Raw genomic sequence first — 57,671 nt, forward strand, 5'->3', positions numbered from 1 at the left:
CTGCTGTTGTTGTTGTTTTACCATGGTCTACGTGGCCTATGGTTCCTATGTTTAAGTGTGGTTTTGTTCTTTCAAATTGTTGTTTACTCATTATAATCTCCTATTAAATTAATCGTTTAATACTTGTTCTTTTACTGATTCTGGCACTTGAGCATAGTGATCAAATTGCATTGAATAGGTTGCTCTACCTTGAGTCTTACTTCTTAAATCAGTTGCATAACCAAACATTTCTGATAGTGGGATGAAGGCATCTAATACATGGATTCCATCTTTTGGATTCATACCATCTATTTTACCTCTTCTTGAAGAAACATCTCCCATTACATCACCTAAGTATTCATCTGGTGTTGTAATTTCTACTTTTTCTATTGGTTCTAATAGAACTGGTTTTGCTCTTTCAACTGCATTTTTAAGACCCATAGATCCTGCTACGTGGAAGGCTACTTCTGATGAGTCGACTTCGTGGTAAGATCCATCATAAAGGATTACGTGCATATCTACCATTGGATATCCACCAAGGATTCCTGAGGCAGCCGCTTCACGAACACCTTCTTCAACTGGTCTGATGTATTCTTTTGGTACAGAACCACCGACAATTTGTGATTCAAATGTAATTCCTGAGCCTTCTTCGCCTGGGATTATTCTTAAGTGAACATCACCGTATTGACCAGAACCACCTGATTGTCTTACAAATTTACCTTGAGCTTCAGCTTCTTGGGTAATACCTTCTCTATAAGCTACTTGTGGGTTACCTATATTAGCTTCTACTTTGAATTCTCTTAAAAGTCTATCTACGATAATTTCAAGGTGAAGTTCTCCCATTCCTGAGATAATTGTTTGTCCTGTTTCTTCATCTGATTTTGTAACGAATGTAGGATCTTCTTCAGCTAGTTTTTGAAGACCTATAATCATCTTATCTTGAGATGCACGTGTTTTTGGCTCTATAGCAACTGAGATTACCGGATCTGGGAATTCCATTTGTTCTAGGATAATTTGATTATCTTGTATACATAATGAGTCACCTGTTGTTGTATCTTTAAGACCTAATAAAGCAACTATATCCCCAGCATAACCTGTTTGGATTTCTTCTTGTTTATTAGAGTGCATTTGCATGATACGACCAACACGTTCTCTTTTTCCTTTAGTCGCATTGTAAATATAAGAACCTGATTCAATTGTACCTGAGTAAATTCTTGTGTAGATTAACTTACCTACATATGGGTCAGTGACAACTTTGAATGCAAGTGCTGCAAGTGGTTCATCATCGCTAGGTTTTCTATCGATTTCTTTTTCAAGATCAGCAGGGTCAGATCCTACGATGTTTGGAACATCTACTGGACTTGGCATAAACTCGATTATTGCATCAAGTAGTGGTTGAACACCCTTGTTTTTATAAGCTGAACCTAAAAGACATGGGAATATCTTTTGTTCGATAGTACCTTTTCTGATAGCTGATTTGATTTCTTCTACAGAAATTTCTTCACCTTCTAGATATTTCATCATGATATTATCATCAACTTCTGATAATTCTTCTAGTAGGTTATTTCTATATTCTTCAGCTTGTTCTTTAAGTTCCGCTGGAATTTCTCCATATATTGGGTGAGCACCTAAATCTTCTGTATTGTATGTTACAGCTTCCATTGTTATAAGGTCAACTGCACCTTCAAATTCTTGCTCAGCTCCTATTGGAATTTCAATTGGAACTGCATTTGCTTTTAATTTATCTTTGATTGTATCAACTGCCATGAAGAAGTCTGCACCAGTTGCATCCATTTTGTTTATAAAACAAATTCTTGGGATATGGTACTTATCTGCTTGTCTCCATACAGTTTCTGATTGTGGTTCTACACCACTTTTTGCGTCGAATAAAGCTACAGCACTATCTAGTACTCTAAGTGATCTTTCTACTTCTACTGTAAAGTCAACGTGTCCTGGAGTATCGATAATGTTAATTCTATGGTCTTTCCAAAAAGCTGTGGTTGCAGCAGATCCAATTGTAATACCACGTTCCTTTTCTTGGTCCATGGAGTCCATTACTGCTGTACCATCGTGTGTATCACCTATTTTATATATTTTACCAGTATAGTATAACATTCTTTCTGTTACAGTAGTCTTACCCGCATCTATGTGGGCCATGATTCCTATATTTCTGGTATCTTTTAGTGCTACTTGTCTAGGCATTTATCCCCCTGAAATTAATATCTGTAGTGTGCAAATGCTTTATTTGCTTCTGCAGCTCTGTGCATTTCTTCTTTTCTCTTAACAGCTGCACCAGCGTTGTTAGATGCATCAATGATTTCTTTTGATAATCTTTCAACCATAGTTTTTTCTCCACGAGCACGTGAAAAATTAACTAACCATCTAAGAGCTAAAGTTTGTCTTCTTTCTGGTCTAACTTCCATAGGAACTTGGTAGTTAGCACCACCAATTCTACGAGCTTTAACTTCAAGTGTTGGCATGATGTTTTCTAGTGCTTGGTAGAATACTTCTAGTGCGTCATTTCCTGTTGTTTCTTCTATAATGTCAAATGCATCATAGACAATTCTTGTTGCAATACCTTTTTTACCATCAAGCATAACATTGTTGATAAGTTTTGTTACAACTCTATCGTTATACTTAGCGTCAGGCATTACTTCTCTTTTTGGTATATGTCCCTTTCTTGACACTTTGCTTCCCTCCTTTACCAATTATTAAGTAATATCATTAGTACTCGACTAATCATTGTCGTAAGTGTGCACACATATACCATAATTTTAATAAAAATTTATTTTTTAATTATAGGTACATTATGCACTTATATTAATTTTATGATCTAGTTTTGGTTCTTTTTAGCACCGTATTTAGATCTACCTTGTTTTCTTCCGTCTACTCCTGCTGTATCAAGAGTACCTCTTATGATGTGATAACGCACACCTGGAAGGTCCTTTACTCTTCCACCTCTAATTAGTACAACACTGTGTTCTTGTAGGTTGTGACCAATTCCTGGGATGTATGAAAGTACTTCAGCACCATTTGTAAGTCTAACTCTGGCAACTTTACGTAAAGCTGAGTTTGGCTTTTTAGGTGTTACAGTTCTTACTGATGTACAAACTCCACGTTTTTGTGGTGATTGGTTAGGAGTAACTCTACTTTTTAAAGTATTGTAGTTGTAACCTAAAGCTGGTGTGTTTGATTTTGCTTTTGTACTTTTTCTACTTTTTCTAACAAGTTGGTTAATTGTAGGCATAATGCACCTCCTTTTCTTTTAAAATTTAATAAATTGGCAAACTTATGCCAATCCTTAAATATTCTACTATGATTTATTTTAAAAGTCAAATAAAACTTGTAATTTTAAGCTTTATTGTTTCAAATATAGATTTTAGGAAAATCATTTACTATCTTTGTTTTCTTTATAGGATAAATATTTAAGTATGATAAAATCTATCACCACGTAAAACTGAGATATAGGTGAAATATTAGTCCTACTTTCGTATTCAAAAACCTCATGAGTTACAAACGGAATATTGTAAGTAGACATTTGAGCAAGGCTATTATTAGAAAGTTTTGTAATGGACGCTAGTACAGGTTTAGTCTTTAGATTCTTTAGAAAATTAATCATTTCATTATTTTCACCACTTAAACTAAAGGCAAAGATAACATCATTTTTATGTATTTTTTCAATAATTACATCAGGGCTTTCTTTATCTATAACATAAACCATCTTATCAACTGTTAGAAAGTTTCTTTTTAGTTCATCAGCCGCATTTTTTTGGGTATATCCGCTTGCTATAGCATATATATGCTCTGCCTTTTCTAAATCTTTAAATAAGTCTGAGAGGTTTAAAGAAATCATCATAGTCATTGTTAAAAGCAGATCATTTTTTGTATATTCTATTTCATTATCATCAAATTTACTTTCTTTTGTATTAGACCATTTGACTATATATCTTAGTTCGCTATAACCATCAAGGCTAATCTTTTTTGCAAAGCTTACTATAGATGATGGAACAAGTTCAAGAGTATCAGCTAGCTGATTAATATTAAGCGATAGAAACCTATCTTTATCAAGCATAATATAAGAGTATATTTTAAGATCGTTCTTGCTTAATTTATCATAATTTTCACTTACTAAATCAGTTAGTATCATCATTAGCCTTTCTATAAAATTTAAATAGTTCTTCTAAAGCTTTAACATAAGAACTCATTAGCCTTACTCCATCATAATTATCAGAAAAATACATATTATAATCCACATTGCTTGCTCTATCATAAGTCTTACCTATTACTATCTTTAGACAATCAATACTAGCTATCTTAAACATGAGTTGTTTACTATAAACGTCATTACCAAAATCCACTATAAATACACCACTATTTTTAAGCATTTTCTCTGTAAAAGCGCTTATCTCCTCACCACCACTATAAGTCTCAGCTAAAACTCCCATCTCCTGAAGATACATTTTTATAGTAAATTTAATTATTTTTTCATAACCTCCATTACCATATATAAAGATCCTATCACAGGATTTTATTTTTTTATATATCCCTCCTAGACTTTCGTCAGCTTGAAAATATGAGTCTTTTTTATTGTTATTGATATAATATTTAAGTTCACTATATCCTGAAAAACCAAGTTTTTTGGCAAATCTTAAAACACTAGTTCTTGATGTAAAGCATCTAGAAGCAAAGTCATTTATAGATATATCAAGACCTAATCCATTTTTTGAAATTTCATTAGCTATTGTTATATCAGTATTGCTTAATTTTCCTTCATTTTCTTTTAATAAATTAGAAATATCTATAATATATCACCTCAATATAAAACACCGTTTAATATATAAATTATACATTAAACGGTGTTTATTGCTATTAGCTAGATTAGTTAAGTTCCGGCCAGTATTCTTTGTTTGCTTCTATGAGATCATCTAAAATTGCTTTGGCCACTTTTGCAGAAGGCACTGTACTTGATAATGTCAATGCTTGCCATAATTTTAGATAAGAATGTTCAATCCAAGCTTCTACTACTAGTTTTTCAACCGATACTTGTTGTTCCATAAGTCCTTTTTGGAATTGTGGGATATATCCTTGGTTAATTTTCTCAAATCCATCTTTACCTACTAGGCATGGGATTTCCACCATTGCTGTTGGATCAAAGTTTGGTACCGCTCCATCATTTGGAACTATTAGTAAGAATCTTTCTTTTGTATTTTCTGCTAGTGCACGTGCAAGATCTACTATATAAGTAGCATGGGCATCTAGCTCGATTTCAATATCTTTTGCTGTTCCAGCCTCTATTATTTTTTGACACATAGAAAATACGTCTTTTTCTCTATGCTCACGCACTTCATCTACTCTTGTATGTTCAGGATCTGTATGTTCTAGTACAAAATCTGGATAGAAATAGTATTTTAAATAAGTGTTTGGTATTGTTTCTGGATCTAGAGCATATACATCTTTTGCCTTAGTAAATGTTTCCATCCAAGATTCTTCCACGTGTTGTCCGCTTCCTATACCATCAGCAAATCCTGTTTTACTTACGTGTTCTTTGATTTGTGGTAATAGGTCATTACCCTCTTTATCATTTATCGCTGTAAACCATCCAAAGTGATTTAGTCCATAATACGAAAAATCTAGTTCTTGCCATTCCTTAAGTCCTACCATATCTGCCATCTTATACATAAGGTCGATTGGCATATCACAGATATTGATTACTTTTGAATCAGGTCTAAGTCTTCTTGTTGCTTCCGCTACTATAGCAGCTGGGTTTGAATAATTTAGCATCCAAGCATCTGGTGAATACTTTTCCATATAATCAATGATTTCAAGTACTCCACCTATTGACCTCATACCATAAGCTATTCCACCAGGACCAGTTGTTTCTTGTCCAAATACACCATGTTTTAGAGGGATTTTTTCATCCTTATCACGCATTTCATATTTACCAACTCTAAGTTGAGCTAAAACAAAATCTACATCAGTGAATCCTTCTTTAGGATCTGTAGTATATAAGAAATCAATTTCTGGATGTCTTTCCTTAAGTATAATTTCCATTGCCCCACCAATTTTTGCTTGGCGATCTTCATCGTTATCATATAACTTGATAGATCTGATCGGAAACTTATCTAAGTTATCTAGTAACATTCCAATTATTCCTGGTGTAAATGTTGATCCGCCACCTGCGATCACGATTGAATATTTGTTAGCCATAATTTTCTCCTTTTTCTTTTTGTTAACTTTCTTACTTATTCGTTTTCTTCTAAGATTTCTCCAAATGCATCTGCAACATATTGGATATCCATTCCTACAATTACATGGACAGAATTACCGTTTTTGGCGGTACCATAAGTTCCTATTTCTTTAAAGTAGTCATCACTTTCTACTAGGCTAGGGTCTTTGACATTCACCCTAAGTCTTGTCACACAGTTTGTGAAGTCCTTAATGTTATCTGGACCACCAAGACCTATTAAAATTTCATCGGCCATAGTTTTAAATTTATCAGCACCAGCTTTTTTATTTTTTTCTTTAACTACAGTCTTATCTCCACTAGCTTCTATTGAAGTTGTCTCAGTTTATTTTTTATTTCTTTCCCTGTATTCTTTTTTAGAATATAGTTTAGCTGAATCTTTATCAGCAGTTCTTCCCGGTGTTTTAAAGTCAAACTTTTCTATTAAAAAAGTAAAGACAAAATACCAAACTACTATAGCAACCAGGCCAATAACTAACATTATCACATATGTTTTCCAATGATTAGCTGCAAGTGGTATCCAGTTTAAGGATGCCATTTCTATAACCCCACCAGAAAATATTCCTACTACTCCAAAGGCATTCATAATCATCGATAGAATAGATGCAAGTACTGCATGTACCACAAAAAGTTGCGGTGCTATAAAAAGAAAAGTAAATTCTATAGGCTCTGTAACGCCACTTAAGACTGCAGTGAGTGCTACTGGTATCATAAGACCAGCAATCTTCTTTTTATTTTCCGGAAGCGCTGTCTTATAGAAAGCTAAGGCGACACCCACACATCCAAATATCTTTGACCAACCTGTAGCTGTAAGTTGAGCATAAGGAGCAATTTCCTTAAGAGAGCCAGTAGCAGCTGCAATTTGTGGTAAATTTTGTGCCCAATAAGCATAGATGCCACCAGGTACAACCAAACTATCATAAAACATTGGAGCATATAATAAGTGGTGAAGACCAAACGGAATTAAAAGTCTTTCTAAAAGAACAAAGATTCCAACGCCCCATGTTCCCGAATTAAGAATTACGCTTCTAAATGAAGCCATTCCATGTTGAATTTTTGGCCAGATTAGAACCGCAAGAAATGCTACAGGAATCATCATTACAAATCCAACTCCAAGCACAAAGGCTGATCCTTTGAAGACTCCTAGAGCTTCGGGAAGCCTTTTATCAAAGTATCTATTATGTATCCAAATAGCTATACCTGAAATAACTAGAGCACCCATCATACCCATATCAAGGGTTTTTATGTTTGCTATCATAGCAAGTCCACTTGCACCACCCACTTCTTGGCTAAAGTCCACACCAAAAGTTGGCCCCCAGTGCTTTAGTATTGTAGATACATAGTTTAAAAATACTAAGTATATTACAAAAGCTTCCATGCTTGCACGAGCATTTTGTTTTTTTGCCAAACCTATAGGTAGGGCAATTGCAAATAATAATGGCAATTGATTAAATACAACCCATGCACCTGATAGAATCATATCCCAAATACCAAACCAAATTGTACCTTCTGAAGCAACTGACCCCATAATTGCTTCAGTAGTAAATAAGGTTCCAAATCCTATTAGTAAAGCTGAGACTGCAAATAGCATTACTGGCGTGAACATAGCTCCACCAAATTTCTGGATTTTTTCCATCATAATATCCCCCTCCTTTGAAAACGTATTTATCTTTACTAATATATTATTATCATTTGTTATCATTGTCAATAAACGTTGGATATTAGGTATTTATGTGTATTATTTAAAAATATTTTTTAGATGTGATTTTTCACAAAATAATACTTTCATGGGTTATGAGCTAGCAATTCTCTCTTATTAAATGGGTAATAATTTGTAACAGTATTTTACAGGAGGAAATTATGAACATAGCTATAATTGGTTGTGGAATAAGTGGCATCTATATACTAAAAACGATTATAGATCATCCAAATTATTATAATAATATAAACTTACATATATTTGAACCTAGGAAAGAGCTAGGTGTAGGACTAGCATATGAAAATGATACTAAATATAAATTATTAAATGTTGATGAATCATATATGTCCTTAGACTTGCATAATCCAGATCATATAAATAATTGGATCTTAAATAATGATAAATATAGTTGTAAAATAGAATCTATGCTTCCTCGTAAAGTATACGGAAAATATATTAAAGATACTTTTGATACTTACTTAGATAGAAAAAATATACATATTCATCATGAAGAAGTTATAGATTTAAATGAAATTAATAACAAATACAAGATAAAAACAAATATTAGAGATTACGAAGAAAGTTTTGATACTATATTCTTATCAATAGGACAATCTCATTATAAGGACGATTATAAACTAAAGAGTAAAGATAAATTCATTTATAATCCTTATCCTCTAAAAGAAAACTTAGTTATTGATCGGATAAATATGGATACTTCTATTGGAATCATAGGAGCTGGACCAACTTCTATAGATATCTATAGATTTATCAAAAGAAAGTATAAGCTAAACAAACCTATATATTTTTTCACAAAGTCATCATCTTTTCCAGTAGTAGAAATACCTTATAAATATGAAAGAAAAATATGCTCTATAGATGATAGTTGGATAGATGAACATATCAATGATAAAGGTTTTATTGATCTTTATACTATTAAAAATACGTTTAATAATGATTTTAAAAGGTATGGCTATGATTTTAATAAAGTATACGAAAGATATAAAGATACAGATATAAAAAAATATAAGCTAGCCTTAGAAGAAAATGATAGATCTTTAGCTTTTACACAAAATTATTTAATGGAATTTTGGTATGTCGCTGCTAAATTATATAACAGTTTAAGTGGCTTAGATAAAGCTTATGCAGATGATAATTACGTCCATAAAATAGACTTTCTTATAACCAAAACTCCTACTGCTACTATGAAGGATTTGATAAGTAATTATGATAAGCAAAGTATAAAAATAATCAAAGAAACTAACGAAATAATTGTAACAGATAAGGATAATTTTATAGTAAAAAGAAAAAATAATAAAGATATAGAAATAGATTTATTAATAAATGCTCAAGGATTTGAAAAAGAACTTGTTAAAGCTATCAAAAAAGATACTCTGCTTAATAATCTCTACGATCATAAATTTATAGAAGCAGATGTAGATGGCAAATACATCAAAGTTGCCTATCCATCATATAATCTTATTAATAAAAAATATGGAATAATGAATAATATATACCTTTCTGGTATGTGGGCAGGGTCTACGGATATCTTAAATAATGATATAAGATCAATTATCCAAGCAAGTCAGCTTATGGCTAATAATTTTATGGCAAAATTATCTGATTAGGTTATACTTTTGTAATCTTGGGGTATAATTTAAAAGTAAATAGGATTAAATTAGGAGGAATTATTATGGATATAACATTTGGGGGAAATAAAGTAAACTTATTAGGTCAAGAAATTAAGGTTGGAGATAGTGCTCCTGCATTTAAAGCAACAAAAAACGATTTAAGCGAATGGAGCAGTACTGATTACGAAGGTAAAATCGTAATTTATTCTGTAGCACCTTCTCTTGATACTAGCGTATGTGCTTTACAAGCAAAAAGATTTAACAAAGAAGCAGCTAGTCTTGATGGAGTAAATGTAGTTACAATTACAGAAGACCTACCTTTTGCTCAAGCTAGATTCTGTTCTAACGAAGACATTGAAAATACAATTATGATTTCAGATTATCAAAATCGTGAGTTTGGTGAAAAATTTGGCTTCTTAATGGATGAAAATAAACTTTTAGCTCGAGGCGTTGTTGTAGTTGATAAAGATGGCAAAGTAGCTTATGTAGAATATGTTCCAGAAGTTACTAATGAAGTTGACTTTGATAAAGCTCTTGAAGAAGTTAAAAAATTAATCTAATTTAAAATAAATAGAAGGGCTGTTACAAAATTATGAATAACCCGTCCCATCATTAGAAAATTCTCTTAGGAAATTTTTTTACATAACCTGCTCTCATGGAGGCAAAATTTCCGTAGAGCTTCTTCTAATAATTTGGGAAAGAGTTATTCATTCTCCAACAGCTCTTTTAAAATCTTATATAATATTTAAATATCTTGCCAGTTCTTTTTACCACTAGCTATATTCTTTATATATTTACCTACTCCATTATTTTTTATCATATCCCTATCTATGAAATACACGCCTGCTGCAGATGCTAGCATCTTGATATGGGAAGTATCGTCATTTGAGTTTGAAGATATGAGCACTGGTTTAGCATCCATACCAAATTGTTTAGTATGATTATTAATTTCATATAGATCTTCATTATTTATATTATTTTCAACGGTAGATATAATTATTGTAGAAAAACCTTTAGTACATACTATATCTAAGATATTCTCTATAGCTTTACTATCCTCTCTATAATCATCATAAGCCTTCCATCTAAGATTAACTCTTATCTTGATTTCATCAAAGAAATCAGCATATTTAATAAGTTCAAAATATGTATACACTCTAAGCATACTTCCTTTATCTTCATATCCGTTAAAAAATTCCCTAAATGAAAGATCACCATATTCATAACGGAATAAAACAAAATCATCACCACTTTTTACATAAGGGGAATTTTCGATTTTGTTAAAAATTCTAATAGAATTTCCATCATCTGATTTATCAATATCCAGCATAATTTTATTAACTCTATTAGCAAATTCTTTAGGGTTGTCAACTTTATACTTATATTGAAAATTTAACTTATTCGAAACTATTAAATAACTGTATTCATAGTTTTTTTCTAATAACTGTGTCTTTACTAGATCAAAACCCTCATTATATTCCCACATATTTTTTGATATAAATTCGCCAAGGTTTCTTGATAAATCATCATTATAAGAATGAAGCCTTAGATAACCAGGATTTGCCGGAAATTCATATTCTATTAGTATATCTTCCTTAATCAGTTCATCTAGAAGATGCTTTAAACTCTTATATTTCTTAGTGTCATATCTTCTGAATTTAAAATCACCAACTTCTAATAAGCTATGCTCATCTTCTCTTTCAAACTTATCAAGATTTAGAATGCATAGATTACGGCTATATTTTATAGCTTCTACAAAATTTTGCCAATCATTTGAATCCATATTTATATATGCTTGCCATAACCTAGGATAATGTTTTATTAATCTTGTTATATTAGATATGCTTGGACTCTCGTATACCATAGCATTATTTAAAAAGAAAGTTTCTTCCACAGTAAGGGAACTTTTCATACTATAGAATTCTAAAGCTTTATAGTTTCCGAACCAATTATTTGATCCAATATATTCTATATAATCTATATCCATAAGCTCAGGTCTTTTACCATCTAGATGACTATTTAAGGTCAGGTCTACAACTGAATTTTCCTTATTATAATATTGGAGTTGATCATAAGTAATGACTTCAATATATATATACTTTTGTAGTCTTTTATTTTTCAAAAAGCTTTCAATTCTATCTATTTTCTTACTATCTACAGGCTTATCACTTAAAAATATAAGTTTTTCTGGATAAAATTTGATAGTTGCTATGATATTAGCCCATAAATTTTCATCATCATCTATAAAAGGTTTATAAATAGTCTTAATTTTCTCAGATGATATCAAAGGAATAGAATCAATAATCATATAATCTATTAGTTTAATATCTAATTCTTTATTCCTCCTAATAATTAAATCTAGATCACTTTTTATTTGAATATAATCATTACTTAAAGTCTTTAAATCAGGATTAGCTTCATATAATATCTCTTCTATCTCATAAGTCAAAACATTTAATGAGTTATTAGCGTAAAGCTCATTTTCTATAATTTTATAAGATAAATTAACAAACTTAATCCATAATGGTCTTAATCTTCTTAAGAAATCATTATCATCCCGTAGTGTGTTATTTAAAACATTTAATAATCTAAATTTTACCTGATCTTCTTTATAAATAGTTTTTTCTACAATTAATTTGTCTATATGATTTGAAACTTCAGTTAACTTATCAACATAGCCTTTTTTTCGCAGTCCAGCATTACTATTAGTTATTAAAGGATGAAACTTATTTTGATAGTCAGCATAACCTTTTTGATCTACATAAGCATAGGAGTTAAGCTCAGCAGTAGTAGGAATTCTATATCCTTGAGATATCATAAATCTATTCCAAGAATGGTGTTCGCTATCCGCTAATATATCTCTAATATTTATTTCATCAGTATTGTTTTTTGCTCGCAAAAGCATTTTATAGAAATTAAGTGGTGCTTGATCATCATCTTCTATTCCAGCCATAAATAGGTAATATTCCATAGATAAGGCCACTCTTAAAGAGGTCTTTAGGTTATAAAAGTTTTCTTCTAAAAATTCTTTCCATATATCATCATAATCAACTCGCTCACCTTTATTTACAATTACGTGGAGTCTATAAATATCAAAAGCCTCTTCTAATAACTTATCATTAAATTTCCTATTTTTGAATGTAGAAGTTGAAGCTAAGTCAAAATTATAATAGGATATATTTTTTTCTTGTCTAATATCCACTCTATGATTATTTCTTGAATAATTAAGAATAACTCTTTTTTGATTATCTAATCTAAACTCTTCATACAAGACATCACCCATTCTGCTATAATCATAACCCGTATCATCTAATATTAGAATATAAGATTCTTCTATTCTTTCTTTATAAGATTTGAAGTTAATATAAGCGTACGGTTTATCAGTGATATCTGTATTTATATTATTATTTACAATCCTTCCATTTAGCTTTATTTCTGTACTTTGAGCTAATAATGGATTTTCATTAAGCATCTGCTTATAAAACTTTTTAGGATTTTTATCGTATAAATTAATATTAAGATCTACATCTTTTATTATTACAGTTGAGAATATAAAACTAAAAAATATTCTAGAAAGGTCATTGTTTCCCACAATTGCAACATCAATACTTTTTAAATCATCTTTCTCAATTATATAATTATAAAGTCTATTATAGTCTAAAAAATATACTGCGGATAATATATTAGAAAAGTCCTCATTATTTCTAAATCTTAAGTTGTTTTCTATCTTGATGAGTCTATTTTTAAACTCTTCTACACTTATATATCTACGTATAGGTAAAGTTTCCTGTAATAATTCTATAATTTCCTCTACAGCATACTTATTTACTAAAATCTTATTTGACTTATTGCTAAGCTCATCTCTTACATTTCTAGCAAGAAACTCCATATCCTCATTTTCTAAATTAGTAGGATATCTGCCCATTATTAATGTAAAGAATGTAGCTCCTAGCATATATGTATCTATTTCTTCAGTTATAAAAAATTCTTTTCTTTTGTCAATATTCGTAATGTATCTAATTTCAGGAGGAATAAAGGCTCTTTCACTTGGCATAGAAAATTCATTTATATATTCAAGCTCATTGAGGTCAATAGCTGCATCAAAGTCAAATAATTTAACCTTGCTATTATTATAGTCATAGAGTATATTAGCAGGCTTTAAATCCATATAAATAATATCATTATTATGTAGGTGGATTAGTATATCTGCTGTTTGAATAAGAATATCTACAATCCTTGCCAAATCTAAATTATAATACTTATCCACACTAGTAGCAGAATCCACCTCATAAAGAGAATATAAAAATGAATTGTCTATCTCTACCCTATAAGGTCTTACTATCTTGCTATCAAAAAAGCTATCCATCTCCAAAATTCTAATATGCTTATTATAGGCATCAATAAATTTATCTCGATCTTTTTTTATTCTCTGTTCATCCTTGCTAGTAATTGCATCAAAATATAATTCCAGTTTGTTAATAGGATTTCTTTCTGCAACAATATTATCCTCATTGTAGTTTGGATAAAATTCTTTCATTATCATCTTTTTTATAGGCGGATATGTATCATCAACTGCTACCTCATATACCAAAGATGAACCTCCAAGTCCTATAAGTTTTTTAACCTCAACCTCATACTTAACTTCACCCATCATACTAATGATATTGAATTTTTCTCCAACAAGTGAACTTCTTGTTGAATTAACTTTGTTATTTAATTGATCAATAAAATTTTCCTGTGAAGTAAAATCTTTCATATTTAATCCCTTTTATTATTAATAATAATTGCTATAATCGCTTTGTAATTACAAGATAATTATATCATCTTAAATAAATTAGTGGTAAAGCACTTTTATATAGAAATGTTTTCCCGTTATAATTATTATACATCATTTTATACTTAAAATATAAGAATATTAAAGTTATATCAAATTTTATTACTGAATTATTAGTGTATTCTGGTATAATCATTCTAATATTAAATGAATTATTCTAATGGGGGGGGTAAATATGAAATTAGGGGTTCATGATTTAATGTTAAAACAAAATGATAAAACAAATCAAGAATTCTTCGAAGATACTAAAAAATTAGTACATGAATTAGATAAACTTGGTTACGACAGATATTGGTTTGCAGAACACCACGGATATAAAAGTTTACTAGCAGTTGCACCTGAGATAATATCTAGCTACTTTCTATCTATTACTAAACATATGAATATAGGTGCTGGTGGATGCATGATAATGCACTATTCGCCACTTAAGGTGGCAGAAATATTTAAAACTATGGCAGAACTTGCTCCAGGCAGAATTGACATAGGTATTGGTCGTGCCCCAGGATGTGGAGTTCCAGAAACAAGAGCTTTAAATCATAAGTTCGAGGATAAATCTCCTGACTTATATGATGAAATTGAAGTTATACTTGATTACTTACAAGATGAGAAACCAAAAGATCCCATTTATAGATTTGTAAAGGCTGTACCAAGATATAACGAATCTTTAGTTAACCCACGGATGTTAGGGTCTACAGGAAAATCTGCACCTAAAGCTGCTGAGTGGGGATTACCATACTCTTTTGCTAAATTTTTTCTAGTTGAAACACCTGCAGAAGTATTTAAGCAATATAGGTCTGAATTTAAACCATCTATATATGCTGACAAGCCATATATTTCTATGTCCTACAAAATATTAATTAGTGATGATAGAGACGAACTCGAATACTTAGGAAAATCTTTTGAGTATTTCCACATTCAACAAAATAATGGTAAATTTAAAGGTATAATTGATCCTGAAGAGCTTAAAGATTATCATTTTAGCCTAAATGAACAAGCAATACTAAAAAAAGGCTATGATAATAATTTCTTAATCAAAGGATCAAAGCAAGAAGTAGCTGATATTCTAGAAAAAGAAATAGAAGAATTTTATATAGACGAAATACTTTGCTTTGCTCCTATTTTCGGCATTGATAATAGAATTAGCACCTATAAGTCCTTAAAAGAAATATTTCATTAATAAAAAATCAGCCCATATTCAACTTGTAGAATTAGGGTTGTTTTTTATCTATAATTTTATAATTACACCTACAATATAATATTCATTATTTTAAAATAAAATAACTTATGCTAAAATCATTATAAATAATGATAAATCGATAAAAAAGAAAGATTTCTATAAATTATTAAATGAGCAACTAGCAAATCTTAGAACTGATCATCTTGATTTCTATCTACTACATTCTTTAGATATCAAAAGATTTAATGATATGGTTGAACTAGTTGTATTTGATTTCTTCAATGAAATTAAGGAAAAAGGATTTGTCAAACATGTTGGATTTTCTTTCCACGATGAATATTCTTCCTTTGAAAAAATTATAAAATCTTATTCTTGGGACTTTTGTCAAATGCAGCTAAATTATCTAGATATAAATTACCAAGCCGGACTAAAAGGATATAAACTTGCAAAAGATATGGAAATACCGGTTATTATAATGGAGCCAATTAAAGGAGGACGCTTAGCAAAGCCACCTAAAGAAATAGTAGCTTTATTAAAAGACTTCACAGACTTAAGTCCAGCTCAAGAAGCCTTGAAATTTCCTCTAAGTCTAGACAATGTTATGACTATTTTAAGTGGTATGAATGATATTAATCAGGTAAAAGAGAACCTTGATATGGCTAGTTCTGTTGATTGTAATTCCTTATCTAAAGAAGATATAAATTTTTACCAAAAAGCTCGCCAAATCTATAAATCAAAAGAGCAAATAGGATGTACTGCTTGTGAATATTGTCTACCTTGCACAGTAGATATAAACATACCAAAAGTTTTCTCTCTTTGGAATAATGCTTATCTATATGACGAGAGTAAAAAAAGTAAAGTTCAATATAAAGATTATCTAAAGGAAAGTGTAAGTCCAATAGAATGTATAGAATTTGGAAAATGCGAGGGAATATGTCCACAAAACCTTGAGATAATTGAAGGATTACAAAAGGCTAATGAGTTTTTATCATAGCTTTTCTAAATATAAATATGTGATATATACCCTCTTTAAGTAAGGATGGTACTTTTAGAAAATACAGCCATACATTTAAAAATAATCTCTACAACTACACAATCCATCTCATATAATAAAATAAGAAAATAGATGTTTGCCATAAAATATAGGCAAGCATCCATTTATAACAATTAAATAAATATTGTATCTAGTTAATAACTAAATTTCCTAAGCTAAATTTATTCTACTGTAACTGACTTAGCTAAGTTTCTAGGTTTATCAATATCTAGTCCTAATTTTTTGGCTACCTCATATGCTATAAGCTGTTGGGGAATTACTGCAAAAATAGCTTGATATAAATCATCAGTTGATGGAATTTTTAGACAAACATCATATGTCCTCTCTATCTCTTTATTAATCTCTGGACTAATTCCAATGGTGTAAGCTCCCCTAGCCTTTACTTCTTTAATATTTGATAAAGACTTTTCTCTAAGCTTACTTTGAGTAATCAAGTTTACAACTGGTACGCCCTCTTCTATTAAGGCAATGGAACCATGCTTTAGTTCACCGCTTGGCATATCCACTGTATTAATATAAGATATCTCTTTTAATTTTAAAGCTCCTTCTTTGGCAGATAAATAATCAAGTCCCCTACCCATATAGAAAATAGCCTTAGCATCTTTTAATTTTTCCGCAATCTTATCAATTTCTTGCTCTTTATCAAGATAGTCTCTGATTAGAGATGGATATGATTTGAACTTACTTATAGTATCTTTTACATATTCCATATCATAAGTTCCTACTTTGTATCCAAAATCAAGACCCAAAAGGTATAAAGCCATTAATTGTGCCGTATAGGCTTTTGTAGAAGCTACAGAAATTTCCGGGCCTGCATCACAATATATAACTTTATCAGCTTCTCTATCTATACTTGATCCAACTACATTGGTTATAGCAAGAACTTTAGCTCCACATTTTTTTGCTTCTCTCATTACCGAAAGAGTATCTGCAGTTTCGCCAGATTGGCTAATTGTAATCAACAAGCTATCCTTAGTTAGAAAATCCATATTGTATCTAAATTCTGATGCAATTTCTGCTGTAAGAGCCTTGCCTAATGCTTTTTCCAAAGCTTTTTTTCCAATCTCTCCTGCATGAAAAGCTGTACCACAAGCTGTAATATATATATTATCAAAAGCTAGTATTTCCTCTTTGCTAAAAGATGTATCTCCTAGATTTATGAAGTCATCCTTAACTTTTCTAATGAGTGAGTCTTCAATAACTTTGGGTTGCTCATTAATTTCCTTAATCATAAAATGTTCATAACCATTTTTGCTGGCAGAATCTATGGACATATCAACATGACTGATTTCTTTACTAAGCTCATCTTCCTTGTATTCTATTTTGTATTTACCGTCTTTATTTATTGTTACAACTTCTTCATTTTCTAAGTAGATTACATCTCTTGTGTAGTTTAATATAGCTGGTATATCTGACGCAGCAAAGACTCCATTATCAGTAATACCTAATATTAGAGGACTCTCTTTGCGAACCACTACTAAGGACTCTGGATCACGGCTAGAAATTACAGCCAAGCTAAAAGATCCTTCTATAATTTCTATAACTTTTTTTACAGTAGTAGTTAGATTTTCTTCATAGTATTTATCTAACAGATTTGCCACAACTTCTGTATCAGTTTCTGAATAGAAGCTATAGCCATCTTTTATTAAATCCTCTTTAAGTACCTGATAATTTTCTATAATTCCATTATGAACAATAGCAATATCGTTTTTATTATTCACATGAGGATGAGAGTTTTCTTCTGATGGTTTGCCATGAGTCGCCCATCTGGTATGCCCTATACCAGTACAGGAATCATATGAATAATCTTTTAGTTTATCAACAAGTCCCTTAATATTACCACTTTTTTTTATTACATCAATAGACCCTCCTTGCAATAGAGCAATCCCTGCTGAGTCATATCCCCTATACTCTAACTGCTCTAAACCAGCTATCAACTTATCTTTGCAATTTTGCTTGCCATTATAAGCAACAATTCCACACATTATAAACCTCCTTGTGGTGAGGATTACTGTAATGATTTTGTCTTTCTATTACTAGAAGTATTTGTACATTACTAAGGCTGTAATACCTTTGGAGCATCCGCCGAATCCTTCGATAACTCCATCCCTCGTCAACCCTAAGGTCCTGGCGCTTCTTATATTTTTTCCTCAAAATTTTTGCTATTTTATTATACCATAATTTGCAAATATACTAAATTATAGATTTTTATCTTCTCTTATCTACTAGTATAACCATCAGTTATATGTATTAGTTAAAGCCTCCCATAGATACTTCTTTTATAAGATTGTCATATTCTTCTTATTTCCATCCAGAATCGATGGCCGCAGCATCTGAAGTAAATATAGAATCTGGGATCCAGAAATATGCTGGTGTAGATTGAACACATAGAGCTGTTTCATTTAATCATCCTCTATCTATAGCGACATCAAATGCTTTTCTTACTTATTATTTGCAAATAATTCATCTTTAAGATTTGGAAGTATATAGTCTTCAGATATCATACTGACATCATCCGTATTGATACCATACATCTTATCAAACACTGACGTCTATTCTTGTAAGTTTGTTGAAATTGAATTGATTTCCTTAGCTTAAAACACATTCATTCTAGTATTAATATCAGTTAGAAATCTTAAGTTTACTTTTCAAGTTGTACCTTATCAGCATCCTAATAATAAAGCTTCATAAACTTCTTTTTATAAAATATTACAAAAACAAAGAGTTGTTACAAATTAATAAATAATTATTGCTATATCACTTGAGTATACTCAAATGATTTTGGAACAATTTATTTATCTTGCAACAACTCCTAATACTATAATATTTTAAATAACACTTATTAATTTGTATGCTCTAATATTTTATAAATTTATTTTTTTCTAGATTATCTAAGTAAATAAGTAATCTTTCATATAGGGGCTCGGATTTTTCTCCGTATGTCTCTTTTAAAATCTTAGCTATATCTTCTATACTATTTTCACCATTTATGGATTCCCAAACTATGTTTCCTATACCCTTAACTTTAACTCTAGTAATTTTGGGTCTTTTAAAAAGCTTTTGGGCGATCTTATGATTAAGTCCCTCATGTGACATTAATATTATATAATTCTTGTTTTTTTCATCATATTCATAATCCACATTTTTATAAGGGATCCTATCTAGATTATCCATTAGTTCTATCTTTCTTTATAACTGATTTTGCTTTTGAATAAACAAGTATACCAAGTCCTATAAATAGTAGCACGGATACTTCTTGAGGTAAGCTAAATCTATCAGAAATATTTATAGCATCTGCAAATGTCTTTGCCTTAAAAGGTATTATTGCAAATACAGCAAGGATAATACCCATTATTCCTTCACCTGCTATAAGTCCTGCAGAGTACAATGTACCATTAGTTTCTGCATCCTTTTTACTTTTATCATCCGCTTTGATCTTATCAACTATTAGTCTAACAACTCCACCAAACATTATCCCCAAGGTAGTATTAAGTGGTAGGTAAAGACCTATTGCAAAAGGTAGAACACTTATTCCTAATAATTCTACCATTATTGCAATCGCAGCCCCTACAAATACTAAGTCCCAAGGAAGGTTTCCACTCATTACTCCCTCTACTATCATCTTCATAAGTACAGCTTGCGGAGCTGGTAAATCTTTAGTACCAAAACCTATTGAGGTATTTAATATCCAAAGTATACCACCTATAACTAAAGATGATGTTAGAACTCCAATAATCTCACCAATCTGTTGGTACTTAGGACTTGCTCCTACAATATAACCTGTCTTTAAGTCTTGAGAGCAGTCTCCTGCTATCGCTGCTATTACGCATATAATCGTTCCTATAGAAATAGCTGCTATCATTCCATCATGGCCAACAAGACCTGTAGCCTTAAGAATAAGTGTTGCTATTAATAAGGTGGCTATTGACATTCCTGAAACTGGGTTATTTGAGGATCCTATGATACCAACCATTCTTGATGATACTGTAGCAAAGAAAAATCCAAATACAACTATAATTATAGCTCCAATAATATTTACAGGTGTTGATGGCATCAAAAAGATTAATATTACTGAAACAATTATTAGTATAATTGATACCTTGAAAGATATATCTGTATCTAATCTATCTCCATTACTAGAGCTATCTCTACTTTTTAAGTCATTTATTGAGTCCTTAAATGACTTTACTATCATAGGTAAGGATTTAATCAAAGATATAATACCACCTGTAGCCACAGCACCAGCTCCAATATATCTTATATAGTTTGACCATAAATCTGATGGGGCAAGATTTGTAAGTTCTGGACTACCAAAAGCATGAAGAAGTGGCATAAGTACAAACCAAGCAAGCACACCACCTGCTAGCATTATAGCAGAAATAGTAGGCCCAACTATATATCCAACTCCCATCAAGGCAGGTAGAGCATCAAATCCTACAGCAGTTCCAGCAAAATTTTTAGCTGATATTTCGTAACTCACTCCTTCAGGAAATATTTTTAGTCCATTTGATAAAAATTTGTAGAGTGATGCAAGGCCTAGTCCTTTAAATACAACACTTGAATCTTGACCACTCTCTTCTCCAGCCTTTAAAACTTCTGCACAAGCTTTTCCTTCAGGATATGGTAAAACACCATCTTCTTTAACTATAAGTGCACGTCTTAGAGGAATCATAAATATTACTCCCAAAACCCCGCCGATCAAAGTTAATAGCAAGATATTTAAGTAAGAAATATAATGGCTATCTCCCCATTCACTTTCCCATAAAAACGCAGCTGGTAAAGTAAATATAGCACCTGCTGCTAGTGACTCTCCTGCTGAACCTATGGTTTGTACTATGTTATTTTCAAGTATGGAATCACGTTTTAATATCTTTCGAACTATACCCATAGATATAACTGCAGCTGGTATAGATGCAGAAATAGTTAGTCCTACACGTAAACCTAGGTAGGCATTAGCTGCTCCAAATACTATAGCAATAAGCATACCTAATATCACAGCCAAGGGCGTAAATTCTCTTAACTGCTTATCTTTATCTCGTTTTTTCATAACAACTCCTCTTATAAAATGTATTTTATTTAAAATATGTAATTTATTATACCACATTATACTTTATTATGATATGCTATTAAAGACAAATATACTTATTCTTTTATTTCTATATAATATTGATAGATATAGCAAACTTAATATCCTAAATTAAGGATCAACTTTTTGTAAAGAAAAAAGCCCACTAACTAATTAGTTAGCGAGCTATATATATTATTTTTGCATTTGTTCTTCATTTTCAGCTTCTTCTATAGCTTCTATATTCATTGCAATTTGTGCATCTTCTAATTCTTTTGTTTCATAGTCTATTTCTACATCATTGTAGCGTTTCATACCTGTACCTGCTGGAATAAGTTTACCAATTATGATATTTTCCTTAAGTCCCATTAGGTCATCTACCTTGCCTTTGATAGAAGCATCTGTAAGAACTCTTGTTGTTTCTTGGAAGCTGGCTGCTGATAACCATGAATCTGTTGCAAGGGATGCTTTTGTGATACCTAATAGTTCTTGAGTATACTCTGCAGGTCTCTTGCCTTCTTCTATCAACTTTTCATTAATAGCGTTGACTTCACGTCTTTCTTGTAAGCTTCCTGGTAAGAATTCTGTATCCCCTGATTCATCGATTTTGACTTTTTTAAGCATTTGACGAGCAATTACTTCTATATGCCTATCGTCAATCTCTACACCTTGGATTCTGTATACTTTTTGTACTTCTTTAGTAATGTAGTTTTGTACTCCAACTTTTCCAAGTACTGCTAATACATCGTGTGGATCTAGTGATCCTTCTGTTAATTGATCACCTTTCTTTACCACATCTCCATCGTGCACTAAAAGTCTTGATCCAAATGGTATGTTGTATTTTTGTACATATCCATCTTCTGATTCTATCTCAACATCTGTTTTCTTTTCATTTTGGATAAGTGTTACAGTACCAGAATTTTCTGCTATATATGCAAGTCCCTTTGGCTTACGGGCTTCAAATAACTCTTCAACCCTTGGAAGACCTGACGTAATTCCTACACCTGCTATACCACCTGAGTGGAAAGTTCTCATTGTAAGCTGTGTACCTGGTTCACCTATAGATTGGGCTGCAATAATTCCAACTGCTTCACCAATATTTACTGGCTTACCTGTAGCAAGATTTCTACCATAGCATTTTGCACAAACTCCATGTTCTGCTTTACATTCTAATACTGAGCGTAATTTTACTTTCTTAACTCCAGCTGCAACAATTTTTTCTGCTGTATCTTCATCTATTAACTGATCTTTTGAGCAAAGTAGTTCTCCATCAGAATCTTTAATATCTTCAAATGATGTACGTCCTACTATACGAGTATAAAGATTTTCAACTAATTCATTACCATCTTTAAATTCGTAAGCCTCTACATAACCGTCAGTATGGCAGTCATCTTCTGTAACTATAACGTCTTGTGATATATCTACCATTCTACGTGTTAAGTAACCTGAATCGGCAGTACGCAAAGCTGTATCTGTTAGACCTTTACGAGATCCGTGGCTTGATATAAAGTATTCTTGTACAGAAAGCCCCTCACGGAAGTTTGCCTTAACTGGAATTTCTATAGTCTTACCGTCTGCCTGACTCATAAGTCCACGCATACCACCTAGCTGTCTGATTTGGTTTGTTGAACCACGGGCACCAGAATCAGCAAATATTTTGATGTTATTATCATCACGTAGATCTGTTAGAAGTGCTTCTGTTACTTTATCTGTAGTCTCTCTCCAGATATCTATAACTTTTTCATATCTTTCATCATCGGTTATAAGACCGCGTCTGTATAATTTTTCATATTTATCAACTTCATTATCAGCATCTGCTATTATATCCCATTTTTCTTTTGGAATATTAACGTCTGCCATGGATACTGTAAGTCCTGAAAGTGTTGAGTATTTGTATCCTGTTTGTTTGATGTAGTCAAGTACTTCTGCAGTTTTGATATTGCCATGTCTTCTAAAGCATCTATCTACTATATCTTTAAGTACTCCAGAATCTGCTACTTGATTGATTTCTAGTGAATATGGATCATCTTTACGATTTACATAGCCTAAATCTTGAGGGATACCTTCATTATATATAAATCTACCAACTGAGGATTCTACAATCTTACCTACATCTTCACTATTTTTTCTTACTCTTACACTAACTCGTGTTTGATATTCTACATCACCTGTAAGTAGGGCTTTTTTCATCTCATTAGTTGAGTTAAATACCATCCCCTCGCCCTTGGCACCTTCTTTGATAGTTGTTAGGTAATAGGCACCAAGTACCATATCCTGTGAAGGTGTTGTAATTGGTTTACCATCTTTTAGACCTAAGATGTTGTTTGTAGACATCATTAATAATCTTGCTTCTATTTGTGCTTCATTTGATAATGGTAAATGTATAGCCATTTGGTCACCATCAAAGTCAGCATTGAATGCGTTACAAGCAAGTGGATGTAGCTTAATAGCTTTACCTTCCACTAGTACTGGTTCAAATGATTGTATACCAAGTCTATGAAGTGTAGGGGCACGGTTAAGTAATACTGGGTGATCTTTGATAACCTCTTCTAGGACATCGTAAACCCTTGGATCTTTTTTCTCTACCATTTTTTTCGCAGACTTAAGATTGTGAGCCATACCACGATCTACAACCTTATTCATTATAAATGGTTTAAATAATTCTAGAGCCATTTCTTGTGGAAGTCCACATTGGTTAAACTTAAGATCTGGACCTACTACTATTACTGAACGACCTGAGTAGTCTACACGCTTGCCAAGTAAGTTTTGGCGGAATCGTCCAGATTTACCCTTAAGTAAGTCTGATAGGCTCTTCATATTTCTATTGGATGCACCTGTTACAGCTCGTCCGCGGCGACCATTATCTATAAGAGCATCTACAGCTTCTTGGAGCATTCTCTTTTCGTTACGAACGATTATTTCTGGTGCTCCTATATCTAGAAGTCTTTTTAATCTATTATTTCTATTTATAACACGTCTATATAAGTCGTTTAGGTCAGATGTAGCAAATCTACCACCCTCAAGTTGAACCATTGGTCTAAGTTCTGGTGGCATAACTGGTAGTACATCAAGAATCATCCATTCTGGCCTATTGCCGCTTGTCATAAAGGCATCAACTACTTCTAAACGTCTTGAAATTCTAACTTTCTTTTGTCCTGTAGAATCTTCTAATTCTTTCATTAGAATTTCGTATTCTTTTTCTAAATCTATATTAGAAAGAAGCTCTCTAACAGCTTCTGCACCCATTGCTGCTCTAAATTCTTGATCATCTGGGTTGTTTTCTATAGTTTCTTGATATTCTGTTTCAGAAATTTCTTGTTTGACTGAAAGTCCAGATTCACCAGGATTTATTACTACATATGAAGCAAAGTATAATATTTTTTCAAGTATTCTTGGGCTCATATCTAAAAGCAATCCCATTTTTGATGGAATACCTTTAAAATACCATATATGACTTACAGGAGCTGCTAATTCAATATGGCCCATTCTCTCACGACGTACCTTTGATTTAGTGACTTCTACACCACACTTTTCACAAACTACGCCTTTATATCTGATTCTCTTATACTTACCACAAGAACATTCGTAGTCCTTAGTAGGTCCAAAGATTTTTTCGCAAAATAGACCATCTTTTTCTGGTTTTAGAGTTCTGTAGTTTATAGTCTCAGGTTTTTTTACTTCTCCATGGGACCATGATCTGATCTTTTCAGGGGATGCGATTTTCATCCTCATCCCATCAAATTGTGTTAATTCGCTCATAAATCTCCCTATTCTATTTCTTCAATGCTAAATCCTGAATTATCATCTTCTTTATAAAGACTTTCAAATTCTTTTTCTATTAATATGTCATCACTTGACTCAACATTTTCTTCATCTTTAACTTCTTCTGTTACTTTATTTTGAGTAAGTGATCTTGTTTGGGATTTAATTTTTGATGCATCTATTTTGTCTACTTGACTGAATCTATCTTGTTCATCAATATTTTCTTTAAGCTCGATTACTTCTCCATTATTATCAAGTAACTCTACATCTAAGGCAAGTGATTGTAATTCTTTTACAAGTACCTTAAATGATTCTGGTGTTCCTGGTTCAGGAATATTTTCTCCCTTAACAATAGATTCGTAAGTTTTTACCCTACCTGTAACATCATCTGATTTTACTGTTAGAATTTCTTGTAAGGTATGGCTTGCTCCGTATGCTTCTAAGGCCCATACTTCCATTTCTCCAAATCTTTGTCCACCAAATTGCGCTTTACCACCTAGTGGCTGTTGAGTTACTAATGAATATGGTCCTATAGATCTAGCATGGATTTTTTCTTCTACCATATGGTGAAGTTTTAGCATATACATTACACCAACCGTTACAGGATTTTCGAATGATTCTCCTGTTCTACCATCACGTAGCTCGATTTTACCAGTTTTATTAACATATGGTGCAGTCTTTGCTGCTTCCTCAAGTGCATCTTCGATTTCTGTATCCATTGCACCATCAAATACTGGTGTAGCTACTTTCCAACCCATAGTTCTAGCTGCAAGACCCATGTGTACTTCAAGTACTTGTCCAAGATTCATTCGGCTTGGAATACCTAGTGGGTTAAGACAAATTTGAACTGGTGTACCATCTGGTAAAAATGGCATATCTTCTCTTGGTAGTATACGTGAAACGACACCCTTGTTACCATGGCGACCACACATCTTATCTCCAACCATAATCTTTCTTTTGGTTGCTACATATACTCTTATAACTTTATTTACACCTGGAGATAATTCATCTCCGTCTTTTTTATTGTATTCCTTGACATCTACAACTATACCTTGTTCACCATGAGGTACTTTTAATGATGTATCTCTTACTTCACGTGCTTTTTCTCCAAAGATTGCGCGAAGTAATCTTTCTTCTGGTGATAGTTCTGTTTCTCCTTTTGGTGAAACTTTACCAACTAGTATATCTCCTGATTTTACTTCAGCACCGATTCTTATAACCCCGTTTTCATCAAGATTTTTCTTCATATCATCACCAACATTTGGTATATCTTTGGTAATTTCTTCAGCACCAAGTTTTGTTTCACGAGCTTCACATTCGTGTTCTTCTATGTGAACTGATGTTAGGACATCATCTATTACTAGCTCTTCATTAAGAAGCATAGCATCTTCGAAGTTGTATCCTTCCCAAGTTGTAAAGGCTATTAGGATATTTTTACCTAGGGCAAGTTCTCCATTTTGTGTAGATGGACCATCAGCTAATATTTCATTAACTTCTACTTTATCTCCTAATTTTACAATTGGTCTTTGGTTAATTGTAGTTCCTTGGTTAGCTCTTTTAAATTTAAGTAATTCATAAGAGTCAATCTCCCCATCTTCGTCTCTTTTTACTTTGATTCTTTCATCACCAACATAAACTACTTCACCAGCATTGCGTGATACTACACAAACACCTGAATCTTTTGCAGCTCTATGCTCTATACCTGTAGCAATAATTGGAGCTTCAGATTTTAAAAGTGGCACTGCCTGACGTTGCATGTTTGCACCCATTAGAGCACGAGTACTATCATCGTTTTCTAAGAACGGTATTAATGATGCTCCAACAGATACTATTTGTTGAGGAGATACGTCCATGTATTGAATACTTTCTCTTGGATAAATATCATTTTCACCATTAAAACCACGTCCTGAAACTCTATCATTTACAAATCTATCTTCTCCATCTAAAGGTTCATTGGCTTGAGCTATTATATAATTATCTTCTTCATCAGCAGTTAGATAATCAATCTCATCTGTTACAACTCCACCTTCTTTTACGATTCTATATGGAGTTTCAATAAATCCATATTTATTGATTCTAGCATAAGTTGTAAGTGAAGTGATAAGACCAATGTTTGGTCCTTCTGGAGTCTCTATTGGGCATATTCTACCATAGTGAGAATCGTGAACGTCACGCACTTCTACTCCTGCACGGTCTCTTGATAAACCACCTGGTCCAAGAGCTGATAATCTTCTCTTGTGAGTAAGTTCACTCATAGGATTTGTTTGATCCATAAATTGTGATAATTGTGATGAACCAAAGAATTCTTTTATAACAGCTGTAACTGGTTTAATATTGATAAGACCTTGTGGTGTGGCAAGATCTGGATCTTGGGTAGTCATTCTCTCACGAACTACTCTCTCCATCCTTGCAAGTCCAACCCTAAATTGATTTTGTAATAGTTCACCAACTCCTCTTACACGTCTGTTACCAAGATGATCGATATCATCTACTTCACCAACTCCTTCAAATAAGTTGAATTGATAGTTTACTACAGCTAGAATATCGCTCTTTGTAATATTTTTTGGAGAAAGTTCTTTCTTTCTTCTATTCATAGCACTTAAAATGTCATCTGGATTGTCATATTCATCTAAGATTTCTCTCATGACAGGATAGTAAACTTTTTCTGAGAATTCATCTATATCATAGGAAACATCCTCTAATTCTTCAAAAGAAGTTATATCTACAAAGTGATTACCAACTATTCTTAGAGTTTGATTTTCTCCATCATTATTTAATTTTACAATATCAATTGTGTTTATACCTGCATTTTCGATATCAATAGCAGTTTCGCGATTTATAGTTTCGCCTTCTTTAACGAAAAGCTCTCCAGTTTCTCCATCAATTACATCATTTGCAGCAACTCTACCCTCAATCCTAGGCCAGAGTGCAAGTTTGATATTGTACTTATACCTACCAACCTTAGCTAAATCATATCTTCTATCATCAAACAATAGATTATTGATAAGATTTTGTGAAGATTCTAAACTTGCAGGGTCTCCTGGTTTTAATTTTTTGTAAATTTCAATTAAAGCTTCTTCACTTGTTTCAGAATTTTCTTTTTCTAATGTTGTTCTAAGGTGTTTTGTATCACCAAGTGCATTTATTATTTCTTCATCTGTTTGAAATAAAAGTGCACGTACTAAAGTTGTTGCTGGTAATTTACGAGTTCTATCTAGACGAACATTTACTGTATGACTAGCATCAGTATCAAACTCTATCCAAGCACCTCTATTTGGTATAACAGTTGAAGAATAAAGATTATCTCCTGACTTATCAGTTTCTTCAGAATAGTAAACACCTGGAGAACGAACAAGCTGGCTTACTATAACTCTTTCTGCACCATTTATAACAAAAGTAGCAGAATCAGTCATCATTGGGAAGTCTCCCATAAATACTTCTTGTTCTTTAACTTCTTCAGTTTCCTTATTTATAAGTCTAGCCTTAACTTTAAGGTCTCTTGAATAAGTTGCATCTTTATATTTAGCTTCTTGAATAGAATATTTAGTTTCATCATCAAATTCATATCCAACAAATTCCAGAATCAAATTTCCATTGTAATCTTCTATAGGTGAAATATCCTCTAAAATTTCTCCTAGTCCTTCTTCTAAGAACCATTTATATGAATCTTTTTGAACTTTTAGCAAATTAGGTAAATCTAAGACTTGAGGGAATTTAGAAAAACTCACTCTCTCAGTTCTTCCAAACATCTCATTGTGATATTGGGCCATTAATCAAAACTCCTTATCTTTAAAAACAAAAGGCTAAAAATACACATATATCTTAGCCTCAAAAACGAATAAAAATCTCTATAATTAGATTTCTAGCAATGCTTAATTATACTACCTATAATAGGTATTTGTCAACTTAAAATAAATACCTATATAAAATTTGTATTGATCTTATGTTCTTTGCCCTTTAATTCTACTTTGCTATGTCCAATTATTATTCCATTTACAGGATAAAAACCGTCATCTAAATTTAATTTATCTATGTATTTAGCATCTTTACCAAGATTTTCTATAAGTCCTCTAATATAACAAGATCCAAGATTTAAGCTTGTTGCAGCAAGAGATATATTTTCTAATACACATCCTGCATCTGCATATTTTGCATCACTATCTTTACTTGAAGAAAAAATTATAAATAAAGGTGCTCCATATAAAGAATCATGATCCTTATTAAAAGTTTCTTTATACTCTTTACTTATTTCCTCTATCAATGATTTATCTCTGATAACTGTTATTCTGCACTCATCATATAGACCATGAGCTATAGGAGCTTTATAAGCAGCATCCAATAATACCTTTACATCCTCTTCGCTTATTTTTTGATCTGTAAAATTTCTTGTAGAAACACGTTTTTCTAAAACTTCATAAAAATTCATAAATTACCTCACTTTACTTTTACTATACGAATAATTGCTATATTTACGAGTTAAATTTTAATTATACCATAATTTTATAACTAATCCCTAAACAAAGTCATTTATGTTATAATAAAACAAATGGAGGAAGTATGAAAGATACAATAAAATTTTTTAGTATAATAACAGGAATTTTTAGGTCAATTATGACCATATTATTTTTACTAGGCGTAGTATTTACTGCATTAGTAGATGTAAATTTATTAATTGCCTTTCTAGATTTATTAGGATTTACCGGTATATCTTTAGCCTTAGTAAAGCCAATAATAATTTTAGGGTTTATACTACTATTTATAGTTAACTTTGTTATAACAAGACATATTTTTAAGGCAGCTAATACTGGTGAATATCACTTATCAAACTTTGTATTTGCTCTTTTGTTCCTATCAATAACTATATTTTTCTATGTGACATTTAGAAATTTAACAACTAATGCTATATATGTACTATTTGTCTTAAATGGAATTTTAGTTATAAACTCTCTCTTAGGGCTTATAGCAAGAACCAAAGGAATATATGTTATTGATGATAATACAATAATAGAAAACAAAACTGTTAATAATAAAAACTATATAGAGTTTGATGAAAATCCCCAAATATATAAAAATAATAAAGATCAAACAGAACATATAAAAAGAACTACAGATAATAAAAACAATAAAGTAAAAGTAATACCTATCCCTTTAAGTCAGAAATCAGAAGAAAAATCAATCAAAAATAAAAAGTCTATTTCCGAAAAGCAAGCCAAAGAATCAAATATCCCAAAAGATACTAAGGTAGTTTTCGAAAGTGGGAATAATAATAACATTAGTGATAATACAGAAGAAATCAAAACAAACAAAAATTCTACTGAAAATTCACAAAAAGATAAAGAAAATTAATATTTGTTACTAGGCTAATGCCAAAATGAAATGAGGAGTCCTATGGAAGAAAATTATTACAAGTTGCTAAAAGAACATTATAGTACAAAGACAAATATCAGAAACGAACTTATTACATTAAACTCAAAACTTTACTTACCAAAAGGAACTGAGTATTTCTTCTCTGACGTTCATGGAGAAGCTAGTGCATTCTTACAATTACTTAAATCCGCTTCTGGAAATATAAGAGAAAAAACTTCTATGCATTTTGGGGATACATTATTAAAAGAGGAACAAGATGAGATTGCAGAATTGGTCTATAATCCAAAAGAAGTTCTCCACAAAATGGAAATCAATGGCGAACTAACTGATGATTACTTAAATATAACCATACATAGGCTCATAAGTCTATTTAGATTTGTATCTACCAAATATGCTAAGAGTTATGTAAGAGAAAAATTCAAAGACTGCTATACTGATATAGTTGATGAATTATTATATACCAATGATTCAGAATATAATAAAAAAATTTATTATGATAAGCTAGTAGAAAATATTGTAAAATATGGAGCAGCACCAGATTTTATTATTTTAATCTCAAAGCTAATCCAAAGAATTAGTGTTGATAAGCTTCACGTAGTTGGCGATATATATGATAGAGGTCCTTCTCCTCAAATAATAATGGATGAGTTATTAAACTTTCCAAATGTCGATATTCAATGGGGCAATCACGATATAGAATGGATGGGAGCTGTTTCTGGTAATAAGGCTCTTACCGCTGCCTGCCTTGCTAACGCTATCCAATATAATAATATAGACATGTTAGAAGATGGTTATGGAATCAACCTTAGACCTCTTTATGAATTCGCCATAAAAACGTATGCAGACGATCCAGCTACTTTATTTACTCCTAGAGTTTTTGACAAAAATATATATGATAATATTAATTCAGAAACTGCAGCAAAGATGTTTAAAGCTATTAGCATCATTAGATACAAATTAGATGGACAACTTATAGAACGCAACAAAGAATTTAATATGGATGATAGGAACTTCCTAAAAATTATAAACTTTGACGATATGACCTATAAGGGCGAACCATTAAAAGATACAAATTTCCCTACAGTAGATCCTAAAAATCCATTAAAACTTACAGCAGACGAAAAAACTGTAATCAATGCTCTACAATTAGACTTTAACCGTGGTGTAAAAATCAATAAACACATAAATTTCTTATATGAAAATGGAGCTATGTATAAAGTAGAAAATGGTTCACTATTATTTCATGGTTGTATACCTTTAAATGAAAATGGATCATTTACAGAAGTAGAAATAGATGGCGGCAAATTTTCTGGGAAATCATTGATGGATAAATTTGATGCTATAGCAAGAGATGCTTATTACAAACATGACCCGTATGCTATAGATGTTATGTGGTACCTATTTAATAGTAAAAACTCGCCAATATTTGGCAAATCTCAGTTTTCATACTTTGAGAATATATTTATAGAAGATAAGAAACTAAAGGAAGAAAAATATAACTCTTATTTTAAACTATCAAACAATGAAGAAACTGTTGACATGATTCTAGATGAATTTAATGTTACAAGCAAAAGACGAAGAATTGTAAATGGACATGTACCTGTGAAAACCAAAAAAGGAGATACCCCAGTAAAGGCTAAGGGAAAACTATATGTAATAGATGGGGGGATCTCAAAGCCTTACCAAGATAAAACAGGTATTGCAGGCTATACACTAGTATTTAATTCTCATGCTGTATCTCTAGCAGAGCATACAAATTACGAATCAATAACAGATGAGGTAAGTTCTTATAGACCCAATATAAGAGAAATAGAAGTCCTCCACCCAAGGATGCTTATGAAGGATACTGATGAAGGTGCAAGGATTAGAGAAAGAATCAAGGTTTTAGAAAAACTTCTTAAAGACTATGATAATATTTAAAGGTTGTTGTATTATCGAAAACTTATGAAAGATCTATAATAAAAAATGTGCAGAAAAAAACTTACTGCACATTTTTTATTTAAGTTTACATTTTTTCAGGCTCTGGATAAGTTTGTCCAAAAGTATCTACTGTTACGTTTTTTATCTTTTGTTCTTCTTTTGGTCTATCTGATCTATCGGTTTTTGTTTCTGCAATTTTATCAACCACATTCATACCTTCAATTACTTTACCAAAAGCAGCATAATCCCCATCTAAGTGAGGGCTATCCTTATGCATTATAAAAAATTGACTTCCTGCTGAATTTGGCATCATAGATCTTGCCATAGATAAAACTCCAGCTTCATGAGCTAAGTCGTTTTTGAAGCCATTTGAACTAAACTCTCCTTTGATTCCATAACCAGGACCACCCATACCTGTACCTTCTGGGTCTCCTCCTTGGATCATAAATCCTTTTATAACTCTATGAAAAATTAAACCATCATAAAATTTTTGATTAATTAATGATATAAAATTTTTTACTGTATTCGGAGCTATTTCAGGGTATAATTCCGCCTTAATTATATCTCCATTTTCCATTTCAAATGTAACTATTGGATTTTCACTCATATATTACCTCTTTTCTTTTTCATGACTTTACTATTATAACCAAAAAGACTATTATAACCAAAAAGCAACATGCAAATATTAATCGTTATCTAAATCTAGTTCTTTATCAATTAATCCTGTACCTGTAGCGTAAGATGGATAATCTTCATCGATACCATCATCAAGCTCAAGTCTAGCCTTGTGGTATTCCCTTTTATGTTTTATCTCTTTTATAGCTTCTATAAACCTAGTTTCATCAAAACCATCAATATCATCATTTAGATTAATTTTTTCTTTAAAGTCATAATTATTTTTAATAGTAAACTTGCTCTTAGAAGTGTTGTACTTAATCTTGTTTATTCCCATATATCTTTCTAAAATATAGTGGTTAGATTTTTCTTTTATATCAAATTTTTTTAATTTTTCTTTTATTAAATCATAGTCATAATCACTTTCATCTATCTCTTTTAAGGCTTCTTCTACCTCATAATAGATTTTTTCAGTCTTTATATAATTTAGCTTAATGATTTTCTCATCTAAAGATTCTTCTACTTCCTTAAAGTAATCTTCATCAAGTTTATTTATATTAAATTTGCTTATAGCCGCTTTATCTATACTAGCTCTAACTATATCATCTAATTTTCCTCTGTGAATCTGACCATTATCATTAACCTTAAGGCTAGATATAGCTGTGTTTATTTCTACAACAGTTCCATCATCACTATACTTAAGATATACTCCTTTGTATTCAATAGTTTCTAAATCTAATATAATTGAAACAATGCTTTCTTCATCTAAGAAAAGACCTTGAATCTTATTCTCATCAGCAAGTTTCCCTAACTTATTCTCTATACCTTTAGATTTATCCATTATTCCCCCTAAGATTGTTTTACATATTTTTAATTATATTAGGATTATATCATTGTTTTGTAAAGTCTATGTAAAATCCTAGGAAACTTATGATAAATGGCTTAAAACAGAAATCTAAACGGATAAAATAGGATTACAAATAGAACAGCTATCAACTTTTTTATAAAGTTTGCCTTCTTTATTTTCTTACCGGCTAAATTAGTTCTATCACCATTTTCTAAAAGTATACTAGCATCTTTTTCATAGTAATTAAATTCATTTTTGACTTCTCTAGAGAAATCTTCCCCATTTATAACAAACATTATCTCAGTATCTACATAGGCTGATCTCATATCCCAATTAAAACTTCCTATTGCGGATATATTATCATCTATAGTAAATGCCTTGCCATGATAAGAAGATTCTTTTTCATTTTCTAAAATATTTACACCTAAATTTCTAAGTTTCTTTTCATGGATTATATAATCTCCAACTCCTACTGTATTAACACCGCTAGATGGAGAATTAGTAAATAAAGTTGTAGGCACATTAGCCGCTATCTCTTCTAATGAACTATACATAAGGTCATTTCCAATAAAATACGGAGTATGAATATCCACTGATTCATTAGCATTTTTCATTAATTCTATAATTTGATAAAAAGCTTCAGGCTCCTTGCTATAAACATTTATAGGGTTTGCAATTAAGTTTACACTTTTTACTTTTGTAAGACTCTTTTTATAATCCCTATGCGTATAATTATCAGGATTTTTAACCTTATCACTTTCATAAGTATTTTCAAGTTTTTTTATGATTTCTTTGTTCTTTCTGTTATTTGCAAATATTGCTGCATCTTTAATATCTTTATTTCTATGACCATTGTTGTATATATCATAAAAATAATCTTTTAGTTGATCTATAGCATCCGCTCTACTTCTTTTATCATAATAAACTAAAACATCCCAGTCATATGTATATTTTCCTTTAGTTTGCATAAATCTATCAGCTATATTTCTACCACCAACAAAGGCTATCTTATCATCAACGATCATATATTTATCATGCATTCTACCCATGAGCGACCATGGTTTTAAAGGATTCATAGGATTATATATTTTTATATGAACATTTGGAAAACTATCTAATGCTAAATAATAATTATTTTTACCTAAGTTCATAAAAAGAGTATTGCCATCTAAAATTATATCAATTTTCACTCCTCTACTAGCTGCCTCAATTAAGCTAGCCATAAAATCTTCTCCTGTACTATCTATTAGAAACCTATAGTTAGATAGAATAATTTTTTCTTTAGCATTTTCTATAGTTCTTATTTTTTCAACTCTGGCTTCATCATTATCCCTAATTATCTGAGCATAGACAGAAGAATTGTCTTTTCCATAAAACTTATTTATATCAAATTTTTCTTTAAACCTATCCGATACATTTTTTTGTTTCATATAGGGAATACTGGAAAATACTATAATATATATTAAAAATCCAAGTAGAACTCTTATTATCTTCGCTTTCATATAAACCTCTCAGTCTTATCTATTATTAAAAACCCTACTTTAAATAATTTTTTTTACAAAAAACTCCAAGGATCACCCTTGGAGTTTTTTAAAATATTTATTATATTTAATTATTAATACCAACCATTAGCTGCCCAGAATTGTTGAGCTCTTTCCCATGAACCATATCTTTGAGCTACATAGTTATCAGCTGCTGCTTCTTGTTCTGCAGGACTTGCACCATATCTTACTAAAGATGGGTTAAGTTGATATCTACCATAATATCCACCTGCTGCATTGTAAGCTGTATAAGAACCACCTGATTCTCTTTGTGCTATCCATTCTTTAGCCCAGCTTGATGAACCTTGAGATGATGGTTGAGCTTGTGTTTGTTGAACTTGTTGTCTTTGTTGTTGAGGTTGTTTATATGTTTGTGTTCTTTGGTATGTTTGTGTATTTGATTGTTGAGCTTGTTGGTTATTAGAAGCTTGGATTTGTTTATTAGCTTTTTGTACTGCTTGTTTTTCTTCTCTAGCTTTTCTAAATGAATCTAAGAGATTGTTGTATACATAACCTTCTTTTCCATTTACTTTTACTTTTACATATCCATTATTAGCTAAATCAATAACTTCAACATTTGTTCCTGCTTTTAATACTTCAATTACATTTGAATCAATGTTATCTCCATCTCTGAAGTTTGCATCTGATACAAGCTTTGTTTCATCAAGTATGTGGAACCATTTACCAACTACATAAGCATCCTTACCATTGAAGTTGATTTTTAACCAATCACCTTCTTCATTAATGATATCATATGTATTATCACTATCATTGATAAGTCCAATTACATTATCGCCTAAAGCTGCTTCTGTTCTTACATTTACTCCAGAAGCTAAGTCTTTATCAATTGATATTTTTGCTGCCTCAGAATTTTTAGCTCCTAAGCCAAAAACTGATGGTACTACTAGTGCTGCTGCAAGAGCATATTTTCTTAAATTCTTCATTATGTTTATATCCTTTCATAGTCTATCGACTTTTACTTTTAGTTTTAAATTTGACCTTTTAGTTTCGATTGTAACAAAGGTTACAAAATATTAACAGATCGTTTGTACAAGATATATTATAGGGCGTAATTGTGTCTAAATTATGTATATTTGCAATTTTATTTTATTTGCTATTTTTTGATCTAAACTTTGAAATATAAAGATTTATTAGAAATTTTGATAAATTTCATCTTGAAATCAAATAAGAAATTTTCAATTTTTTTAATTATTTTTTATAAAAATCGGGTAAGCAATATAAATAATTACGTATTTTCTCCAAAATACAAGTAACTAATTTGTTACAAATTAATCCAAAAATATTCTTTATACCTTTATATTTGCCCACTTTTTTTATATGTAGTAAAATTTTATATATTAAGATGAAAGTGAGTAATGTATGATAAATGTTTATCTACTCTGTGGTGGACCTTCTAGTGAGCATGATATATCACTAAGGAGTGCCCTAAACATCAGTAAAAATTTAAGTAAAGAAAAATATAATACTAAGATAGTATATATAGATAAAAATGGTGTATTTTCAAAGTCATTTGATTATATTGATTCAAGTGACGAATTTAGCTTAGTAAAAGAAACAATTTCTAATAAAGCTAAGTCTATAGCGAATTTCTTAAGTGAAATAAAAGATTACAATCCAGATAATACGATCATTATCCCTGCTATTCATGGAACTTATGGAGAAGACGGTACTATACAAGGTTTTCTAGACTGTATCGGCTACCCTTATTTAGGTAATGGTCTTTTATCTTCTGCTATTTGTATGGATAAAGTAACTACAAATGATATTTTTGAAAAAAATAAGATTTCTCAAGCAAAATATCTCTATACATATAAAGATGATTTTAATGATGATTTTGTAAATAAATGTATAGATGAAATAGGTCTACCTTTGATAGTAAAGCCCTCCGCTAATGGTTCATCTGTTGGTGTAAGTAAAGTTGAAGATAAAGAACAATTAAAAAATGCTGTTAAAGAAGCTTTTGAGTTTGATAAAAAGGTCTTAGTTGAAGAACTAATAGATGGTCAAGAAATAGAAATTGCAATAATAGGAGATGGAAATAGTCTAGATGCTTCTATGCCTGCAGCCTATATTACAAATCATAGATTTTTAGACTATGATGCAAAATATTTTGATAAGGAAACTATAGAAGAAATTCCTTTTAATATGGAAAGAGTCTACCAAAAAGAAGCCATGGAATTTGCTAAGGAGTGCTACAAAGCTGCTGGATGTTCTGGCTTTGCTCGTGTAGATATATTCTATACTAATGAACACAAATTTTTTGTAAATGAAATTAACACTTTCCCAGGATTTACACCATCATCATTTTTTGCAAGACTTGCTATGTTGATGTATAACAAATCCTTTGGATACGTACTTGATAAATTAATAGAAGATGGTTTTAGGAGATTTAAATGATTAAAAGAAGTCTAGGTCAAATTGCTAATATGATAGGCGGCAAGCTTTCTGATGATATTTATAAAGATTTAATTATTGAAGGTGTATCTACAGATTCTAGAACCATTAGTAAAAATAATCTATATATACCTCTTGTAGGTGAGGTATTTGATGGCAGAATTTTTATAAAAGAATGTGAAGATAAGGGAGCAGCTGCTTTTATAATTAATGAAGATTATGAAATTAAAAAAAATATTAATATTCCTTATATAAAAGTAACAAACACTGAAGATGCTCTTAGAGATTTAGCTAAAGCTTATCGTAAAGAGCTTGATATAAAGATAATAGGTATTACTGGATCTAACGGAAAAACTACAACTAAAGATCTTTTAACATCTGTTTTAAGTGAAAAATATAAAGTCCAAAAAACTTTAGGTAATCTAAATAACCAAATAGGAGTTCCCAAGACAATACTAAACCTTAATGAAGACACTGAAATAGGAGTAATAGAATTGGGCACCGATAACTTTGGTGATATATCTCTAACCACTAGTATTGCTCAACCTAATATAGCTGTGATTTTAAATATAGGAGATAGTCATTTACACAATTTAAAAACTCGCGAAGGTATAGCTAAGGCTAAGATGGAAATAGCTGAAGGATTAAGTAAAGACGGCATCTTTATTTATAATATAGACGACCCAGTTCTAAAAAAAATAGTTCCAACTTATGATCTAGAACAAAATGTAATGACTTTTGGTCAAGATCAAAATGCAGATTATATAATAAAAAGATTAGAAACCAATACTAACGGGGTACAATTTAAACATGAGGATGAAGTTTATACAATACCACTTTTAGGCGACCATCAAATTTACAATGGTGGTTTTTCTGCTATGGTAGGAGAACTTTTAAATCTAAATGAAAATCAAATCAAAAATGGTCTAAAAAAAGTAAGCGCTAGCTCTAATAGATCTACTATTTTAGAATTAGATGGCTTTGATATCCTAGATGACTCATACAAATCCAATCCTCAAGCTCTTTTAACAGGACTAAATACTTGTTATATGCTAGGTGGGTATACAAATAAAATCGTAGTTCTTGGAGATATGTTAGAACTTGGTGATGATGAAGATAAGCTTCATTATAACATAGGAAAGAACATAGACCCTAGCCAAATCCACTATTGTTTATTCTATGGTCCTCTATCAAAGTACATGTATCAAGGAGCTTTGAAAAATTTCCCTAAATCAAGAATTTTCCATTTTGATAGTAAAGCAGATGCTTGTGATAAGTTAAAGCAACTTATTTGCAAATCAACTCTAGTCTTTGTAAAAGGCTCACATGGTATGCACATGGAAGAAATAATCGAATGCGTTAGAAAACTTAAATTATAAGGAGTAATTATGATTTATACAGTAACACTAAATCCTTCATTAGATTTATTTACAGAACTTGATAATCTAGTTTTAGGTGAACGCAATAGAATCCAAAGCGAAAGAACATTGCCAGGCGGAAAGGCTATAAATGTCTCAAGAGTACTAGCTGCTCTTAGAATTCCAACAGTAGCTACAGGTTTTGTAGGAGGATTTCAAGGTCAATTTATAAAAAAATGGCTTCAAGATGAAGATATCACTACAGACTTTGTAGAAATGAAAGGTGTAAATAGGACAAACATTAAAATTTTTGAAAATAATAGAGAAACAATGATCAACTTCCCTGGACCTAAAATAAGTGCAGAAGAAATTGACGAATTACTCTACTATCTTTCAAGAGTCCGTGAAGGAGACACTATAATATTTGGTGGATCTGTACCTCCTATGGAAGAAAATATGGATGAGGATATATATGACAGGCTATTATCTGTAGCCCGTGGTAACAAAGCTGATTTTGTAGCCGATGTTCCTAGTCAATATCTATTAAATATGGTTAAGGAAAAGCCTTTATTAATAAAACCAAATGGCGAAGATATATCTAAAATATTTAATGTAGAAATAAATGATAAATATGACTATATCCCTTATGGCAAAAAGTTAAGAGAAATGGGTGCTAAGAATGTTATAATTTCTTATGGTGCTCAAGGTTCTATGCTCTTTACAGAAGATAAGGTCTATGCTTCAAACGAAATAGATGATGGTAGAGAGATTATAAATACTGTAGCTTGTCGCGATTCAATGATTGCAGGTTTCCTTGGAAATATGGTAAAGGATAATGACCCAGTAGAATCTTATAAGCTTGCAATAGCAGCTGCCTCAGCAACAGCAAGAGTCTTAGATCTACCAACCCATGATCAAATCTTGGAAATGTTTGACTTAGTAGAAATTGAAGAAATTGAATAATAAAAAAAAGCGAGAAATCTAAAAAACTTCTCGCTTTTTTATTATTTTGTTTTTATGTATTTTCTTATTAAATATATAAAATAAATTATCATAGCAAATGTAACCATTCCTGCTATTACTCTTCTAGTTAGTCCAACTTCTGTTGCTAAAATACTATAAATAGAAAGAGATACTATAGCTATTAAAGATACAATTATTACTATTGCTCTACTTATATTTCGCACTTTTGGTGTAGTCTTTGTATCTTCTGCTTTATTTATAGCAAGATTAAAATACTTCATAGCAAGCATGGCTATAATAAAATACAAAATATTTTCAAAAAAAATCCATAAAAATCCTTTCAAAAAAAGCTAGATTTAGTATATAAATTTTTATACTAGCTAGCTTTTACTTCTTATTTATCTTTTTCAATCAATTCTCTAAGAGCTTCCACAGCTACTTTAATAGCCATCTCTGTATCGTGAACTACAGGATTTTCAAGTCCTTTCTTTTCTCTTTCTTGATTAGCCACTACTAAAAAGCATGAGCCACATCTTACATTTAGATAATTGGCTATTGTAAATATAGCTGCAGATTCCATTTCACTAGCCAACGTTCCAAGCTTTAGCCAAGCATTCCATCTATTTTCTAGTTCATATGAAACAGGCATCCTTTCTGCTTCATGTTGACCATAGAATGAATCCTTGCATTGAACTACACCTATATGGCTCTTAAGATTTAATTTATTTGATGCACTTTTTAAAGCACTTGTTACTTCGAAATTGCTTACCGCTGGAAATTCTATAGGAGCGTACTCACGACTAGTACCTTCTGCTCTTATAGCTGCATTAGCTATAACAACTTCCCCACTTTTTATATTTTCTTGCATGCCACCACATGTTCCTATCCTAATAAATGTATGAGCACCTATTTTTGTAAGTTCCTCCATGGCTATTGCAGCTGATGGACCACCAATTCCTGTTGAAGTCACAGAAACTTTTACACCCTCAAGATTTCCAGTATATGTCACATACTCCCTATTATCTCCTACAAGCTTTGCATCATCAAAATATGCCGCTATCTTCTCACACCTTTTAGGATCTCCTGGAAGTATTACATATTTACCTATATCCTCTTCACTCACATCTATATGATATTGCTTATTGTCTTCACTATATTTCATAAATCTTCCTCTTAGGCTTAAATTTCCTCTTCTAATACAATTTGCTTATACTCTATATTATTGCGTTTTAAAAGTTCTAGGGCATATTCATCTACTCTATAAGCCTCTTTGTAATAAATCTTACTAATTCCAGCTTGGATCAAGCTTTTTGTACAGTTTAAGCACGGAAAATGAGTTACATAGCAAATACAGCCTTTTACAGAAATACCTTCCTTTGCACAATATAACAGTGCATTCATCTCTGCATGAATTGTAGCTATGCAATGGCCATCACGCATAGTATGACCTATTTCATCACAATGAGGATTGCCTTTTATAGAACCATTATACCCAGTTGTAACGATTCTATTATCATCATTTACAATAACACATCCCACATAGGCCCTATCACATGTACCTCTTTGTGAAACTGTTATAGCAAGTTTCATAAAATATTCATCCCAAGTCAATCGGTCTTTAGCCATAAATCCTCCCTATTAAAATTTAAGTCTTATCTTAAATAGGATATCAAATAGTTTTGTTCCAATCAATAGACCAAGAGCATATATGATTAAGTTTATAATGACAATATCGTTGTTCATTAAAGTACCTGATAATATCACATAAAAAAGTGCAGCAAAGCTAAAACTAGCAAGTATTTTTGTATATTTTTCTATGGGTTTAGAAATAATCATATATCCAGACTTTTCTGCACTTATCTTTTGATTTACTATATATGATAATATAGCAATAAGTAATGCCATTACTAAAAAGCCAACTATATAAATATATTCAAATTGAAAATTTATTAAAGTTATAAAAGGTTTAAAAAACTCTGGTAAACTATCCTTAAATCTACTATAAGAAGTATCGAAGCTATACATATTATCTGGTGAAAATATAGATATTATAGATCTTATATTTTGTACTATTAAATCTATACCACCAACGGTTATAATTCCTAAACCTATATGTCCTAAAAAATTACCTGCTATCATTCCTGTAGATACTGACAAAATGCTTGCCCCAAACGTTAAAAGTACCAGCTTAAATATTGGACTTAAAATATTGGTAATATCCGCTATAGATGAGAATGCTGAGCTTTTTAATATCATAGTACTTATTAATAAATTAATTAATAAGACTGCAAGTCCAAATAAAAATGCTATTAAAGATTTCATCCATACTTCATCTTGCTTTTTCCATGGGAACATGCTTGTAAATTCATAATATGGTAATGATTGCTCTAAAGAAGTTATTAAAAAAGCCAGTCCTAGCACAAAAAATATTATAGGAGCAAGCAAATTATTCATATAATAATCTTTAATTCCATCATTCGATATAAAATCCACTGTATCTATATAATTTTGTATTGGCTTAAGTAATTCAAAATCATTACCATAATCATTATTTGCATTTGAATCTTCAAAATCATAATATGATTCAGTTTCTGAATATTTAGTGTATTTAAGTTTATATTTACTTGTATATTTCTTAGATATTTCTTCGGCCTTATCCATATAAGCTTTATTCAATTGTTTATCAGCTGATGGTGCACAAACACCTACTTTTTTAGCCATAGTTTCTACAGACTTACTAAAGTATTCTTCCTTAGATTCTATCTGGCTACTTGCGTTAATACTATTAAGTAAAACAGTTAGTAAGGCTAATAGGATAATCCATATAGAAAATCTTTTCCAGATAATTTTAAATAATTTTTTTATATCAGTCATTATGTCCGCCTTCCTCTAAATAGAAATAATCTTCTAATCTTATATCTAAACTATCGTATTGAATAACTTGATCCTTATTTAATAAGCTAGTTAAGCTTTCATCATCTATGTCAGCTAGAATTGTATAGACTCTTCCTATGTGAGAAATGATTACAGACTTATCTTTAATATCACTTGGTAATTCATCCTTTACAACAATTTGAATTTTTTTGATATCTCTTGACCCTTCTTCGTTTGTCACAGATAATTTTCCTTCTTTTGATAAATAATAAATACTATCACAAATACCGGATAGCTCACTTAGTTCGTGACTTGATGAAAATACAGCACATCCCTTATCTCTAGCATCTAATAAATATTCTATAATATGTCTTTTATTTAGAACATCCATTCCATCTAGTATCTCATCGGTAAGTATTACCTCTGCATTTGTTGCAATAACTGTTATAAGACCTAATAAGTTCTTTTCTCCTTTAGAAAGATTTCTTATAGTCTGATTTGTATCTAAATTATTTTTTTTGATCTCGTCAATAAAAAACTTATAATCAAATTTTGGGTAAATAATCTTATAATAATCTGGAATTTCTTTTATTTTATCATAGTTAAAATAATCAAATCTATCCGGTAAATAAGCTATATGCTCTATAGTTTTAGGATTTACATTTAATGAATTGCCTGCTATTTTAAATTTGCCACTATCAGCATTATAAATACCAGCTAATATTTTAAGTAAAGTAGTCTTCCCAGATCCATTACGACCCACTAGACCTGTAATATTTCCTTCTTTTAACTCTAGACTTACATTATCTAGTACCTTACTATTAGAAAAAGATTTATTTATGTTTATTGCTTCTACTATCATCTAAATCACCTGACTTTTTATAAAGTGTTATTATTTCATCAAGACTTATGCCTAAATATCGTGCCTCTAGGAAATCATCTTCTAGTTTCTCCATCATCTTATCTATCCTTTTGCTGATCTTGTTATCATCAAAAGATATAAATGTACCAATACCTGGTTTAGTTTCTATAATTCCTTGTCTATCCAACTCTTTAAATGCTTTTGAAACAGTTGCCTGATTTACCAAAAGTTCACGAGATAGCTCTCTAACCGATGGAAATCTATCTCCATTTCTAAAAAGACCCTTAGCTATAGCTAGCTTTGTCTGTTCTACAATTTGCATATAAAGTGGAGTTTCAGAATTAGGATTTAATTTAAACACTGTGTACCTCCTGCATAGTGTTATGTGTTTCGCCATACACTATGATTACATTATAGCACTAGTTTACATTTTTTCAAATAAAAAAGAGCACATTTGTGCTCAAATTTAAAATAAAGTTGCAAACGGCTTAGCTAAAGCTCCAACAGCTTTGGTAACTATAGGCATATTTCTAACATCTTCCATAGTTACTGGGGTTGCTATATTAAAAAATACATCAAAATCATTTTTCATTTCCACTAGTGCCGTGGTATCTTTCATCCACACCCCACATTCAAAGTTAAGATATAAAGCTCTATAGTCTAAATTTATAGTCCCTACAAATCCATAGCTATCATCTGATAGCCAAGTCTTAGAATGGGAAAATCCTGGAGTATATTCAAAAATCTTTATACCTGTTTCGATTAATATTTTATAGTGAGTTTTCGCCAAAGCAAAAGCAACCTTTTTATCTGGTATATGTGGTAGGCAAACTCTTACATCTACTCCCCTCTTAGAAGCATTTATAAAGGCATTAATGATTTCATCTTCCACTATAAAATAAGGAGTCATTATATATACATAATCAGTTGCATTATTAAGCATCGAAATAATAGAATTTTTACCATAGTCTTCTAAATCCATAGGACTATCAGAAAATGGCATAGCAAGTCCCTTACCATCAAGGTCAGCTTTAATTGGTAAGTACCTTCCAAAGTCTTCTACTTCATCACTTATAGAATTCCACATTTGTAAAAACATTATAGTAAAAGTTTCTGTAGCTTGTCCTTTAAGACGAATACCACAATCTTTCCAGTGCCCAAATCTCTCAAAGACATTTATATACTCATCAGCAAGATTGATACCTCCTGTAAATGCATATTCGTTATCAATAATAAATATTTTCCTGTGGTCTCTATTATTATAGTAGGTAGATAAAATTGGAATCATTGGAGAAAATACTCTACAATCTATGCCTAAAGATTCCATCTCTTCGGGAAAATCTTTCTTAACTCTAGTCAATAAATTTGTACCATCTATAAGGAGCCTTACCTCTACACCCTCTTCTACTTTTTTAACTAATTCTTCTAAAACTGTTCCCCACATATATCCATAATCTATAATGAAAATTTCTATAAATATGAATTCTTTGGCGTTTTTTATAGATTCTAATATATCTGCAAATATATCCTCTCCAACTGGATAGTACTTAGTAGAAGTGTTTCTATGAACCACAAATCCACCCAGGTCATAAAAATAATTTAGTCTATTATATAAGCTTTTGTCCTCTTCTTTAAGCTCTTCAAGCAAAGTTACATCCTTAGTATGATATTTTCTAGAAGTTTTTTCTATATCCAATACTCTCCTTTGTTCTTTCTTATAGCCAACACTCAAGTGTGCTAATAAAAATACTCCTGTTCCAAACACAGGAAATATAGATATGAGAATAAACCAGGATAACTTGTAAGATGGGCTTATAGAACTTACATTTAGTATTATTAACATTATAATAAGTCCTAGAGCAGTATCTCCTCCAATAAGCAAACTAGGTTCTAGATCTATATATTTATAAAGATATATCAAAATACCAATTTGTAAAAGTATTAGGATTATAAACACTCCTAATCTAGAAAACAACATAGAAGCTAATGATTTTTTGGTTTTCTTTACATATTTATTGTTATTAACTTTTTCTATAATACGTGCATATTCCTTATCCATATTAATATTATAGCAAATTTTATACTTTTAGTTAATTGACAAAAAAACTTTATTCAATATTATATATAGTATCGAAGGAGTAAATGATGAGTAATATTCTAGTTATAAATGATTTTGTCTCTAAGGGCAAAATGGCAGGTAATATGATGGAACCTGTCTTAACATATAAAGGCCATCAAACATTTTTTTTGCCTACAGCTTTAATTTCAAATGATTTTTCTGCTGGAAAGGTAGCAATCCTTGATGCTAGTTCTTATATCATGGATTGCTTTAAAGTATGGGATGAATTAGCTTTTAAGTTTGACTTGATATTCATTGGTTATATAGAAAATAATATTCAAAAAAATTTAATAATTGATTATCTAGAAACTAGAACTAATAATCCACTAGTAATTCTAGATCCTATAATGGGCGATGATGGATCTTTGTATAAAGGCGTAGGAGAAGAGAAAATAGAAATTTATAAAGAAATACTGCCATACACAGATATTATTATGCCAAACTTTACTGAAGCCAACCTTTTATCTTTAGATAAACATAAAAATTTAATTAAAGATAATAAAAAATATATTATAACTAGTGTGTATGATAAAAGTGGATACTATACTCTAGGAGTTGATAAAGATTTACATAAATCTTACTTTGAAAAGTTAGATTTAAATTATGCTGGAACGGGTGATCTGATGGATGCACTTTTTATTATATATTATTTAGAAAATAATTCTTTTAATAAAGCAATAGATTTGGCAGTAGATAAAATGAGTGAAATTTTGAAAATTCAAAAGAAACTTATTCCAGATTCTAATGAAATAATGATAGAAAGTTACTTATCTATGCTAGATTAAGGAGGAAAATTTGCTTGATAAAAAATACTATAAAAGAGCTTTAATACTTGCTTGGCCAGCAGTTTTTGAATCATTTTTTATAGCATTAGCAGGGCTTATAGATACCTTTATGATTAGTGGTTTAGGGCCTTCTGCAGTTGCAGCTATAGGTCTTACAACCCAACCAAAATTTTTAGCGCTTACAGTATTTTTTGCAATAACAAGTGCCGTATCAGCACTTGTTGCTAGGCGACAGGGAGAGGGAAATAGAAAAAAAGCTAATCAAACTCTTGTCACTGCTATACTTATCTCCTTGATATTTGTTGTGATAACCACTGTTATAATGGTTGTTTTTGCAGACCCTATATTAAGATTTGCAGGTAGCTCAGATGAAACTCATGTTATGGCAAAAGAATATTTCGTTATAATAATGCTTGGAACTGTATTTAATGCCGTAGCTTGGTCTATAAATTCAGCTCACAGAGGCGCTGGAAATACTCAAATAGCATTTGTAACAAATCTTGTAGCCTCTATAGTAAATATTATATTTAACTATTTATTGATTCAAGGAAACTTAGGATTTCCTGCCCTAGGAACTAAGGGTGCTGCTATAGCTACAGTGCTTGGTACTTTCGTTGAAACTATCATGTGTATTCATTCCTTGAAAAAACGTAAGAGCTACATTAGTATAAAAGAAATGAAAAAAGTTCCTATGAAAATCGATAAAACTATAAGTAAAGAAATTTCAAAATTAGGAACAAATATTTTTATAGAAATAATGTCTATGAGAATAGGATTTTTCATAACAGCAATAACGGCTGCAAAACTTGGTACAGATAATTTTGCCCTTCACAATGTAGGTATGAATTTATTATCACTTTCTTTCTCCTTTGGAGATGGTATGAGTGTCGCTGTTATTACTTTAACCGGTAATAGCCTAGGAGCTGGTAAAAAAGATGAAGCCATAGCCTATGGTAGGGTATGTCAGCAAATTGGACTTATTTTAAGTATTATAATTTCTATAATATTCTTTGCATTTGGAAAAGGAATATTCTCCTTATTCTTTTCTAGCAAAGAATTAGTTGATAGAAGTTCAATCATCATAAAATACTTAGGTATTATAGTATTAATGCAAATCTTGCAGGCAATACATGGCGGATCTTTAAGGGCAGCTGGTGATGTAAAATTCACGTTAGCTGTTGCTATAGTTTCAGTAACTATAATAAGATCCTTAGTAACAGTTCTAACTGTAAATATATTAAATCTAGGACTTGACGGTATTTGGATAGGAATTTTATCAGATCAAACTAGTAGACTCCTAGGTCTAAGATATAGATTTAAAAAGGGTAAATGGGTAGATTTAAAAATATAAGGAAAGGAATATGAAAAAAATAATAACTTTTATTTTCATTACTCTAGCCTTAGTCGGATGTGAAAAAAAAGAAGAAGATATCCATCCTACTGAAACTAAGACTACCATAATTGAAATAGATAAAGATAAGTCTAATATAGATAGTGAAAAAGAAGAATCAGAAGAAAATAATACTAGCGATGAGAATTATTTAAAAGATTCTAATACAAATTAGTATTTAGAACTAAAAAGAACTGCTGCAAATTGCAACAGTTCTTTTTTAATTTATTCTGCCGATAATAACTCTACAGTCGATGTTAATATATCTGAGTAAGAATATGATACTGTTCTTTCAACATCGAAATCGTTGTTCACCCTTACAGTAAAGACACTTGGAAAAGCATCTACAATGACACCTGTTCTAGTTTTAATCCTTTTTCTTCCCATGTCAGCTTTCAAAATTACTTCTTTACCGATATTTCTTTGGACTTCCTGTCTGATGTCATTTACTGACCTTTCTTCCATTCAATCATCCTCTCATTAAATACTAATAAGCATTATACAGCAAATTAGTAAAAATGTCAAGATAGTCGTTTATTATACTTTTTAGTAAATTGTATGTCAAATATTTTTGTAAAATGCTCTATAAGCTCTTACAGTCTCATAAAGATCGGCCTTACTTACTAGCTCAGTTGGGGCGTGCATACTTATTACAGGTGTACCACAATCGACAACGTCCATACCATATTCTGCGAGTATAAAAGCAATAGTTCCACCACCGCCTGCATCAACAGCTCCAAGTTCACCAGTTTGATAAATCACTTCTTCCTTATCAAAAGCAGTTCTAAGCTCTTGTAAATATTCGGCATTGGCATCATTTGACCCACCTTTACCACCACTACCTGTGTATTTTGTTAGAGCAACACCGCATCCAAATTGTGCTGAGTTATCTATTTCTGATACATCTTTAAAGTTTGGATCATATGCTGAAGTTACATCCGCTGATAATACCTTAGAGTTTTGCAAGCTTCTTTTTAAGCTGATTAAATTTGCTTTACCTTCAATATTTAATAATTCTAGGACTGTATTTTCAAAGAATTGGCTTGTCATAGCTGTAGCTCCATAGGATCCTATTTCTTCTTTGTCAACAAATAAAGCTACTGCTGTCTTGCTTGGATTTTCTATATTAAAGATTGCACTTAAAGCTGAATAAGTACAAACTCTATCATCTTGGCCATGAGCTATAATCATAGAATTATCAAGCCCTGCATTCCTAGCCTTAATAGCAGGTACTACCTCAAATTCAGCTGTTATAAAATCTTCTTCGACAATACCATACTTTTCATTAAGAATTTTTAGAATATTTTTCTTAACTGGATTGTCTTCTTCGTCTGCTAGTGGTATAGATCCTACAATGACCTTTAATTGTTCACCTTCTATAACTTCTCTAGCTGATTTATCCATTTGCTTTCTTGATAGGTGGATTAAAAGTTCTGATATTGTAAATACTGGTTCATCTTCATTTTCGCCAATAGAAACTTCTACCTTATCTCCTTGCTTAGTAAATATTACGCCATGAAGTGCAAGAGGTATTGTTGTCCATTGATATTTTTTAACACCGCCATAGTAATGTGTTTTAAAATAAGCTATAGACGAATCTTCTGCTAGTGGAACTGGCTTAATATCAAGTCTTGGAGCATCTGTATGAGCTCCAACTATCGACATACCTTTTTCTAAATCTTCACTGCCAATTACAAATAAAACTACCGCTTTATTTTTATTTACTGCATAAACCTTATCTCCAGCATCAAGACTTCCACTTTTAATTTTCTCATCAAGTGATTTAAAGCCAGCTTTCTCAGCACGTCTTATAATCTCTTTTGTGGCAAGCCTTTCTGTTTTTGAAACATTTAAAAAATCTATATAGTCTTTGGATATTTCTTCTAATTCATTTTTCTTATTATCATCAATGTTTAACCAAACATTCTTTCTTGTATATTCCATAATTCTTCCTTAGATTAATTTCCAAATATTCTTAGTATAAGTTACAGGATCTTTAATATCTAATCCTTCTATAAGTTTTGCTTGATCTAATAGTATACTTGCAATTTCGGATTTTTTATCATCATCTTTTGCATTATTTAATAGCTCATAGGCTTTAGAATTTTTATTAATCTCTAGGATCTTTTCTGCTTTTATTTCTGGCGCGTTAGGTTGATTTTTGAGAGCTTTTTCCATTTCTATAGAAATCTCTCCTCTTTGTTTAATCATTGATGGAATATCTTCTAGCTTATCTGTAAATTTGATGTCTACTACGTCATCTGGTAGACTTTCTAATAATTTTTCTACTAGATCTTTACTATCAGAGTTTTCTTCGCTAGCTTCATCTTCTTCTGATATTGACTTAAATTTAAGACCTTCATATTCATCAAGCATTCTTATTAAAAATTCATCAATCGGTTGATCAAGTAAGATTACATCACGATCTTTATCTACCATATTAAGTGCTGGTGAGCTTTTAATTTTTTCTATAGAATCTCCAGTTGCATAAAGAATATCCTCATCAGTTGATTTCATATTTTCTTTATAGTCTCTTAATGAAATCATCTTATCTTCTTTTCTTGTCTTAAATAGTAGAAGGTCTTGCAATTCTTCTTTATTTGCTCCATAAGATTCATAAATAGCCATTTTTATATTATTACCAAATTCATTGAAAAATTCTTCATATTTTTCTGGCTCTTTTTCTTTAATATTTAGTAAATGAGAATTGATTCTTTTGTTGATTTGTTTTGATATCACTCTTAATTGTCTATCTTGTTGAAGAGTTTCTCTTGATATATTTAAGGTCAAATCATCGGATTCTACAACACCTTTTGCAAAAGAGTAGGCATCTTCTAGTAAGTCTTCGCTTCTATCCATAATCTTTACACCATGTGTGTATAATTGTAAGCCCTTTTGATAATCTTTTGAATAATAATCAAAAGGAGCTTTTTTAGGTATATAGATTATAGCTCTAAACTCTACAGCTCCTTCTACATTAAAGTGTAGCCAAGAAAGAGGTTCATCAAATCCAAAGTGTTGATCTTGGTAGAAATTAATATAATCTTCATCAGATAAGTCGTTTTTATTCTTTTTCCATATTGGCGTATCTGAATTAAGAACATCTAGCTCTTTATACTCCTCATATTTCGGATCATCTTCTGTAGAATCTTCTGCAAGACGTGATTTTGTAACTTCCATTTTAATTGGGTATCTGATGTAGTTTGAATATTTATTTACTAAATTTTCGATTCTATACTGGTCTAGATAACCATCATAGTTTTCATCTTCTGTATTTTCTTTTAAAAATAACTTGATTTCAGTACCTTGATCTTTTTTTTCTATTTCTGTAATTTCAAAACCATCAGCATTTTCACTTTGCCATAAATAGGCAGTATCTTCTCCATATTTTTTTGTTCTTACTTCTACCTTATCTGCCACCATGAAAGCTGAATAAAATCCAACACCAAATTGACCTATAAGATCCTTAATATCAGAATTTTCTACAGAATTTTTAAAGTTTTCTGTACCAGATTTAGCAATAGTACCTAAGTTTTCGATTAAATCTGACTCATTCATACCAATACCAGTATCTACAATCGTTAAACTTCTTTCGTCTTTATTAGGTATAAGCTCAATATAATAATCATCTTTGTTGGTTTCATTGTCTGACTTTAAGTCTTTATAATATAATTTATCTAAAGCATCAGATGAATTTGAAATCAATTCTCTTAGGAATATTTCTTTGTTTGTATAAATAGAATTGATCATCAAATCCATTACTTTTTTTGCTTCAGCTTTGAATTCTTGTTTCATTTTTCCTCCTTAGCACTCTAATAGTACGACTGCTAATATTATACTAAGAGTCTCTTAATTTGCAATTGTTTTTTCAAGCTCTCTTAGTTCTTTTCCCTTAGCAACAAGTTGTTTTTGAAGTACTAATCTTTGTTCAACAAGCTCTTTTTTTCTTTTATTGAGTCTATTCTTATTTAGAAAGGTTGAAAACGCCAAGCATATAATAAAAGTAATTATAAAACATCCTGCACTTTGATTAGAAGTAAATAATGAAAGCTTCATAGTTATAAATGTTACAATTGTAGCAACTATTAAAGGGACTATAAATAAATGTATAAAAGAAATACTAGATCCTAAGTCATTTATCATATCATTTTTTTCTTTTAAATCTTCTCTCAGCTTTAAAATTTCATCTAATAAATCTTTTTTTTGCTCAATTTTATTACTTTCCATATTGACCAATCCTCCTTTTAGTATTATTATACTTATAAATGATAGAAGTCTAATTCCTACTGATTAGCTTGCTATTATTAAAATTTAATAGTACCATTAAAGTATAAAGAGGGGGTACGATAGACAATGGAAAAATCAACAGATACAAAAAAAACAACTGGTGATGTTGAGATTACAACTGATATGCTAATCGGTGAAATTATCCAAGCTAAACCAGAAGCAATAAATACTCTCCTTATGGCAGGTATGGGATGCATAGCTTGTCCATCTTCATTATATGAAACATTAGAAGAAGCATGTATGGTTCATGGAATGGATCCTGAATATCTACTTGGAGAACTTAATAAATAAGCTCGAAGCCTAGGCTTCGAGCTCTTTTTGTACTTAAATTTCTATTAATATGTATATAATAAGAGTCAAAAATCAAATTATTCATTTCAAATTTATAAGGAAATTATAGTTAAATTGTCATTTTTATATTTGCTACTAGTAAAGTATTATAATTCAAATTTCAACATATCTATTATCCTTACTCAATTCAAATAAAAATTTAATAAAGGACTCTTTATAGGCTACAAATTTACCTTCTCTCCTAAGTTTTAATATCCCCTCTAGACTCTCCCACCTAGCATCTTTTACCTCTTCTTCTTGCAAGACTAAATTATCTGTGTCTATATCTTTATGAAGTATATAAAAATCATCGAATCCATGGGCAAAATTGACAGTTAAACTTTGTCTTATATCTTTAAAATTTATTGCTACACCAAGCTCTTCGAATAATTCACGACTAGCAGCAACTGAAGATGTTTCACCAGTTGATACAGCCCCACCGCAGGTGACATCCCATAAACCTGGCATCTTTTTATTATAGGTTCTTTGTTGGATAAGTAACTTACCCCTACTATTAAAAATACATACATGGACAACTAATCTATAAAATCCCTTTGGTTGGGCTGTTCCCCTTTCATATGTTTTATCTGTTCTTATTCTCTCTCTGTCATATAAATCCAATATTTCCATAAAAACTCTCCTATAAAATTTTTACCCATATTTAAGATTATTTATAAGATTTATAAAAGATCTAGTATAAACTAAATAAAACTTAGACAAAATGTATTTCATAATTTACTAAGGTTTTATTTAAGCTATATCCTAGCTAGGCTAAATAATCGTGACAAATACATGGAGGAATTTCATGAGATTTCTCCACTATGCTTCGCTCCGGTCGAAATGGGTAAATTTTATATTTTCTAAATTATCTGAGATAGGAAGTTTAGTTTACTCATCTTAGTACGTAAAAAAAGTAGACTTTATAATTTACTAATAATTTAATTTAAACTATATCCCATTTAGGCTAAATAATTATGACAAATACATGGAGGGATTTCATGAGATTTCTCCGCTACGCTTCGCTCCGGTCGAAATGGGTAAATTTTATATTTTGTCAACAGTCTGACTAGCATAAACTAGAACTTTTACTAATTATTAGTTTTTAAAAAAGCATTTGTAAGTCTGGGCATAACTTGTTTTTTACGACTTAATACTCCTGGAGCTGAGATAGTTCCATTCTTTACCTTATTTCCAAATTCTTCTTCTATATCTTCCAAATGATCACCAACTACAAGTAACTCACTAGTTTCATTAAATATATCTGTTAATACAAGCACGAAAGTAGTTTCGCCTTTTTTGTTAATTTTTTCTTGCATCAACTGTGTTATTTCTTCTCTTAATGGCTCAAGTTCTTCTGGATTCATTGTCATAACTTGACCTACTCTTATGACTTCCTCTCCTATGGTAAAGGTCTTTACATCCCCTTCTACTATATCTAACGAAGATTTTTCTTTTAAGGATGTACCTGCCTTAAACATTTTATTGGCAAAATCCTCGACATCTAGATCCGCAATCTTACTCATCCTGTCTAATACTCTTCTATCTACATCTGTGGTAGTTGGAGATCTAAATAGGAGAGTATCTGATATTATTGCAGCACATAATAAACCTGCTATTTCTTTACTTGGACGTAAACCACTTTCTAGATACATTTCTGAAATAATTGTAGCTGTTGACCCTACAGGCTCTGCCCTAAAAAATAATGGGGAAGTTGTTGATATATTTGCTACCCTATGATGGTCTATAATCTCTACAATTTCTGCTTGGTCTATGTCATCAATTGATTGATTCTTTTCATTATGATCTACTAGAATAAGCTTTTTCATCCCAGAAGATATCAAGTGATATCTGGATATTGATCCTACTAATTTTTTATTTTCATCTACTACAGGATATGATCTAAATCTTGATTTTGACATAGTCTCTCTTACAGAATCTATAGTATCAGTAGTTGAAAAATATACTAAATCTTCTGTTGACATAACTGAGCTAACTGGAATAGTCATTGGAAGCAATCTAGATGTCATAAATGTATTATATTCTGTAGATAGGATTGTTACATTATTTTCCTTTGCATAAGTAATCAGCTCATCCTCAATTCTTGATCCATTTGTTAAAATTATTAACGAAACCTTGCGAGTTATTAGATATTCTAAATAATCTGTTCTATTACCTAAAACTACTATATCACCTTCACTAAAGTAACCATCAAATTCATCACTTCCATCATTCATAGCCATAACTGTAATCTTGCCGTCATACTTTCTAGGATTTTCTGGTAAATTATAAACCTTGGCAGATAAAACATCAATTATATTTTCTATTGGAGTTTCAGATCTGCCTATAATTCTGTCATCCCAAACATCCATGTAAGCTTTGGTTATATTTGAAAGTGAAGCGATCCCTATAATTTTTCCTTCACTATTTACAACTGATAGGGAGTGGGTTACCCCTTCTTGAAATATATCCCAAGCTGTTCTTACGGGTATGGATGGATCTATAGCATAGGCCTTATCATAGTTAATGTCCCTTACCTGAAGTATCATGGACTCTTTAACACTGGGTGCTTTTACCCCAAAGTAATCTAACACGAACTTAGTTTCTGGATTTAATTTCCCAAGCCTAACTGGAATGGCGTTTACATCACCTTGTCTATTTTTAAGATTAGCGTATGTAATAGCTGCTACAATTGAATCTGTGTCAGGATTTTTGTGGCCTGTTATATAAACTGTATCTTTCACTCAAATCTCCTCATAAAAACTCTACTTTTAACATTTCTATCTTATATCTATCTACTTCATCTACAGTTATAAGCATTTTATTGACTTCTATGCTATCTCCTGCTTCAGGAATTCGGGATAGATGATCAATTACAAAACCTCCTATGGAATCGTTTTTAATCTCCTCTAATTCTACATTAAAATAATCATTAAAGTCACTAAGATGTAGGGATGCTTTGACCAGGTATGAATTTTCAGTTAATTTAAAAATATCTTTATCATCTATATCATATTCATCATCTATCTCACCTACAAGTTCCTCTACTATATCCTCTATAGCCACTAGTCCACTTGTACCACCATACTCATCAATAACTACAGCAAGTGATGCATTTTCACTTCTCATATTTGTAAAAAGATCAAATATGTGCATATTATCATAAACATAATAAGCTGGCCTTATTAGATCTTTTAAGTCCAGGTCTTTACCCTGAACTGTAGCAGAAACTATGTCTTTCATATGGAGTATACCCAATATATTATCAATATTTTTGCCGTAAACTGGTATCCTAGAGTGGTTTGTATTAGATAAAAGTTCGTTTAACTCTTTACTATCCACATCTATACTTATAGCTTCCATATTTGTTCTTGGAGTCATGATATCTGAAACATCAGAGTTCCCAAACTCAAAAACATTATTAATCATTTCACTTTCTTCGTTATTGATAACTCCTTGCTCTTCAGAAACATCTACAATAGTTTTTAGGTCCTCTTCAGTTACAAGATTATTATCTTCCTCTTCTCCTACAAATATACTTGATATAAAATTTGTAATATTTCCTAAAAGAAAACTTAATGGTTTAAATATTATATCGACAACCCTTATCGGTTTTGCTACTGAGAGAGCTAGCTTCTCACTATTTGAAGTAGCTATATTTTTAGGTGTAATCTCACCAAAAATAAGAACAACTATTGTAAGGATAATTGGAGAAATAACTGCTCCCTTTGATCCAAAAACATCAGTGAAAAATATTGTGGCTATTGTTGTTGTAACTATATTCACTATGTTATTTCCTATAAGAATAGTAGTTAACACTGATCCTATATCATCAACTAGCTTCTTCACTAAAGAAGCATTTTCAACTCCATTTTTTTCCATCTGCCTTATCTTAAATACATTTAAACTCGTAAGAGCTGTCTCTGATGAGGAAAAAAATGCCGATAGCATTATCCCTACTATTATTAAAATTAATTGTATAACATTTACCTGACTCATACATCCTCCTAAAGATATTATAGTTTAGTGAGCTAAAAAAATAAAGACAATTAACAAAAATGATGTATAATAACTCTGTATCATTTTAATTTTAAGGAGGATTACATGGCATTCGAGTCGTTTAATGAGAAAACTTTTAAGCTGCGTGAGCATGGTACAGATACCCGTACAGAAATCATGGCTGGTATCACTACATTTATGACGATGAGCTATATACTTGCTGTAAATCCAACTATATTGGCAGATGCAGGTATGGATAATGGAGCTGTATTCACTTCTACTATCATAGCTTCCATAGTAGCTATGCTCATAATGGCTTTTTATGCAAATATGCCTTTTGGTTTATCAGCGGGTATGGGCCTTAATGCATTCTTCACCTATACAGTTGTAATGCAAATGGGTATGAGCTGGCAGTTTGCACTTACTGCTGTTTTTTTAGAAGGTCTTATTTTTATTATTCTATCATTTACAGGAGTGCGTGAAGCATTATTTAATGCTATACCAATCAATCTAAAAAAGGCGGTTTCTGTAGCAATTGGCTTATTTATAGCTCTTAT

At 31.1% G+C, this 57,671-nt stretch carries 46 protein-coding genes and 2 pseudogenes (1 of these 48 running past the window's edge); 14 read left to right on the forward strand and 34 right to left on the reverse strand.

Going from position 1 to position 57,671, the window contains the following annotated elements:
* The 9 genes and pseudogenes from J2Z39_RS07785 to J2Z39_RS07820 all read right to left on the reverse strand — a co-directional run.
* The coding region (locus J2Z39_RS07785) for a GTP-binding protein (protein ID WP_209814696.1) at positions 1-91 on the reverse strand (91 nt) is incomplete at its 3' end.
* A 17-nt stretch (positions 92-108) separates the two neighbouring features.
* On the reverse strand, positions 109-2,181 hold the full coding sequence (gene fusA / locus J2Z39_RS07790) for an elongation factor G (protein WP_117522063.1): 2,073 nt from the start codon (positions 2,179-2,181) through the stop codon (positions 109-111).
* Positions 2,182-2,195: 14 nt separating this feature from the next.
* Positions 2,196-2,666: a 30S ribosomal protein S7 gene (gene rpsG, locus J2Z39_RS07795; RefSeq protein ID WP_117522062.1), complete on the reverse strand. Its 471-nt coding sequence runs from the start codon at positions 2,664-2,666 to the stop codon at positions 2,196-2,198.
* 146 nt (positions 2,667-2,812) lie between these two features.
* The gene (rpsL, locus tag J2Z39_RS07800; RefSeq protein WP_117522061.1) at positions 2,813-3,226 is read right to left on the reverse strand and encodes a 30S ribosomal protein S12; all 414 of its coding nucleotides are present in this window, start codon (positions 3,224-3,226) and stop codon (positions 2,813-2,815) included.
* A gap of 141 nt (positions 3,227-3,367) precedes the next feature.
* Positions 3,368-4,129 carry a MurR/RpiR family transcriptional regulator gene (locus J2Z39_RS07805; protein ID WP_245325749.1) on the reverse strand — a complete coding sequence of 254 codons (762 nt, stop codon included), beginning with the start codon at positions 4,127-4,129 and terminating at the stop codon, positions 3,368-3,370.
* Entirely contained in the window at positions 4,113-4,424 is a 312-nt protein-coding gene (locus J2Z39_RS08540; protein ID WP_245325750.1) for a hypothetical protein, read from the reverse strand. The genes J2Z39_RS07805 and J2Z39_RS08540 overlap by 17 nt, the downstream gene beginning before the upstream one ends.
* Before the next feature lie 159 nt (positions 4,425-4,583).
* Positions 4,584-4,784: pseudogene (locus J2Z39_RS08640) on the reverse strand (MurR/RpiR family transcriptional regulator); the annotation flags it as partial.
* Positions 4,785-4,857: 73 nt separating this feature from the next.
* Positions 4,858-6,186, reverse strand: a complete 1,329-nt coding sequence (locus J2Z39_RS07815; RefSeq protein ID WP_117522059.1) for a 6-phospho-alpha-glucosidase — start codon at positions 6,184-6,186, stop codon at positions 4,858-4,860.
* A gap of 35 nt (positions 6,187-6,221) precedes the next feature.
* Positions 6,222-7,862 (reverse strand): annotated as a pseudogene (locus tag J2Z39_RS07820) (alpha-glucoside-specific PTS transporter subunit IIBC).
* Positions 7,863-8,083: 221 nt separating this feature from the next.
* Between J2Z39_RS07820 and J2Z39_RS07825 the strand changes: the two are divergent.
* Complete coding sequence (locus J2Z39_RS07825; RefSeq protein WP_209814649.1) at positions 8,084-9,550, forward strand: FAD/NAD(P)-binding protein; 1,467 nt, start codon at positions 8,084-8,086, stop codon at positions 9,548-9,550.
* A 65-nt stretch (positions 9,551-9,615) separates the two neighbouring features.
* On the forward strand, positions 9,616-10,113 hold the full coding sequence (gene tpx, locus J2Z39_RS07830; protein WP_209814651.1) for a thiol peroxidase: 498 nt from the start codon (positions 9,616-9,618) through the stop codon (positions 10,111-10,113).
* Between the two features lie 185 nt (positions 10,114-10,298).
* Here the strand turns inward: tpx and J2Z39_RS07835 are convergent, their stop codons facing one another.
* Positions 10,299-14,309 (reverse strand): protein kinase domain-containing protein, encoded by a 4,011-nt coding sequence (locus tag J2Z39_RS07835; protein WP_209814653.1) that lies wholly within the window; start codon positions 14,307-14,309, stop codon positions 10,299-10,301.
* Positions 14,310-14,562: 253 nt separating this feature from the next.
* Here J2Z39_RS07835 and J2Z39_RS07840 point away from each other — a divergent pair, with 253 nt between their 5' ends.
* Both J2Z39_RS07840 and J2Z39_RS08685 read left to right on the forward strand, forming a co-directional pair.
* Positions 14,563-15,564 (forward strand): MsnO8 family LLM class oxidoreductase, encoded by a 1,002-nt coding sequence (locus J2Z39_RS07840; RefSeq protein WP_209814656.1) that lies wholly within the window; start codon positions 14,563-14,565, stop codon positions 15,562-15,564.
* A gap of 139 nt (positions 15,565-15,703) precedes the next feature.
* The gene (locus tag J2Z39_RS08685) at positions 15,704-16,558 is read left to right on the forward strand and encodes an aldo/keto reductase (RefSeq protein WP_342589597.1); all 855 of its coding nucleotides are present in this window, start codon (positions 15,704-15,706) and stop codon (positions 16,556-16,558) included.
* Between the two features lie 221 nt (positions 16,559-16,779).
* Here J2Z39_RS08685 and glmS read toward each other — a convergent pair whose 3' ends face one another.
* The 6 genes from glmS to J2Z39_RS07875 all read right to left on the reverse strand — a co-directional run bounded on the left by glmS (position 16,780) and on the right by J2Z39_RS07875 (position 29,871).
* Positions 16,780-18,603: a glutamine--fructose-6-phosphate transaminase (isomerizing) gene (gene glmS / locus J2Z39_RS07850; protein ID WP_209814658.1), complete on the reverse strand. Its 1,824-nt coding sequence runs from the start codon at positions 18,601-18,603 to the stop codon at positions 16,780-16,782.
* An 871-nt stretch (positions 18,604-19,474) separates the two neighbouring features.
* The gene (locus J2Z39_RS07855; RefSeq protein WP_117522051.1) at positions 19,475-19,792 is read right to left on the reverse strand and encodes a PqqD family protein; all 318 of its coding nucleotides are present in this window, start codon (positions 19,790-19,792) and stop codon (positions 19,475-19,477) included.
* Positions 19,785-21,665 carry an OPT family oligopeptide transporter gene (locus J2Z39_RS07860; RefSeq protein WP_117522050.1) on the reverse strand — a complete coding sequence of 627 codons (1,881 nt, stop codon included), beginning with the start codon at positions 21,663-21,665 and terminating at the stop codon, positions 19,785-19,787. The genes J2Z39_RS07855 and J2Z39_RS07860 overlap by 8 nt, the downstream gene beginning before the upstream one ends.
* A gap of 213 nt (positions 21,666-21,878) precedes the next feature.
* Entirely contained in the window at positions 21,879-25,442 is a 3,564-nt protein-coding gene (gene rpoC, locus J2Z39_RS07865; RefSeq protein ID WP_209814660.1) for a DNA-directed RNA polymerase subunit beta', read from the reverse strand.
* An 8-nt stretch (positions 25,443-25,450) separates the two neighbouring features.
* The gene (gene rpoB / locus J2Z39_RS07870) at positions 25,451-29,215 is read right to left on the reverse strand and encodes a DNA-directed RNA polymerase subunit beta (RefSeq protein WP_117522048.1); all 3,765 of its coding nucleotides are present in this window, start codon (positions 29,213-29,215) and stop codon (positions 25,451-25,453) included.
* A gap of 149 nt (positions 29,216-29,364) precedes the next feature.
* A complete protein-coding gene (locus J2Z39_RS07875; RefSeq protein WP_117522047.1) occupies positions 29,365-29,871 on the reverse strand; it encodes a nitroreductase family protein in 507 nt (168 codons plus the stop codon).
* 131 nt (positions 29,872-30,002) lie between these two features.
* Here J2Z39_RS07875 and J2Z39_RS07880 point away from each other — a divergent pair, with 131 nt between their 5' ends.
* Positions 30,003-30,791 (forward strand): glycosyltransferase family protein, encoded by a 789-nt coding sequence (locus tag J2Z39_RS07880; protein WP_209814661.1) that lies wholly within the window; start codon positions 30,003-30,005, stop codon positions 30,789-30,791.
* 42 nt (positions 30,792-30,833) lie between these two features.
* Positions 30,834-32,732, forward strand: a complete 1,899-nt coding sequence (locus J2Z39_RS07885) for a fructose-bisphosphatase class III (RefSeq protein ID WP_209814663.1) — start codon at positions 30,834-30,836, stop codon at positions 32,730-32,732.
* Between the two features lie 85 nt (positions 32,733-32,817).
* Here the strand turns inward: J2Z39_RS07885 and J2Z39_RS07890 are convergent, their stop codons facing one another.
* The 4 genes from J2Z39_RS07890 to J2Z39_RS07905 form a co-directional block, all read right to left on the reverse strand.
* Positions 32,818-33,339: a peptidylprolyl isomerase gene (locus J2Z39_RS07890; protein WP_209814665.1), complete on the reverse strand. Its 522-nt coding sequence runs from the start codon at positions 33,337-33,339 to the stop codon at positions 32,818-32,820.
* Between the two features lie 78 nt (positions 33,340-33,417).
* The gene (locus J2Z39_RS07895) at positions 33,418-34,188 is read right to left on the reverse strand and encodes a hypothetical protein (protein WP_209814667.1); all 771 of its coding nucleotides are present in this window, start codon (positions 34,186-34,188) and stop codon (positions 33,418-33,420) included.
* Positions 34,189-34,289: 101 nt separating this feature from the next.
* Entirely contained in the window at positions 34,290-35,696 is a 1,407-nt protein-coding gene (locus J2Z39_RS07900; protein ID WP_209814669.1) for a phospholipase D-like domain-containing protein, read from the reverse strand.
* Between the two features lie 113 nt (positions 35,697-35,809).
* Complete coding sequence (locus tag J2Z39_RS07905) at positions 35,810-36,679, reverse strand: aggregation-promoting factor C-terminal-like domain-containing protein (RefSeq protein WP_209814671.1); 870 nt, start codon at positions 36,677-36,679, stop codon at positions 35,810-35,812.
* Positions 36,680-37,115: 436 nt separating this feature from the next.
* Between J2Z39_RS07905 and J2Z39_RS07910 the strand changes: the two genes are divergently transcribed.
* From J2Z39_RS07910 to J2Z39_RS07920, 3 genes are read left to right on the forward strand one after another with little or no spacing between them, the layout of a single operon-like run.
* Positions 37,116-38,153, forward strand: coding sequence for a D-alanine--D-alanine ligase family protein (locus J2Z39_RS07910; protein ID WP_117522040.1), 1,038 nt, complete (start codon positions 37,116-37,118; stop codon positions 38,151-38,153).
* Positions 38,150-39,529: a UDP-N-acetylmuramoyl-tripeptide--D-alanyl-D-alanine ligase gene (locus J2Z39_RS07915; RefSeq protein ID WP_117522039.1), complete on the forward strand. Its 1,380-nt coding sequence runs from the start codon at positions 38,150-38,152 to the stop codon at positions 39,527-39,529. Before J2Z39_RS07910 ends, J2Z39_RS07915 begins: the two co-directional genes overlap by 4 nt.
* Before the next feature lie 9 nt (positions 39,530-39,538).
* The gene (locus J2Z39_RS07920) at positions 39,539-40,471 is read left to right on the forward strand and encodes a 1-phosphofructokinase family hexose kinase (protein WP_209814673.1); all 933 of its coding nucleotides are present in this window, start codon (positions 39,539-39,541) and stop codon (positions 40,469-40,471) included.
* 41 nt (positions 40,472-40,512) lie between these two features.
* Here J2Z39_RS07920 and J2Z39_RS07925 read toward each other — a convergent pair whose 3' ends face one another.
* The 7 genes from J2Z39_RS07925 to J2Z39_RS07955 form a co-directional block, all read right to left on the reverse strand.
* Positions 40,513-40,779, reverse strand: a complete 267-nt coding sequence (locus tag J2Z39_RS07925) for a hypothetical protein (protein WP_209814674.1) — start codon at positions 40,777-40,779, stop codon at positions 40,513-40,515.
* Between the two features lie 86 nt (positions 40,780-40,865).
* Positions 40,866-41,633, reverse strand: a complete 768-nt coding sequence (udp, locus tag J2Z39_RS07930) for a uridine phosphorylase (RefSeq protein WP_209814676.1) — start codon at positions 41,631-41,633, stop codon at positions 40,866-40,868.
* A gap of 17 nt (positions 41,634-41,650) precedes the next feature.
* Positions 41,651-42,097 carry a deoxycytidylate deaminase gene (locus J2Z39_RS07935; RefSeq protein ID WP_209814679.1) on the reverse strand — a complete coding sequence of 149 codons (447 nt, stop codon included), beginning with the start codon at positions 42,095-42,097 and terminating at the stop codon, positions 41,651-41,653.
* A 12-nt stretch (positions 42,098-42,109) separates the two neighbouring features.
* A complete protein-coding gene (locus tag J2Z39_RS07940) occupies positions 42,110-43,345 on the reverse strand; it encodes a hypothetical protein (RefSeq protein ID WP_209814682.1) in 1,236 nt (411 codons plus the stop codon).
* Positions 43,338-44,207 (reverse strand): ATP-binding cassette domain-containing protein, encoded by an 870-nt coding sequence (locus J2Z39_RS07945; RefSeq protein ID WP_117522033.1) that lies wholly within the window; start codon positions 44,205-44,207, stop codon positions 43,338-43,340. Before J2Z39_RS07945 ends, J2Z39_RS07940 begins: the two co-directional genes overlap by 8 nt.
* The gene (locus J2Z39_RS07950; protein ID WP_117522032.1) at positions 44,179-44,568 is read right to left on the reverse strand and encodes a GntR family transcriptional regulator; all 390 of its coding nucleotides are present in this window, start codon (positions 44,566-44,568) and stop codon (positions 44,179-44,181) included. The genes J2Z39_RS07945 and J2Z39_RS07950 overlap by 29 nt, the downstream gene beginning before the upstream one ends.
* 105 nt (positions 44,569-44,673) lie before the next feature.
* A complete protein-coding gene (locus J2Z39_RS07955; protein WP_209814683.1) occupies positions 44,674-46,266 on the reverse strand; it encodes a phospholipase D-like domain-containing protein in 1,593 nt (530 codons plus the stop codon).
* A gap of 86 nt (positions 46,267-46,352) precedes the next feature.
* Here J2Z39_RS07955 and J2Z39_RS07960 point away from each other — a divergent pair, with 86 nt between their 5' ends.
* From J2Z39_RS07960 to J2Z39_RS07970, 3 genes are read left to right on the forward strand one after another with little or no spacing between them, the layout of a single operon-like run.
* A complete protein-coding gene (locus tag J2Z39_RS07960; RefSeq protein WP_209814686.1) occupies positions 46,353-47,111 on the forward strand; it encodes a carbohydrate kinase family protein in 759 nt (252 codons plus the stop codon).
* 10 nt (positions 47,112-47,121) lie between these two features.
* On the forward strand, positions 47,122-48,462 hold the full coding sequence (locus J2Z39_RS07965) for an MATE family efflux transporter (protein ID WP_209814688.1): 1,341 nt from the start codon (positions 47,122-47,124) through the stop codon (positions 48,460-48,462).
* 10 nt (positions 48,463-48,472) lie between these two features.
* The gene (locus J2Z39_RS07970; protein WP_117522028.1) at positions 48,473-48,676 is read left to right on the forward strand and encodes a membrane lipoprotein lipid attachment site-containing protein; all 204 of its coding nucleotides are present in this window, start codon (positions 48,473-48,475) and stop codon (positions 48,674-48,676) included.
* A gap of 50 nt (positions 48,677-48,726) precedes the next feature.
* Here J2Z39_RS07970 and J2Z39_RS07975 read toward each other — a convergent pair whose 3' ends face one another.
* From J2Z39_RS07975 to J2Z39_RS07990, 4 genes are all read right to left on the reverse strand, one after another.
* Positions 48,727-48,966: a Veg family protein gene (locus J2Z39_RS07975; protein WP_117522027.1), complete on the reverse strand. Its 240-nt coding sequence runs from the start codon at positions 48,964-48,966 to the stop codon at positions 48,727-48,729.
* Between the two features lie 96 nt (positions 48,967-49,062).
* The gene (locus tag J2Z39_RS07980; RefSeq protein WP_117522026.1) at positions 49,063-50,445 is read right to left on the reverse strand and encodes an aminopeptidase; all 1,383 of its coding nucleotides are present in this window, start codon (positions 50,443-50,445) and stop codon (positions 49,063-49,065) included.
* 9 nt (positions 50,446-50,454) lie between these two features.
* Entirely contained in the window at positions 50,455-52,296 is a 1,842-nt protein-coding gene (gene htpG / locus J2Z39_RS07985; protein WP_117522025.1) for a molecular chaperone HtpG, read from the reverse strand.
* Between the two features lie 54 nt (positions 52,297-52,350).
* Entirely contained in the window at positions 52,351-52,728 is a 378-nt protein-coding gene (locus J2Z39_RS07990) for a hypothetical protein (RefSeq protein ID WP_209814690.1), read from the reverse strand.
* 126 nt (positions 52,729-52,854) lie between these two features.
* On the opposite strand from J2Z39_RS07990, the gene J2Z39_RS07995 reads away from it, so the two are divergent.
* Positions 52,855-53,079: a DUF1858 domain-containing protein gene (locus J2Z39_RS07995; protein WP_117522023.1), complete on the forward strand. Its 225-nt coding sequence runs from the start codon at positions 52,855-52,857 to the stop codon at positions 53,077-53,079.
* Between the two features lie 153 nt (positions 53,080-53,232).
* Here J2Z39_RS07995 and J2Z39_RS08000 read toward each other — a convergent pair whose 3' ends face one another.
* The 3 genes from J2Z39_RS08000 to J2Z39_RS08010 form a co-directional block, all read right to left on the reverse strand.
* The gene (locus J2Z39_RS08000; RefSeq protein ID WP_209814691.1) at positions 53,233-53,748 is read right to left on the reverse strand and encodes an NUDIX hydrolase; all 516 of its coding nucleotides are present in this window, start codon (positions 53,746-53,748) and stop codon (positions 53,233-53,235) included.
* A gap of 458 nt (positions 53,749-54,206) precedes the next feature.
* Positions 54,207-55,859 carry a putative manganese-dependent inorganic diphosphatase gene (locus J2Z39_RS08005; RefSeq protein WP_117522021.1) on the reverse strand — a complete coding sequence of 551 codons (1,653 nt, stop codon included), beginning with the start codon at positions 55,857-55,859 and terminating at the stop codon, positions 54,207-54,209.
* 10 nt (positions 55,860-55,869) lie between these two features.
* Positions 55,870-57,114, reverse strand: coding sequence for a hemolysin family protein (locus tag J2Z39_RS08010; protein WP_209814693.1), 1,245 nt, complete (start codon positions 57,112-57,114; stop codon positions 55,870-55,872).
* Between the two features lie 105 nt (positions 57,115-57,219).
* Here J2Z39_RS08010 and J2Z39_RS08015 point away from each other — a divergent pair, with 105 nt between their 5' ends.
* Positions 57,220-57,671: the 5' end (the start) of an NCS2 family permease gene (locus tag J2Z39_RS08015; RefSeq protein ID WP_117522019.1), read on the forward strand. 868 nt of this gene lie beyond the right edge of the window; 452 of the gene's 1,320 nt are visible here — the first part of the coding sequence; it begins with the start codon at positions 57,220-57,222; the stop codon falls past the right edge of the window.

It is taken from the genome of Anaerococcus nagyae, assembly GCF_017874535.1.
GTDB classification, from domain to species: Bacteria; Bacillota; Clostridia; order Tissierellales; family Peptoniphilaceae; genus Anaerococcus; species Anaerococcus nagyae.

Excerpts from the sequence above, each read along its gene's own strand:
- fusA (WP_117522063.1), bottom strand. The coding sequence starts at position 2,181 with ATGCCTAGACAAGTAGCACTAAAAGATACCAGAAATATAGGAATCATG.
- rpsL (WP_117522061.1), bottom strand. The coding sequence starts at position 3,226 with ATGCCTACAATTAACCAACTTGTTAGAAAAAGTAGAAAAAGTACAAAA.
- J2Z39_RS07805 (WP_245325749.1), bottom strand. The coding sequence starts at position 4,129 with ATGATGATACTAACTGATTTAGTAAGTGAAAATTATGATAAATTAAGC.
- J2Z39_RS08540 (WP_245325750.1), bottom strand. The coding sequence starts at position 4,424 with ATGGGAGTTTTAGCTGAGACTTATAGTGGTGGTGAGGAGATAAGCGCT.
- J2Z39_RS07815 (WP_117522059.1), bottom strand. The coding sequence starts at position 6,186 with ATGGCTAACAAATATTCAATCGTGATCGCAGGTGGCGGATCAACATTT.
- J2Z39_RS07825 (WP_209814649.1), top strand. The coding sequence starts at position 8,084 with ATGAACATAGCTATAATTGGTTGTGGAATAAGTGGCATCTATATACTA.
- tpx (WP_209814651.1), top strand. The coding sequence starts at position 9,616 with ATGGATATAACATTTGGGGGAAATAAAGTAAACTTATTAGGTCAAGAA.
- J2Z39_RS07835 (WP_209814653.1), bottom strand. The coding sequence starts at position 14,309 with ATGAAAGATTTTACTTCACAGGAAAATTTTATTGATCAATTAAATAAC.
- J2Z39_RS07840 (WP_209814656.1), top strand. The coding sequence starts at position 14,563 with ATGAAATTAGGGGTTCATGATTTAATGTTAAAACAAAATGATAAAACA.
- glmS (WP_209814658.1), bottom strand. The coding sequence starts at position 18,603 with ATGTGTGGAATTGTTGCTTATAATGGCAAGCAAAATTGCAAAGATAAG.
- J2Z39_RS07855 (WP_117522051.1), bottom strand. The coding sequence starts at position 19,792 with ATGGATAATCTAGATAGGATCCCTTATAAAAATGTGGATTATGAATAT.
- J2Z39_RS07860 (WP_117522050.1), bottom strand. The coding sequence starts at position 21,665 with ATGAAAAAACGAGATAAAGATAAGCAGTTAAGAGAATTTACGCCCTTG.
- rpoC (WP_209814660.1), bottom strand. The coding sequence starts at position 25,442 with ATGAGCGAATTAACACAATTTGATGGGATGAGGATGAAAATCGCATCC.
- rpoB (WP_117522048.1), bottom strand. The coding sequence starts at position 29,215 with ATGGCCCAATATCACAATGAGATGTTTGGAAGAACTGAGAGAGTGAGT.
- J2Z39_RS07875 (WP_117522047.1), bottom strand. The coding sequence starts at position 29,871 with ATGAATTTTTATGAAGTTTTAGAAAAACGTGTTTCTACAAGAAATTTT.
- J2Z39_RS07880 (WP_209814661.1), top strand. The coding sequence starts at position 30,003 with ATGAAAGATACAATAAAATTTTTTAGTATAATAACAGGAATTTTTAGG.
- J2Z39_RS07885 (WP_209814663.1), top strand. The coding sequence starts at position 30,834 with ATGGAAGAAAATTATTACAAGTTGCTAAAAGAACATTATAGTACAAAG.
- J2Z39_RS07890 (WP_209814665.1), bottom strand. The coding sequence starts at position 33,339 with ATGAGTGAAAATCCAATAGTTACATTTGAAATGGAAAATGGAGATATA.
- J2Z39_RS07895 (WP_209814667.1), bottom strand. The coding sequence starts at position 34,188 with ATGGATAAATCTAAAGGTATAGAGAATAAGTTAGGGAAACTTGCTGAT.
- J2Z39_RS07900 (WP_209814669.1), bottom strand. The coding sequence starts at position 35,696 with ATGAAAGCGAAGATAATAAGAGTTCTACTTGGATTTTTAATATATATT.
- J2Z39_RS07905 (WP_209814671.1), bottom strand. The coding sequence starts at position 36,679 with ATGAAGAATTTAAGAAAATATGCTCTTGCAGCAGCACTAGTAGTACCA.
- J2Z39_RS07910 (WP_117522040.1), top strand. The coding sequence starts at position 37,116 with ATGATAAATGTTTATCTACTCTGTGGTGGACCTTCTAGTGAGCATGAT.
- J2Z39_RS07915 (WP_117522039.1), top strand. The coding sequence starts at position 38,150 with ATGATTAAAAGAAGTCTAGGTCAAATTGCTAATATGATAGGCGGCAAG.
- J2Z39_RS07920 (WP_209814673.1), top strand. The coding sequence starts at position 39,539 with ATGATTTATACAGTAACACTAAATCCTTCATTAGATTTATTTACAGAA.
- udp (WP_209814676.1), bottom strand. The coding sequence starts at position 41,633 with ATGAAATATAGTGAAGACAATAAGCAATATCATATAGATGTGAGTGAA.
- J2Z39_RS07935 (WP_209814679.1), bottom strand. The coding sequence starts at position 42,097 with ATGGCTAAAGACCGATTGACTTGGGATGAATATTTTATGAAACTTGCT.
- J2Z39_RS07940 (WP_209814682.1), bottom strand. The coding sequence starts at position 43,345 with ATGACTGATATAAAAAAATTATTTAAAATTATCTGGAAAAGATTTTCT.
- J2Z39_RS07945 (WP_117522033.1), bottom strand. The coding sequence starts at position 44,207 with ATGATAGTAGAAGCAATAAACATAAATAAATCTTTTTCTAATAGTAAG.
- J2Z39_RS07955 (WP_209814683.1), bottom strand. The coding sequence starts at position 46,266 with ATGGATAAGGAATATGCACGTATTATAGAAAAAGTTAATAACAATAAA.
- J2Z39_RS07960 (WP_209814686.1), top strand. The coding sequence starts at position 46,353 with ATGAGTAATATTCTAGTTATAAATGATTTTGTCTCTAAGGGCAAAATG.
- J2Z39_RS07970 (WP_117522028.1), top strand. The coding sequence starts at position 48,473 with ATGAAAAAAATAATAACTTTTATTTTCATTACTCTAGCCTTAGTCGGA.
- J2Z39_RS07975 (WP_117522027.1), bottom strand. The coding sequence starts at position 48,966 with ATGGAAGAAAGGTCAGTAAATGACATCAGACAGGAAGTCCAAAGAAAT.
- J2Z39_RS07980 (WP_117522026.1), bottom strand. The coding sequence starts at position 50,445 with ATGGAATATACAAGAAAGAATGTTTGGTTAAACATTGATGATAATAAG.
- htpG (WP_117522025.1), bottom strand. The coding sequence starts at position 52,296 with ATGAAACAAGAATTCAAAGCTGAAGCAAAAAAAGTAATGGATTTGATG.
- J2Z39_RS07990 (WP_209814690.1), bottom strand. The coding sequence starts at position 52,728 with ATGGAAAGTAATAAAATTGAGCAAAAAAAAGATTTATTAGATGAAATT.
- J2Z39_RS07995 (WP_117522023.1), top strand. The coding sequence starts at position 52,855 with ATGGAAAAATCAACAGATACAAAAAAAACAACTGGTGATGTTGAGATT.
- J2Z39_RS08000 (WP_209814691.1), bottom strand. The coding sequence starts at position 53,748 with ATGGAAATATTGGATTTATATGACAGAGAGAGAATAAGAACAGATAAA.
- J2Z39_RS08010 (WP_209814693.1), bottom strand. The coding sequence starts at position 57,114 with ATGAGTCAGGTAAATGTTATACAATTAATTTTAATAATAGTAGGGATA.